Annotated in this window: 35 protein-coding genes and 1 pseudogene (1 of these 36 cut by a window edge); 20 read left to right on the forward strand and 16 right to left on the reverse strand. The window is 47.6% G+C overall.

Translation table 11 applies throughout. The features are described 5' to 3' along the window. Positions 1 to 199 carry the final stretch of an alpha/beta fold hydrolase gene (locus DXZ20_RS07615; RefSeq protein WP_163697443.1) on the forward strand. 641 nt of this gene lie to the left of the window's left edge, so 199 of the gene's 840 nt are visible here — the last part of the coding sequence; its start codon lies beyond the left edge, outside the window; its stop codon occupies positions 197 to 199. Here DXZ20_RS07615 and DXZ20_RS07620 read toward each other — a convergent pair. From DXZ20_RS07620 to DXZ20_RS07630, 3 genes are all read right to left on the reverse strand, one after another. After that, positions 186 to 1,529, reverse strand: coding sequence for an ATP-dependent DNA helicase (locus DXZ20_RS07620; RefSeq protein ID WP_250565670.1), 1,344 nt, complete (start codon positions 1,527 to 1,529; stop codon positions 186 to 188). The genes DXZ20_RS07615 and DXZ20_RS07620 overlap by 14 nt on opposite strands. 145 nt (positions 1,530 to 1,674) lie before the next feature. Beyond that, a complete protein-coding gene (locus tag DXZ20_RS07625) occupies positions 1,675 to 3,483 on the reverse strand; it encodes an EAL domain-containing response regulator (protein ID WP_163697445.1) in 1,809 nt (602 codons plus the stop codon). Between the two features lie 55 nt (positions 3,484 to 3,538). Then, positions 3,539 to 7,972, reverse strand: a complete 4,434-nt coding sequence (locus tag DXZ20_RS07630; RefSeq protein WP_163697447.1) for a PAS domain-containing protein — start codon at positions 7,970 to 7,972, stop codon at positions 3,539 to 3,541. 237 nt (positions 7,973 to 8,209) lie between these two features. On the opposite strand from DXZ20_RS07630, the gene DXZ20_RS07635 reads away from it, so the two are divergent. Further along, positions 8,210 to 9,637 carry an ion transporter gene (locus tag DXZ20_RS07635; protein WP_163661015.1) on the forward strand — a complete coding sequence of 476 codons (1,428 nt, stop codon included), beginning with the start codon at positions 8,210 to 8,212 and terminating at the stop codon, positions 9,635 to 9,637. Here the strand turns inward: DXZ20_RS07635 and DXZ20_RS07640 are convergent. Beyond that, complete coding sequence (locus DXZ20_RS07640; RefSeq protein WP_250565671.1) at positions 9,634 to 10,599, reverse strand: Fic family protein; 966 nt, start codon at positions 10,597 to 10,599, stop codon at positions 9,634 to 9,636. The two genes, DXZ20_RS07635 and DXZ20_RS07640, sit on opposite strands and share 4 nt — an antisense overlap. A gap of 434 nt (positions 10,600 to 11,033) precedes the next feature. Between DXZ20_RS07640 and DXZ20_RS07645 the strand changes: the two genes are divergently transcribed. Together DXZ20_RS07645 and DXZ20_RS07650 are read left to right on the forward strand one after the other, a co-directional pair. Further along, the gene (locus tag DXZ20_RS07645; protein ID WP_163697449.1) at positions 11,034 to 12,452 is read left to right on the forward strand and encodes a hypothetical protein; all 1,419 of its coding nucleotides are present in this window, start codon (positions 11,034 to 11,036) and stop codon (positions 12,450 to 12,452) included. A gap of 302 nt (positions 12,453 to 12,754) precedes the next feature. Continuing rightward, on the forward strand, positions 12,755 to 13,237 hold the full coding sequence (locus DXZ20_RS07650; protein WP_163661021.1) for a TM2 domain-containing protein: 483 nt from the start codon (positions 12,755 to 12,757) through the stop codon (positions 13,235 to 13,237). Between the two features lie 72 nt (positions 13,238 to 13,309). On the opposite strand, the gene DXZ20_RS07655 is transcribed toward DXZ20_RS07650, so the two are convergent. The 3 genes from DXZ20_RS07655 to DXZ20_RS07665 form a co-directional block, all read right to left on the reverse strand. Continuing rightward, positions 13,310 to 13,984 carry an exopolysaccharide biosynthesis protein gene (locus tag DXZ20_RS07655; RefSeq protein ID WP_163661023.1) on the reverse strand — a complete coding sequence of 225 codons (675 nt, stop codon included), beginning with the start codon at positions 13,982 to 13,984 and terminating at the stop codon, positions 13,310 to 13,312. 275 nt (positions 13,985 to 14,259) lie between these two features. Continuing rightward, positions 14,260 to 15,030: a 3-methyl-2-oxobutanoate hydroxymethyltransferase gene (panB, locus tag DXZ20_RS07660; RefSeq protein WP_163697451.1), complete on the reverse strand. Its 771-nt coding sequence runs from the start codon at positions 15,028 to 15,030 to the stop codon at positions 14,260 to 14,262. A gap of 180 nt (positions 15,031 to 15,210) precedes the next feature. Then, on the reverse strand, positions 15,211 to 16,251 hold the full coding sequence (locus DXZ20_RS07665) for a two-component regulator propeller domain-containing protein (RefSeq protein WP_163661025.1): 1,041 nt from the start codon (positions 16,249 to 16,251) through the stop codon (positions 15,211 to 15,213). Between the two features lie 546 nt (positions 16,252 to 16,797). Here DXZ20_RS07665 and DXZ20_RS07670 point away from each other — a divergent pair. From DXZ20_RS07670 to DXZ20_RS07680, 3 genes are all read left to right on the forward strand, one after another. Further along, positions 16,798 to 18,228: a form I ribulose bisphosphate carboxylase large subunit gene (locus DXZ20_RS07670; RefSeq protein ID WP_163661027.1), complete on the forward strand. Its 1,431-nt coding sequence runs from the start codon at positions 16,798 to 16,800 to the stop codon at positions 18,226 to 18,228. A gap of 174 nt (positions 18,229 to 18,402) precedes the next feature. Continuing rightward, positions 18,403 to 18,798, forward strand: a complete 396-nt coding sequence (gene rcbX, locus DXZ20_RS07675) for a RuBisCO chaperone RbcX (RefSeq protein ID WP_163661030.1) — start codon at positions 18,403 to 18,405, stop codon at positions 18,796 to 18,798. A gap of 31 nt (positions 18,799 to 18,829) precedes the next feature. After that, positions 18,830 to 19,174 (forward strand): ribulose bisphosphate carboxylase small subunit, encoded by a 345-nt coding sequence (locus DXZ20_RS07680; RefSeq protein WP_006517353.1) that lies wholly within the window; start codon positions 18,830 to 18,832, stop codon positions 19,172 to 19,174. Positions 19,175 to 19,434: 260 nt separating this feature from the next. Here DXZ20_RS07680 and DXZ20_RS07685 read toward each other — a convergent pair whose 3' ends face one another. Both DXZ20_RS07685 and DXZ20_RS07690 read right to left on the reverse strand, forming a co-directional pair. Further along, positions 19,435 to 20,022, reverse strand: a complete 588-nt coding sequence (locus DXZ20_RS07685) for a hypothetical protein (RefSeq protein WP_163661031.1) — start codon at positions 20,020 to 20,022, stop codon at positions 19,435 to 19,437. Between the two features lie 252 nt (positions 20,023 to 20,274). Then, on the reverse strand, positions 20,275 to 21,204 hold the full coding sequence (locus DXZ20_RS07690; protein WP_163697453.1) for a nucleoside hydrolase: 930 nt from the start codon (positions 21,202 to 21,204) through the stop codon (positions 20,275 to 20,277). Between the two features lie 98 nt (positions 21,205 to 21,302). On the opposite strand from DXZ20_RS07690, the gene DXZ20_RS07695 reads away from it, so the two are divergent. The 3 genes from DXZ20_RS07695 to nblS all read left to right on the forward strand — a co-directional run bounded on the left by DXZ20_RS07695 (position 21,303) and on the right by nblS (position 26,002). Then, positions 21,303 to 22,325 carry an S-layer homology domain-containing protein gene (locus DXZ20_RS07695; RefSeq protein WP_163661035.1) on the forward strand — a complete coding sequence of 341 codons (1,023 nt, stop codon included), beginning with the start codon at positions 21,303 to 21,305 and terminating at the stop codon, positions 22,323 to 22,325. 177 nt (positions 22,326 to 22,502) lie between these two features. Beyond that, a complete protein-coding gene (purD, locus tag DXZ20_RS07700) occupies positions 22,503 to 23,783 on the forward strand; it encodes a phosphoribosylamine--glycine ligase (RefSeq protein ID WP_163697455.1) in 1,281 nt (426 codons plus the stop codon). A gap of 191 nt (positions 23,784 to 23,974) precedes the next feature. Continuing rightward, positions 23,975 to 26,002 (forward strand): two-component system sensor histidine kinase NblS, encoded by a 2,028-nt coding sequence (gene nblS, locus DXZ20_RS07705; protein ID WP_163697457.1) that lies wholly within the window; start codon positions 23,975 to 23,977, stop codon positions 26,000 to 26,002. Here nblS and DXZ20_RS07710 read toward each other — a convergent pair. Next, positions 25,999 to 26,379: a helix-turn-helix domain-containing protein gene (locus DXZ20_RS07710; protein WP_163697459.1), complete on the reverse strand. Its 381-nt coding sequence runs from the start codon at positions 26,377 to 26,379 to the stop codon at positions 25,999 to 26,001. The two genes, nblS and DXZ20_RS07710, sit on opposite strands and share 4 nt — an antisense overlap. Positions 26,380 to 26,798: 419 nt before the next feature. On the opposite strand from DXZ20_RS07710, the gene DXZ20_RS07715 reads away from it, so the two are divergent. The 5 genes from DXZ20_RS07715 to DXZ20_RS07735 all read left to right on the forward strand — a co-directional run bounded on the left by DXZ20_RS07715 (position 26,799) and on the right by DXZ20_RS07735 (position 38,110). Next, positions 26,799 to 29,237 (forward strand): alpha/beta fold hydrolase, encoded by a 2,439-nt coding sequence (locus tag DXZ20_RS07715; protein ID WP_163697461.1) that lies wholly within the window; start codon positions 26,799 to 26,801, stop codon positions 29,235 to 29,237. 548 nt (positions 29,238 to 29,785) lie between these two features. After that, complete coding sequence (locus DXZ20_RS07720; RefSeq protein WP_163697464.1) at positions 29,786 to 31,720, forward strand: AMP-dependent synthetase/ligase; 1,935 nt, start codon at positions 29,786 to 29,788, stop codon at positions 31,718 to 31,720. Between the two features lie 137 nt (positions 31,721 to 31,857). After that, a complete protein-coding gene (locus DXZ20_RS07725; RefSeq protein WP_163697466.1) occupies positions 31,858 to 34,230 on the forward strand; it encodes a 3-hydroxyacyl-CoA dehydrogenase/enoyl-CoA hydratase family protein in 2,373 nt (790 codons plus the stop codon). A 129-nt stretch (positions 34,231 to 34,359) separates the two neighbouring features. Beyond that, the gene (locus DXZ20_RS07730; protein ID WP_163697468.1) at positions 34,360 to 35,541 is read left to right on the forward strand and encodes an acetyl-CoA C-acyltransferase; all 1,182 of its coding nucleotides are present in this window, start codon (positions 34,360 to 34,362) and stop codon (positions 35,539 to 35,541) included. A gap of 130 nt (positions 35,542 to 35,671) precedes the next feature. Next, on the forward strand, positions 35,672 to 38,110 hold the full coding sequence (locus tag DXZ20_RS07735; protein WP_163697470.1) for an acyl-CoA dehydrogenase: 2,439 nt from the start codon (positions 35,672 to 35,674) through the stop codon (positions 38,108 to 38,110). 42 nt (positions 38,111 to 38,152) lie between these two features. On the opposite strand, the pseudogene DXZ20_RS07740 reads toward DXZ20_RS07735, so the two are convergent. The 3 genes and pseudogenes from DXZ20_RS07740 to DXZ20_RS07750 all read right to left on the reverse strand — a co-directional run. After that, positions 38,153 to 38,485 (reverse strand): annotated as a pseudogene (locus DXZ20_RS07740) (ATP-binding cassette domain-containing protein); the annotation flags it as partial. Between the two features lie 141 nt (positions 38,486 to 38,626). Then, on the reverse strand, positions 38,627 to 39,667 hold the full coding sequence (locus tag DXZ20_RS07745) for an IS5 family transposase (protein ID WP_163696094.1): 1,041 nt from the start codon (positions 39,665 to 39,667) through the stop codon (positions 38,627 to 38,629). Between the two features lie 63 nt (positions 39,668 to 39,730). After that, complete coding sequence (locus DXZ20_RS07750) at positions 39,731 to 40,516, reverse strand: AraC family transcriptional regulator (protein WP_348918549.1); 786 nt, start codon at positions 40,514 to 40,516, stop codon at positions 39,731 to 39,733. A gap of 209 nt (positions 40,517 to 40,725) precedes the next feature. On the opposite strand from DXZ20_RS07750, the gene DXZ20_RS07755 reads away from it, so the two are divergent. Further along, complete coding sequence (locus DXZ20_RS07755; protein WP_250565099.1) at positions 40,726 to 40,914, forward strand: hypothetical protein; 189 nt, start codon at positions 40,726 to 40,728, stop codon at positions 40,912 to 40,914. Between the two features lie 27 nt (positions 40,915 to 40,941). Here the strand turns inward: DXZ20_RS07755 and DXZ20_RS07760 are convergent, their stop codons facing one another. Together DXZ20_RS07760 and DXZ20_RS07765 are read right to left on the reverse strand one after the other, a co-directional pair. Then, a complete protein-coding gene (locus DXZ20_RS07760; RefSeq protein ID WP_163697472.1) occupies positions 40,942 to 41,310 on the reverse strand; it encodes a transposase in 369 nt (122 codons plus the stop codon). 174 nt (positions 41,311 to 41,484) lie between these two features. Continuing rightward, a complete protein-coding gene (locus DXZ20_RS07765) occupies positions 41,485 to 41,664 on the reverse strand; it encodes a hypothetical protein (RefSeq protein WP_163668277.1) in 180 nt (59 codons plus the stop codon). A 311-nt stretch (positions 41,665 to 41,975) separates the two neighbouring features. Here DXZ20_RS07765 and DXZ20_RS07770 point away from each other — a divergent pair, with 311 nt between their 5' ends. Together DXZ20_RS07770 and DXZ20_RS07775 are read left to right on the forward strand one after the other, a co-directional pair. After that, a complete protein-coding gene (locus tag DXZ20_RS07770; RefSeq protein WP_163697475.1) occupies positions 41,976 to 44,027 on the forward strand; it encodes an ABC transporter ATP-binding protein/permease in 2,052 nt (683 codons plus the stop codon). Between the two features lie 186 nt (positions 44,028 to 44,213). Beyond that, the gene (locus DXZ20_RS07775) at positions 44,214 to 44,666 is read left to right on the forward strand and encodes a hypothetical protein (protein ID WP_163697477.1); all 453 of its coding nucleotides are present in this window, start codon (positions 44,214 to 44,216) and stop codon (positions 44,664 to 44,666) included. A 55-nt stretch (positions 44,667 to 44,721) separates the two neighbouring features. Here DXZ20_RS07775 and DXZ20_RS07780 read toward each other — a convergent pair whose 3' ends face one another. Further along, a complete protein-coding gene (locus DXZ20_RS07780; protein ID WP_163697479.1) occupies positions 44,722 to 45,990 on the reverse strand; it encodes a M23 family metallopeptidase in 1,269 nt (422 codons plus the stop codon). Positions 45,991 to 46,464: 474 nt separating this feature from the next. Here DXZ20_RS07780 and DXZ20_RS07785 point away from each other — a divergent pair, with 474 nt between their 5' ends. Beyond that, complete coding sequence (locus tag DXZ20_RS07785) at positions 46,465 to 46,836, forward strand: hypothetical protein (RefSeq protein WP_163668269.1); 372 nt, start codon at positions 46,465 to 46,467, stop codon at positions 46,834 to 46,836. A 265-nt stretch (positions 46,837 to 47,101) separates the two neighbouring features. After that, a partial coding sequence (locus tag DXZ20_RS07790; RefSeq protein WP_250565673.1) for a DUF2330 domain-containing protein occupies positions 47,102 to 48,909 on the forward strand: 1,808 nt, incomplete at its 3' end.

Here is a 48,909-nt window from a genome sequence, read left to right on the forward strand (position 1 = left end):
GGCCAATCTTTCAATGCCCATGGTGGCCCTGCAAGGAGAACATGTAGGAGAAACCAGCCGACAGCTGACCCAAACGTTTGAGACGGCTGCTCCCAGGGCAACAGTAAAGGTGTTGCCAGGAAAGGATGAGCTGCCTACCTATGGGGCAAAAGCAATTGCAGAGTTTTTAGGACATTGGTTACCAGTTATTGATAAATAAAGACTCGTTTTGCTGCCCGTGTAAATGCCACATAACACAGCTGATTTCTCTCAATCAGCTTCGAATTTCTCATTAAATCTGGCAAATCTATAAATACGTCTTGGAACGTGGAGCCCTGACTTTTATGCACTGTCAGGCTATAGGCATAGTTCACATCGTGAAACTGTTGCCTGAATTCCCAGAAAATCTCCCATTGTTTAGTGGTGGCATAGTCCCGTGAGCGACGTTCATAGTCAGGCAGGCTGATTTCCTGGAGTACATTCAGGTCTTGAAACTTGCCCTCTTCTGTATAAACAACCAGCTGCCATGTCGGTAACCCCTCTATTTTTCCGGGTTTTACCTCTAACACTTCACACTCTTCTGAAGTTTGGAGAATAATGCCGCCCTCCTCAAGGCATGGGTTGTTGGCAATGAGTCTCTCCCCAGGTACAAACTGTTGTAAATCGTCACCGTAGATCGCATGACGAATCATACGGTTTAAAGTTTTAACCCGCTGGTTAGTATAGGCAAGCACTCTCACATAGTTGGGGTCGGCTTTGTATTTATCGCAGGTGAAGGCACGGATGAGCACATCACGCCAGGGATATTTGGGCAGCACAAAGAAGCCTTCGGTGCGATCGCAATTCACATCGCTTTCATATCGAGGTAACTGCTCCCGCTCCATGTTGCGACGAATGTCATCGGCAATCACCCCAATCGCCCCGCCATAGCGAATCACCTGGGATAGAGACGACTGATGCATAATCTGGCTAAAGCAGCATGACTCCGTTTCATTGACAGGCGGTAGCTGAGCCGGATCCCCTACAAATAGCATCTGGGTGGGAATATCCAATCGAGAAATGGCCTCCACCAGTAGCTTCCACATCTCCTGGTTGATCATGGAGCATTCATCCACGATCACCAGTCGATAGTCCGGCACCTGATTATGCTGGTCGCTAACTGACTTAAAAATTTGCTCACCGCTGCCCGTGTCAATGACCGGTTTTAGCCCCAGCAATCGGCAACAAGTGACTGACTCCACATCTTTGATATCCCACTGGGTGGCCATGGTTTTGAGCACCTTGGTGGCTTTATTACTAAAGGCCGTCAGCACAATCGGCCAGTCACAGCCTTGATCACGCAAATAGGTAACCAGAGCTTGTAGCAGAGTAGTTTTGCCCGTACCCGCATAGCCTGTCAGTAAATAGAGCTTGGATGGACTCTGCAAAAATTCCTCAATGGCTTGCAGTGCTTCCCACTGCTCCTCGCTTAACTCAATCCCTGGCAGTATTTCTGGAATCGTGGCAGCGCTATCCATTTGAGCGAAGCATCCGGGTACGAAATCCATCATAACCTGAGGGACAAAGAAGTACAAAAGAACTATTTACCATCAATACTGATTCTCTATATTTCTCAGCACCATTGCTGCTTTAGGGGAAGATTTACCTTAAACCTATAATCATGAAATATGTGGAGATCAATGGCTTGCCTATTGCCTATAGCTGAGCCGTTATGGTTTTGCCATCGGCAGGTTTACCCCACAGATAGCCCTGCATATACTCACAACCTAAGGTTTCAAGGGTCGCTAGTTGGACTGAATTTTCAACGCCTTCGGCGGTTACACTCATGCCTAGCTCATGGGCTAAATTGACGATAGCCTTGATGACCTTCAGACCTTTCGTCGTATTGTTCATTTGGTGGATAAAGGAACGATCAATCTTTAAGTTTTCAATTTTTAAGCTGTATAGATAGCTGAGCGACGATGAGCCCGTACCAAAATCATCAATGCTCACCATAATTTGATAGCGCTTAAGCTTCTCTAAGGTGGCTAGAACAACGTCTGTTTTTTGCATGAGGCCATATTCAGTAACGTCAAAGGCAAGATTTTGATGATCAATTTGAGTTTCTCCTAATATGCGATCCAGATAGTCGATAAAGTCTCTTTGAGTTAGCTGCTGAGATGATATATTGACATGTAGCTTAAATGAAGAATGCAGTAAATTTTGCTCTTGCCATTCTTTGAGTTGTTGACAGGCATACCGCAGAACATAGCGGTCTAACTCAAGAATGAGTTCGGTTTCTTCTGCAACAGGAATAAATTCATCAGCACTCAATATGCCCCTTTGAGGATGATTCCAACGCACTAGAGCTTCTAAGCCATTCAGATAATTGTCTGCCAAAGAGATAATAGGGTGATAAACAAGGATTAACTCTTGGTTATGCAACGCTCTATGCAACTCATTTTGCACTTCAAAGAAGGAGAATGTACGTTGATGCATACCAGAATTAAAGATCTCTATTCTACCAGCACCTTCAGCTTGAGCCTGAGATAATGCAGTGGCTGCATCTCTCAATATATGAGTAGCCTGTTGATATTTATGGGAGTGTAGAACAATACCAACCTCAATTTGTCCATAGATTAAGTGATTGCTGATGTGGAAAGGGTACGTAACTTCTCGCTGTAATTGTTCTGCAAATTGAGTAATTTGTTCCTCACTCCGAAAGGCCTCAATTAAAATAGCAAATGTATCTTCTCCAAAGTTTGCCAATAGAGAACCTGGCCAGGTTATTGTCTCTAAGCGACTCTTAATCGCTACAATGAGCTGGTCTACAGCTTGGTGCCCAAGGGAATTTTTAACTAGCTGTAGTTTGTTATATTTAAGCAAAATGACGGCCAGTCTTTGGGTTGGGTTAGACTGTGCTTGTGTGAATGATTGTTGTAATCGCTGAGTTAGCAAAACTCTATTAGGCAACCCAGTAATGCTATTATGGGTTGCCATATGTACGAGTTCTTCTTGCATGCGTAACCGTTCACCAATTTCTTTCTCTAGCTGAGCGGTACGTTGCATGACCCGTTGTTCCAATTGAGAGTTGAGCTTTTGGATTTCAGATTGGGCAGCACGTAATTTTAGATGATTGTCAATTCGGGCTAGTAGTTCTTCCGCTTGAAATGGTTTGGGAATATAGTCCACGCCTCCTAGATCAAAGGCTTTGACTTTCTCATCAGTTTGATCTAAGGCACTCAGAAAAATGACAGGAATCTCTTGAGTTATTGGATTTGCTTTGAGCAGGCGGCAGACCTCATAGCCATCCATTCCAGGCATTTTAATATCTAAGAGAATCAGGTCTGGCTGGGCTGCCTTAGCAATTTTGAGCGCGACCTCGCCGTTGATGGCACTGCGTACTTTGTACCCCTGCTGAGTCAACACTGTAGATAAAAAATCTAGATTGGGGGGGACATCGTCCACCACTAAGATATCGCCGCAGGGTAAAGGATTTAGTGATGCATCTGAGGGTTGGGTCATTATGCTCAAAATTAAGGAGAGTGATTCAATATAGTCAGCACTGTGATAGAAGAGTTTAGGGTTCGAAGGCTTGTCTTGATGAGGTCGTCAATTCAGTAATCAGGTCACAGCGAAATCCTTTGACTAATTTAGTCAGTGCTTCTACTAATTGATCTTCAGGTATTGGGATTTCATCAATGAGCTGAGCAACCCATTCTGCATCGGCTAAGCTAGATGCCTCATGGAGTTGATGTAGCCACTCTTTTGGCTGTTTAGATAGCTGTTCGACAATGATGTGATGCTGGTTATCAGATGACAGTCTAGGGAAATTCTGGGTGTGTTGATGTTCATAAATGTACTGTACTCCGAGGTGTTGCTGCAGTTTTTGAAAAATAATGCTATCTCTGAAGGGTTTGCGCACAAAATCGTCACAGCCCACCGATAAGACCATCTGTTTTTCACTCTCTAGAGCGCTAGCAGTGAGGGCAATAATGACTGTTGCTTGCCCTTGTAGACTAGTGCGGATGCGCTGAGTCGCTTCGTAGCCATCCATCACAGGCATACGCATGTCCATCCAAATTAGGTGAGGCTGCCATTTTTGCCAAATTTGCAGGGCTTCTTGGCCATTTGTAGCTGCTCTTACCTTGAAGCCAACGGGCTCTAACAGTTGCATGAGCAGGGTTCGACTCGCCCACTTATCTTCCACAATTAAAACGCGATAGCTCGGTTGGTTGGGTGCAAGACAAATTACCGTTGAGCTGCTCTCATCTTCCTCAATATCTAGAATATCGACGGGAGTGACTGGGAGGTTAAATCGAAAAATACTACCTTGTCCTGGTGTACTTTGGACAGATATATGACCGCCTAAGAGTTCAATATAGGTTTTGCTGATGGCCAGACCCAACCCCGTTCCCCCTTGAGACTGACGACCAATATCAGTTTGATAAAAAGCGTCAAAAAGATACTGGAGCTGTTTAGGGTCAATCCCTGAACCAGTATCTTGGACCTCAATGGAAAGGTGATTTTTGCCGGAAATCGTTAACGTAATACTGCCACTGTTGGTAAATTTAACAGCATTACCCAATAAATTAATGAGGATTTGTCGTAACTTGGCTTCATCAGTTTCTATATATTGGGGTACTTCAATCGCGCATTCACACGTTAAATTTAGTCCTTTTGCGCCAGCTTTTTCTTGAAACATGGTTGCTAGTGAATGCAGTAACTGATGCAGGTCAAAGGGTTGCGCGTTAATGCTAATGTGACCAGCCTCAATCTTTGACATGTCGAGGACGTCGTTGATAAGGGTAAGTAGATGATCACCGCTATGTTGAATGACGTCTAAATGCTGTGCAGAGTCTTGCAGAAAGCGCTCAGGCCCATATTTAAGGGTACGCTGCATAACTTGAACAAAGCCTAGAATGGCATTGAGAGGCGTGCGTAACTCATGGCTCATACTGGCCAGGAATTCACTTTTGACCTGGCTGGCTTGCTGGGCTGCTTGAATTGCGGTCTCTAATGCAATATTTTGTTGCGCAAGTTCTTCTTGCTGGGCATGTTCTTGTTCTAGGAGACGTGCCTGGGTAATCGCGATACCAACTTGGGCGGCAACAGATTCTAGCAGCTCAATTTCCCAAGATAACCACGCCCGTTGACGGTCACACTGATGGATTTCAATGACTCCATTGGGAGGCCCTTGATAGGATGATGTGCGAATAGCCAGCATGGATTTAGTGTGTAGCTGCTCCCACGTTGACTGTTCCTGTTCAAGCAGAGACGTCTGGGTAACATCGTCAATAGCTAAAGCGTTTTCCTGGGACAGCACCACCTGAATGTAAGGGCTTTGGAGAGTCGAAATTTTAAAGGCTTTTTGGGAAATGTAGTCGGGAATCAGATATTCGGCAACAGTGTGTAACTGTGGAGTAGGTGTATCGGTATAGAGATGAAAACAACAGCGACTGACGCCAAATGCCAGGCCAATTTCATCTACGGTTGTTTGATAGGTTTTTAGGGTATCGAGGCTTTGACGTATAGCATTGCTGATTTTCGTCTGTAGCTGTTCGCTTTGAACTTGTTGAGCAAGGGCAGCTTCAATCGATTTGCGTTCTGTGATATTTAAGGTGGTGGCTATAATCCGGTGAGTTTTTCCTTGGCTGTCTTTTAATGGTGTCAGGGTTGTTAACCACCAGTTCCATTGATCATTGATATATAGCTCCTCTTCAAAGGTGAGGGGTGCGCCAAAATCAGCACAGTGCTGATACTTCTGAGTAAGTTCGACAGCTGTTTCTGGGGAGAAGAGTTCTTCTGGAGTAGAGTTAATCAACGATTTTCTCCGAGCACCGGACATACGCTCAACCGTAGCATTGGAGTCTACATAGCGAAATTTTTTGTAACCTAATACATCGACGACAAAAATCCCTGCTTCTACACCATTGTAAATACTGCGAAGAAACTGCTCTTGTTGGAGAATAATCGCTTCGTTGCGTTTGCGATCGCTAATATCCGTATGGGAGCCCACCATGCGGATGGCCGTGCCATCAGTATCCCAGAGGGCTTGACCACGATCTAAAATCCACTTGTATTGTCCATTTTTGCAACGAAGACGGTATTCTTCGCTAAAGAAAGGTGTGTCCTGATCTAGATGAGCCTGGCCTGCTTTGAGAACTCGCTCTCGATCCTCTGGATGCAGACGACTCTCCCATTCATCTCGGCTATGGGCAATCTCATGCTCACCATAGCCCAACATTGCTTTCCATCGTAGGGAATAGAAAATTTTACCTGCAGCAATATTCCAGTCCCAAATTCCGTCATTATTACCTTTTAGAGCCAGTTGCCAGCGTTCTTCACTCTGACGCAGTTTTTCTTGTTCAGCAATGCGATCGCTAATATCATTACCAATGACGAGAACACAGGCGCTATCTTGGAAATAAATAATTGCAGCAGACAGTAAAATTGTTTTGATTTCTCCCAATGCATTTTGGACTCGCCATTCCTGGTTACGCAACCTACCTTTGACCAATTCTTGACGAAATACACCTCGGGTTTGCGGCGGAATCCAAATGTTTAATTCTCTGCTGGTGCGTCCGACAATGTTCTCCCTGGGTAGCCCCATGAGCTCTACGAAGCGATCGTTAACTTTGATGTAACGGCCTTCATCTAGAGTGCTCAAGGTAATGGCATTAGGGCTGAGTTGAAACGCCTTGGCAAACGTCTCTTCTGAACGCTGTAGAGCCTGAGTACGCTGGTCAACTAAGTCTTCAAGGTGCTGTGAATATGTTTTTAGTTGCGATCGCGAGTTTTCTAAGCTTCCTTTCATGCGATTAAAACTACTGATCAATACATTGAGTTCTTGGATATGAGAGGGCACAATACCCTTCCGAGCATCACCTTTAGCCAGAGACTGGGTGGCGAATCCAAGTTGTTGTATAGGTCGATTAATCCACCGAGCGATCAGCAAACTGACACCGCTAGAAATCCCCATCGCCAATAGAGATAGGACTATCGTATTACGGCTGTTCGCATGAATTTGCGTTGTAAAATTGGCTTCAGGTAATAGAGAGACCCCTAGCCACTCTAGATTATGGTTATCAAAAAATGGTGTAACCTGTACCCAATATTTTGTCTCCTGAACTCGACATTTGAACTGCCTTGTACCCTGAATTGGACCACTCGTTTCTAATTCTTTCAGGGTGTATTCAATGGTTTTCTGAATGAGCTCGTTATGTTGTACCTGCGCAGATGAGATGGATATGTCATTATCTTCTAACAAAGTACGGTTTTCAGAACTAACCAGCACCTTACCATCCATATCCATGATAAACATGGCACTGGAATGACTGGTTTGAAAACGCTCTACAAATTTTGTGAGGGCCTCCAGGGAAAAATCTGCACCGAGCACCCCTTGTAATGTTTTGTCATCATCCAGATAGGGACGTACAAAGCTGATGCCTAATTTAGGCGATGGATCTTCAAAATCGTACACATTGGTCCATCGAGCTTGCTGGTGCCTGATGGCTGTTTTGTACCAGGGGCGCTGGCGTGGATCATAGGATATGTTTAATTGAGCTGGCTCTAATTGACCATCGGTTGTCACTGAAAAAATCTTGACAAATTCATTTGAACTACGATCTTTGATTGCTAATTCCAAGCTGCTATCTGGTAGTTTATTAAGCTCTACATAGTGACCGTTAATATCGCCATAGTAGATATAAGTGACATCTGGAAAGCGTTGTATTTGTCGAAATAAATGAGGAAACCAGCTTTTTAAATTTTGAGGATCCAACTGCTGTAGCTCTAGGGAATCTAGATTTTCCTGGGTTACTAGCGGTGGAATCGCTGTGTAGGCTTCTAATTTATGTTGAAAATGTTCTCCTGTTTCGTGGAGTAGATGATAGGCCAATGTTTCTACAGATGCTTGGCCGTTTCGATGGGCAAGCCACCCTGTGATCGTTGTGACAACAACGACCTGCGTGATTAACGGAATCGCAATCAGTGATCTTAGCGTTAGTTTCACTGGCGAGCAGCTCAGTAAGAATACCTAAGGACTAAGCATAACGATTGATCTGTGTAAATGCATCACGATGGGTTATAAGCATTTGCCGAGCACCACCATAGGTAATCTCTCGATCTTCGACCTATGGCTAATAAAACAACGTTATTTTTTGCAGTTTCAGGAAATATCCTAGCCAATAGTCGAAGCTTGTAGTCTCTCGGGTATGCTGGATGCCATTCACCTATTTGATCGAGTTGTATGAGTGGCCGTGTTCGCCAGACGTCATGTCTAAAAGAACATATTGATCGCTTCATCCATGCCCCGCAAACTGAAATTGCCCTGGTAGCCTTGATTTTGCTATCGGTATTTTTGGTCGTGGTTGAGGTGGTACTGGATACTCGCGGGCTGTCTACCCGATGGGTTAGCCATCTTCAGGCTGGGCTGACGAGCATTTTTATGCTGGAACTAAGCTGCCGTTATTGGATAGCGCGGAAAAAACAGCGGTTTTGGCGTAATTACTGGCTTGATATCCTGGCTACTATGCCAATGATCACGGCGTTTCGTCTGCTGCGGTTGCTGCGGTTGCTGCGGTTGTTGCGGGCGGGGATTTTGCTGAATCGCAGTTTGGGGCGGTTGTCGAGTGCGATCGCGGCCAGTCTAGGCATTCAAATTGGCGTATTTATGGTGATTGGCTTGATTGTGCTCACAGGGGGTCTGGCCATCTACCTATTTGAAGAGCCCTACAATCCGCGCATTGAAAGCCTGCGAGACTCCATGTGGTGGAGCATTTTATCCTTAGTTGCCGGAGAACCAATTGGCGGTGATCCACAAACGGATATTGGGCGCATAATTGCCCTCGTTGTCATGATGGGCGGACTGACCACATTTGCTGTCTTTACCGGTGTCGTCTCTGCTGTGATGATGCGCAAACTAGAAACTTTTATGGACTTCAAAGCCTTGGAAATTGATGAACTGCGGGGCCACATTGTAATTTGCGGCTGGAATCGAGGTGGGCATTTAATCGTGGAAGAGTTGTTGGCCGATGGGATAAATCGCTGTGCGGTCGTGATTGTGGCCGAAGCAACCGATGAACCGGCTCAGGCTCTTAACCATCTCAATGCTTCTCAGCTTTACTTTTATGCTGAGGATTACACCAAGATTGATATCCTCGAAACGGTTGGGATTATTCATGCTTCCAGGGCAATTTTATTGGCCGATGCCACCCATCCGCGTACAGACCAAGACCGAGATGCCCGTACAGTTTTGGCTGCTCTGACCATCGAAAAATTGAATCCTTCTATCTATACTTGTGCGCAGTTGTTGGATCGCCGTAATGATGTGCAGCTTAAGCTGGCTGGTGTTGATGATGTGATTGTTACAGAGGAAGTATCAAGCCATCTAATTGCCACATCTGCCCGAAATCAGGGTTCTGTAGAGGCTCTTTCGGAGTTGTTGACGGTGCAAAGTGGCAATCAAATTTATGAGATCCAGGTTCCAACTGATTGGATTGGTAAACAGTATTGGGCATTAGCTCAAGTTCTTAAGCAACAATCTGATGCATTGTTGTTGGCCATAGAGTCGGTCAAACAAGATAAACGAACTACTCAGGTGAATCCTCCAGCGGAATTAGTGTTAAACAAAGAAGATCGGCTAGTGATTATTGCAAGAGAAAGTCCTAGATTTTAATCGAAGATAATATCGATGACTCCTAAGGCAAAGAAATACTTAGGACGTTTATTGTTTTCTGATTCAGTTAAGATCCCTACTTGAACTAACCGATCAATATCTTGTCTAGCTGTGTTGTATGCCACATCACACATATTAGCGTGATAGGGTACGGAAATGACGGGTGCTTTGAACAGGTGTTCTATAACCTTATTAAGCCTAATACTGACACCTTGTTCATCTAGCAACGCCATATACTCATCCCTCAATTTGAGCAAGGCCTCAAAACGTATAACTGAGTCTTTCGCTTGTTCAATAGTGCCACGTAGACAAAAGTCTAGCCAAGCGAGCCAATTTCCCTGTGAACTTACTTGAAATAAGAGACTTGTATATTCATCTTTATACTTGTCAAAGAAAGCACTGAGGTATAACCAAGGCTTACTAAGTCCACATAGTTGATAAATCATTAACGACAATAAAAGTCTGCCAACTCGTCCATGGCCATCTGTAAAAGGATGAATAGCCTCAAATTGATAATGAACCATGAAGCAAAAAAGCAGAGGTTGTATTTTTGGAGAAATCTGAATTTGTGTTTCTAGTACCTTGAGACAAGGATCAACCTCATAAACAGGTGGTGGTATATATCTTTTAGTTGAGCCAATATGAACTTGAATTCGCCTAAAGCGACCAGGTTCTTTATGTGAACCTCTAACACCCTCCAAGAGAATTTGGTGCATTTGTCGAATTAAGTTACGAGAAATCGGCCAACCTTTTTCTATGGCTGCAAAGCCTAGGTCCAAAGCTCTATTATAGTTGGCAACTTCCTGTGAGGCACTAAGTGGATCCTGCGCTGAAGTGGGCTGCTTAGGATCAATTTCAAATAGCAATAACTGTTTAGCTGTTGTGTAAGTTCCTTCCAAACTAGAGGATCGAAGAGCTTCTCTCCGTTGCAGAGGTTGAAGTAAGAGCTCATAGTTTTTCATGGTTTTTCCAATCCCATCTAACCTTGCTAATGCTTCTCGAGCGTCAGCTAAGACTGGCCACCAAAGCTTTGTCGGTATTCCCAATAATCTGGTAACGGCGCAGGAATAAAAGCTCAATCTTGATGTCCATCAACAATCAGCTCAATTAATTGACCAGGGGCATTATCAGCGAAAACAGCTTTATCCATTGCACTTAATGACCCAAAATTGAAATCCGTTCCCATCAATTTCAATTTCGGACTAAAAAATGAAACTCATTTCTGTGACTCTCATTTTTGACCTTAAAACTGAAATTCATATTTTTTGTCCTATGACAAGGTTTGACTGTGGTGAGGTATCAAGCGTAGTCAAATCGTTGCATTTTCTGTAACCCGACCCCATGCCATTGAATCCCTTTATATGCTGAGCATAACGAATACAAGGAAGGCAGATAAATGGCTAAGCGGCTTTGGTTATTAGGATTGGGGGCAATGGCAATGATGGGCATGACCTATCAAGCTGAGGCAAATTTATCCTCTGAGCCAGCTGAATTGCTAGCTAACGTATCTAATGTGCCAGTTTCTGGACCGGAGAAGGCACCTCGTATTGTGCGGCGACAACAGTTTGAAGATTATCGTCAAGTCATTGAGCGCACCCGGTCAATGATTTATGACCAGAGTAGCCAAACCCTGGCAGACCGCTGGGGGCTAGATATCCTCGACGTTACTTGGGAAGATACTGGGCGTTATGACAATTCTGCAGTTGGTCCTAACATCAGCGATATGACCATTCAGGTCCAACAACAAGATCCTGATACAGGAGAATATTCGCTGCACCTGATGCCCGTCATCCGCTATCCGAATTTTGCGGATCTCACAGGTGATGTTCCTATAGATCAGTTTTATGTGCTTACCGGTAACGAAAAAGGTGAGGATTTAGAACGGGTCTCCTTAGAAGATGTACTTGAAAATTTGCGTAGCTATTTGAGTGAGCCAGATTCGTGGGCTGGCACAGAGAAATCCCTTTTAGCAGATCGTGACAGTCATGTCTTGGTGAGTGCTCAAGCAGCATTCTTACCCATTCCCCAAGGCGACGAAGCAACTTTTAACCCTGTTTTATTTAACTACCAGTCTTACCCGGGTGATCCGGCTGTGCTCACATTGCTGGTGACCCGAGAAGGCACCAGCGCCACTGTAATTGATAACCAGCGTGATGGCTTTGACGCCGGACATACCTGGGGACAACGTTTATTTTTCAATCAAAATGGCGAGCGTGCTAGTCTCACGGGCCAGCGGCTCAGCGATTTTCAGATTGATACCAGTAGCGATACCGAGCCAACCAATGAGCAACCTGTGAACACTGATGCAGACAAGGCAGGGCTCAACATGGTCATGCTTATTCAGGTACCCCTCAAACAAAAACAGCCTTTTATGTCCGCTGCACCGATGGCTGGAACCATGATGCTGGAATCAGCGGCTATGGACTCAATGGAGCGTAGTAGCAATGTAGAGGCTGCCGTTATCGGTCATGGTGAAGTCGAAGGTCCGTTCACCGAAATCGATAACCTTGAGATCGAACGAGATCCTAATTTCCCAATTCGCGTCACCGTCCAGTTTTACAAAGCCACCAGCAATGGCGTTGTCTCTGCTGATGATATGCGCGAAATTCATGAACAAATCCAAAAAGTCTATGATGAGGCCGACTATGTAGGCAGCCTGGTCTTAGATGGTCGTCAAGGTCGCCCTACTGAGTATGAGGGCGACCACACTCAGCCGGATGATTGGTGGGAGAAGTTTTGGCAGCATTCTCGCGAACGTTTGGATATGAGTGAAGAAGAAGCGAGAGAGCTTTGGGAAAGGTTGCGAGAAGAATAAATTTTGAGTGCTTATCCCAAGTCCGAATACATTCAACCCAATTAAAAATAGACAATCTTGTAGGGGCACGCCCTTGTGGATGCCCTTCGATATCGGATGTTATCAGTCAGGATTGCATATTAGTTTTGAGTTGATATCCTTGCACTAAGTCTGAACCAACTAAAGAGCATCAACTCAAAATTCCAACCTCAAAATTCAAAGTTTTCTCTAGCTCGGTTCGGTCAACCCGAACGAATCTTTATGGACGCTCTCAGTTTTCCTTTTGTAAGCTGGAAGCACTAGACCCCCTACTTAGTTGAGCTATGTCTGCTATCGTGCCTTCCCAGCAAGTTCAAAATCGTAAAATTGCGAGTTATTTTTTGTGGGCTGGCGCTTTTTTAGGCATATTTGGGCTACATCGACTCTACAACGGCAAAATTACGTCCGGCGTCATCTGGATGTGTACTTTAGGTTTCTTTGGAATTGGTCAGTTTGTTGACCTGTTTCTAATTTCAGATATGGCAGAAAAACGACAGCGACAGCTTGTGGATGACCACCCATCCAACTTTGATCTACAGCCTGCTGTTGCCGCTGAAGTTAGCCAAGATCCGCTAGCGGTGAAACTGTTGCGTTTAGCTAAGCTGCACGGTGGCCAGATTACGGTGACCCAGGCTGTGATGGATACGGGTCAATCTTTTGAAGCTATCGAAACGGAGCTCACAGCGATGGTTAAATCTGGCTATGCTGACATTACCAACCGCCCTGATTCAGGGGTTATCGTTTATGAGTTTCCAGAATTGATGTGAGATTACGGCAGAGTGCTGTAGGCAATCTTTTGGTGATTGTCTTAAGTCACATCATGCAACTGTCGTTTTCATTTACTGACCAAAAATAAGGCCTTTGACCCAATCTTTGCCTTGATCAACAACCTCGGCACCCAAAAAGAAGATACTTCCCACTAGACCCACGGCCAGGGTGCAAAGTGTCAGGCCTGCCAAACTAATTGCTCCGTCATCATCGAGTAGGCCAAACCCAATCACAAAAATGCCAATGGCAGGCAAGGTGTTAGTGCCGGGGATGGGAATCATCATGCACATTGACATTAGTGCGATCGCAATTCCCAACACCATACGACCCACAGGGCTTGTGCAGATAATGGACAGTCTAGGGCGCGATACCGCCTCAATCTTCTGTAGCCAGGGCAATCCCTTCGTGATGAAGCCCGCCACCTTAGTGCGCTCAAATCCTCTGTTCATCCACTTTTCTGGCAGCCAGGGCTTTTCTCGACCCACTATCAGCTGCACTGCCAACCAGAGCATAACAATGCCAAATGGAATCGAGTAGCCCGGTGCTGGCACAGGCAAGGCTGAGGGCAGTGAGAGCAGTACAAATAAAAAACCAAAAGTACGCTCTCCCCCCAGGGTGAGTAATTCCTTTAAGGTGACATCTAAACGTGATGTAGCTGCCGCCGCTGCTGCTTGTTCATGGGGTGTTGGCGTCAGCGAGGGAGCATCTAAAAAGTAGCGCTGAAGTTCAGCGGACAGTTTAGCCATAGTAAATAAATTTAGAAGTTACTTATAAGAGTTTCGCCAACGTTAGCGCAGGTCTGGGGAAGTTTAAGGTCTGAGTTTTAAAGTTTGAGTTTTCCATCACTCTTACTAATTTTTTCCTCCCCAAGGAAAGGATTATGCCCATGGGTCATTAAGTGCTCCCAAACGCACCATATCTCAGCCCATTTGACTGAGCCAACGAACGCTAGGTTCCACCGATGTCTTAGCCAGCTTAGCGGCATATGGCAATCCCTGGGAAGTCACCCCCCGATGACGGCTTATGGAGTTTGGCGGACCTGGTTACAAAATTGTTGGACAGCATTGATGGCTTGCGATCGCAAATCTGCCAGCGGTTGAGCAAACGGTGGTTGCCATTCCGATAGTCCCCACAGGTCTGAGGTAACCAACACCTGACCATCGCAGTGTGGCCCAGCCCCAATGCCAATGGTAGGAATTCCTAACGTTTGGGTGATAGCCTTAGCCACATCCTGCGGTATATGCTCCAGCACAATGGCAAATGCACCTGCCCGCTCTAACGCTTGAGCCTCTTGCAAAATGCGCTCAGCCTCTTTAGCGGTTTTACCTTGTTTACGAAAGCCCCCAAACTGATGCACTGACTGGGGTGTCAAGCCCACATGCCCCATGACAGGAATACCAATTTGGGTCAACCGTGCCACCGTTGCCGCCATCGCCGGATGACCGCCTTCTAACTTCACTCCCTGGGTGCCAGTTTCTTTCATCACCTTGCCAGCAGTCACCAGAGCCTGTTCTGGGCTGACCTGGTAGCTTAAAAACGGCAGATCCACCACCATAAATGCATTGGATAACCCACGACGCACCGCCTTGGCATGGTGAATAATCTCATCCAACGTTAGAGGCACCGTAGTTTCGTACCCCAGCACAGGCATTGCCAGGGAGTCACCCACTAACGCAATATCTACCCCAGCGGCATCCACCAGCTGAGCGGATAGATAATCCCAGGCCGTAAGTGCTGCTATGGCACGTCCCTCCTGCTTCCAACGATTTATTTGAGAAACCGTTATGGTCATGGCTAATCACCGTAGTCACGTATTACCGGAGGATGGCTGCACCATCGCCTCTACTACAATTAGGCCACAACTAGACCGTTTCGGGGGTAACGGCATTTTCTTGCTTTGGAAGAATAGAAAATGTCGTCAAGGGATTGGCTAAAAGGGTTAGAGGGGCTTCTGGTTAGCTTATGGTGCTAATCAGGGTTGGTTGGTAAACATCTCATGGGTATTGGCTCTGCCTGTGGTCAAACTTACCCAAGCCAAACCTTCTGTTGTACCCACCCAAAGTTTGTCACTGACGTCTGTTGCCAACGAGAGGACATTGCCTGAGGGTAAGTTGGGCACCTGGCTGACAATGGCACCGTTATAAGGATTGAGCTTAAACAATCCGTTTTCAGTCCCTGCCCAAAGGGTATGGGTTGTATCAAAGGCAATGTCGGTAACGCTTTTGCCTTCCATTTGCGTCACAGAGCGCAGCAGAGCCCCCGTTTTACCATCAAAGACAAATAAACCTTGGGATGTACCCACCCATATTTGTCCTTGCGGTCCCGTTGCGATCGCTCGGACAGAACGACCTGGGATATTAGAAACCTGATTCAAAATAAAGGCTGATGCCGTATCCACCCGCACCAACCCCGATAGGGTTCCCACCCATAACTGTCCATCCTGATCAACAGCCAACGCATTTGCACTGGTACCTGGCAGCTCTTGCAGGGTGGTCATCAACAGACCTCGATCAGGACTGACCATCGCCAAACCTTGATCGGTCCCTACCCACAAAAAACCACGACCATCAATGGCCATGTCCAACACCCGATTAGACGGTAATCGAAAGTTTTGTGCAGTGATTTGATTAATGCGAGGGTCAACCCTGACAAGACCGTTAAACGTGCCTAGCCAAATACGCCCCACCCGATCTTGAGCCATCGCATCAATAAACCGGTTGGGTACATTGACCCGAGACTGAATCACGCCCGTTGCTGGATTAATACGAGCCAGCCCCTGGTGGGAGCCCACCCAGAGACTCCCCGTAAAGTCTGACTGCAGCGCCCCCACCCGAAAGTCAGTTGCCAGAGGATTGCGTTGATAAGGGCGATCAGACGGCAGTGGCACAGCTCGCGGCGGCGGGTCTGTATATATAGGGGTCCCAGTCGATTCTTGCGCCCTAACCGGCATGCCAGCACTCCACAACAGTGTTGCGCCTACGGTCAGCTGAATCAATTGCTTAACAGAAATCACAGTGACGTCTCCCTACAGACCATGGGTTTATCTCTCCTGCAACATATGGCAGCAGGTAACTTGATGCTTTTGATAGCGTGCCCAAGGATTTGTGTCAACTCTAGCCGTTCCAGACAGGGCATTGTTCACCAATAAATCTAAAAAATTCATTAGAGAATAAAAGACTTTCTTAATCTCCGTGGGACATTACCTCCAAAAGATGCTAGGCATAATCTGCCTGGCTAGCAAAACCTCTATATGCTGCATTAATAGACGTATCTTTCGAAAACTTAATGATATGGAACGTAGATTCATAAATAAAAATTATGAATCTATACAGAAGTTCCAAAACAGAACTTATCAGATCGCTGATAGTATTCTTTAAAGAATTAGGTAGTTGTTTGCTGCCTAACCATAAGGAGAACAGTCAATTTGGCTGTCTAGCAGTGTTTGCTGCTCGATACGATTTTCGAACTCAGTTAACTCAGTCAAACAGCGGCAGACCGCCCTATCTGGGAATTGCAAGAGTTCGTAAGCCATCTAGTTTGATTCACAGGAAAGGGAGATATGTCTTACTCTCAGACGTCGACGCAGTCGAAGGCTGGCTATAGTGCTGGTGTAAAGGATTACAAACTTACCTATTACACTCCGGACTACACGCCCAAAGATACTGATATTCTGGCCGCATTCCGGATGACCCCTCAGCCTGGGGTTCCTCCTGAAGAGTGTGCAGCTGCTGTAGCTGCAGAATCTTCCACCGGTACTTGGACCACTGTATGGACCGACCTTTTAACCGACATGGATCGGTACAAGGGTCGTTGCTATGACATTGAGCCCGTACCTGGTGAAGATAACCAGTACATTTGCTACGTTGCTTATCCTCTGGACCTATTTGAGGAAGGCTCCGTTACTAACTTGCTTACTTCTCTTGTAGGTAACGTATTCGGCTTTAAGGCTCTGCGTGCTCTACGTCTGGAAGACTTACGCATTCCGGTTGCTTACCTCAAGACATTCCAGGGACCTCCCCACGGTATTCAGGTTGAGCGCGACAAGCTGAATAAGTATGGTCGTCCTCTACTTGGTTGCACCATTAAGCCCAAGCTCGGTCTATCCGCTAAGAACTATGGCCGTGCGGTTTATGAGTGCTTGCGTGGTGGTCTTGACTTCACTAAGGATGACGAAAACATTAACTCTCAGCCTTTCCAGCGCTGGCGCGATCGCTTCTTGTTCTGTGCCGATGCCATTAGCAAGGCGCAAGCAGAGACTGGCGAAATCAAGGGTCACTACCTGAACGTAACTGCTGGCACTTGTGAAGAGATGCTGAAGCGCGCTGAGTTCGCCAAAGAACTCGGTCAGCCCATCGTCATGCATGACTTCCTGACGGGTGGCTTTACTGCTAACACGACTCTGGCTCACTGGTGTCGCGACAACGGTCTCCTACTGCACATCCACCGTGCGATGCACGCAGTAATCGACCGTCAGAAGAACCACGGTATTCACTTCCGGGTTCTGGCTAAGTGCTTGCGGATGTCCGGTGGTGACCACATCCACACCGGTACTGTTGTCGGTAAGCTTGAGGGTGACCGCGCTGGTACCCTTGGTTTCGTAGACCTACTGCGTGAAAACTATGTAGAGCAAGACAAGTCTCGTGGTGTTTACTTCACTCAAGACTGGGCTTCCATGGGTGGCGTAATGGCTGTTGCTTCCGGTGGTATCCACGTATGGCACATGCCTGCTCTGGTTGAAATCTTCGGCGACGACTCCGTTCTTCAGTTCGGTGGTGGTACGTTGGGTCACCCTTGGGGTAATGCTCCTGGTGCAACTGCTAACCGTGTTGCCCTTGAAGCTTGTGTTCAGGCTCGTAACGAAGGCCGTAACCTGGCTCGCGAAGGTGGCGACATCATCCGTGAAGCTTGCAAGTGGTCTCCTGAGCTGGCTGCAGCTTGCGAACTTTGGAAGGAAATCAAGTTTGAGTTCGACACTGTGGACACCCTCTAACTAGAGACACTCTCTAACTAGAGACACCCTCTAATTGCCATAGCTAGAGCAGTGGTCATTGCGATTAAGGGCGATTGCTAATCCGTTAGCAATGCCAATATCAAAACTGCTGCTCTGGTTACTGCATCAGCTGTTTCAAGCTGCTTTAATGCCTGTGATGCATTGAGCTCACCCATGGATATAAAGCGAATTGCAAAAGATACGGCTAAGACGCTGACAAGCTATCTAACCTATCAAGCGGTTCGAATAGTCATGGGGCAGTTGCGAGAAACAAACTTGCCTCGCTCCTATTGGTTCAATGAGTTTGCAACTCGAGATAAGTTACAGGATGGTGAAGCCTTTATTGCTTCGCTCATGCAGGAAAATGCAGATCTCGCGCTTCGAGTTATGACTGTTCGTCAGCACCTCGCGGAAGAAGTGACTGAATTTCTCCCAGAGATGGTCGTGACGGGCATTCAGCAAGCAAACATTGAGCATCGTAAGCGACATTTAGAGCGCATTACTCAAATGAGTTCTGATGATTTTCACAGCGAAGCTGATGCGGGTGATAGGGATTCTCAGTCTGACTAAACCGTTGTAAACCGATACTGACGAGTAGATTATGAAAACTCTGCCCAAAGAGCGTCGTTACGAAACGCTGTCTTACCTCCCTCCTTTGACTGATGCTCAGATCGAGCGTCAGATTCAGTACGTACTTGAGCAAGGTTACTTCCCTGCCATTGAGTTCAACGAAGATTCTGATCCGACTGCTTACTACTGGACCATGTGGAAGCTGCCTTTGTTTAACGCAAGCAGCACTCGTGAAGTCCTAGACGAAGTGCAGGCTTGTCGTTCTGAGTACCCCGATTGCTTTGTTCGTGTTGTTGGATTTGACAACGTGAAGCAGTGCCAAATCCTTAGCTTCATCGTTCATAAGCCTGGTTCTGGCAGCAGCTACCGCTACTAAGCTTTTGGGTATAGCCGGTAGGCTTGTATCCTAATTGATTATTGAAAAAGCGGAAGGAATATATTCCTTCCGCTTTTTTGCTTGTAAAGTTCGGACTTGAAATTTTCTAGCCTTTGTTTCTGATGATCATTACCTGAATGACTTGGTTAACCAAATTTTCGGGTCACTCTAATGAGCTAAATAGACTGCTCAAGAGAGCTGCTGCTGCTTCGCTTACTTGACCATCTGCTAGTACTACATCAGTTGCAATCACATAATAGTTATATCTTTATGTCGCTAGGTTCGGCGGTAGCGGCAATAATGCGATGACAGCCTGATTCCGGGTAAGCCCAGCCACAATAGCATTCTTTGGGATTGCCCCAACATAGACCCAGGTATAGCTCGCAGCGAGTGGCGCTAATATCGGCCCATTCCGTTTCTTTGATATAGCTTTCAACGGTGGCGGCATCAATTTCTACAGGATCATGACCTGCTGCCCACAGTCTTAACCCTTCACTGGAAGTCCGCCAGAATTCAATAATGGTCGTTTTAGCAGCGGCTAGGGTTGCTTTATCGGCTGGAATTGCCGCTAGGTTTGGATGAATTTCTGGTAGTCGAATAGTTTGACCCTTGAATGTGCAGGGATGCCACACGAGGCCAGATACATTGTGTTCTCGTTGGTACTGATGAATCTGATCGCGAAAATCTTTAAGGGCAAAGACTTTACTTAGTTTTTCAGCGCCAATAGCTTTAGAGACTACGGGATTGGCTAAGCGATCATCAGTGGATAGTAATACGCGTTCTCCGCGCCAGGCGGCCTTGAGTTCTTGATCGAGGATGTCGATAAGTTCCTGAGTGGTATAGGTCATTACTCTACCGGGCGGCTTGATGGCATTTTAGCAATCGTTCCTGGTTGGCGCAGTAAAGTAAAGGACTTTGTTCAAGTATTGATGATTAATTGGGAAGTGGACAATAGGATGTAGGGGCTGCCCATTGTGGGTGCCCTGGGCCAGCAGACCATAGGATATAGGGGCTGTCCTTGTGGGTGTACCTGGGCTAGCGGGCAATCAGGGACCTCCCCTTGTGGGTGCCCTGGGCCAGCAGATAATGGGGAATTGGGATTATAGTGTGGCTAAGGATTTTATGAGCAAGTCGTATATGCTGGCCGTATTGACAGAGGCGGCTACATCTACATTAGGTGCTTTACCAGTGCGCTCCCACCAGTCAATAACGGTACGACCCATATTTTCAGGGCTGGTCGTGTCGACGGTTGTATAGGTAGGCCGAAACGTAAATAGTTCGGGGTTTAATAAGTAGGCGATCACACATGGATCGTGCAAAGGCGCGCCGTTCATCCCATAGCGTTCAACATCAGGGGTGCCGTAGTGGGCAAGCAGATCAGCGACAGTATGACCCACGGGGGTATGGAGTTCTCTGAAGCTTTTGAGGCGCTCAGGTGTGGTAAGTACCTGATGGGTGGTGTCGAGGGTAATCAACTTGATGGGAATGCCGGATGCGAAGACGACCTGGGCAGCATGGGGATCGACATAGATATTAAACTCAGCACCAGGCGTCATGTTGCCGTGGGTAATGGCACCGCCCATGGCAATAATTGTGTCGATTTTGTTGGTGATTTGAGGTGCTTGGATCAGGGCAACGGCAATATTGGTCAATGGTCCCAGGGTGGCCAGGGTGATCGGTGCTGATGCTTGTTGCAGGGTCTCGATTAAAAATGCAACAGCGTGTTGCACCATTAGTGGCTGTTGAGGGGTAGGTAGCTCTGTCCCTTGTAAACCAGTGGCTCCATGGACATCAATGGCAGTGGATAAGGGCCTGAGCATGGGACGAGGGCAGCCTGCGTAGACAGGAATGTCTGCATGGGCTAACGCGCAAATCTTGAGGGCGTTTTGGCTGGTGTAGTGTAGCGGGACGTTGCCCGCGACGGTGGTAATGCCAAGAATATTGAATGCTGCGGGATGGGCGATCGCCAGTAGGAGTGCGATCGCATCATCCACTCCAGGATCGCAGTCAATAATCAGCGGACGTGCCATGGAAGAAACCCAAAGAAGGAGGTGTCCCTAGCCTAGCCTGCCATGTATTTGATCAGATACGCTAGCGTGGTAACGCAGCTTCTAGGGAGCTTAGTGGAATGCAATACCTTCCTCAGCACATCGTCAAATCCTTGGGTTTTGTCCTGTGCTTGTTTTTAGCCAGTTGCGAAGGCAGTCAGTTGGGAGATTCATTAGAAAAGAATCTGGAGCCTGACCCACGCCTAGTGGAGGAAGAAACGGCTACGAACGAGACAGCTAGCACACCAGGGACAACTGCCACTCCAGCGGATCCAAATGAAGCTGAACCAGCGGAGGAGGAGGCTGCAACCAGTAACCAACCTGAAGGACCGGAGTCTGAGACGCCGGTAACCCCCACATTTACCCAAACAAGCTACATCGATATTGGAGAAGCTCCAGAAGAATTGCAACAGTATATCGAGGATTTAGTGGCTCTGGATGTGCTGATGCTGATTGATGTTAAGGCAGATGACAATATTGAACGCGACCCCAATGAGTTTTTGCCAAACCAAGTGATCACACGGCGGGAATATGCCCGTTGGCTGTTGGCGGTCAACAATAAGTTCTATAGCGACCAGCGCGCCAAAAAAATTCGCCCCGCTGTAGAAAGTGCTCAACCAACGTTTCAAGATGTGGGTAAAACCAATATTGATTTTGCAGCGATTCAAGGCTTGGCGGAGGCAGGGATTATCCCCAGCCCGCTGAATGGCAGCACTACGGTTGTAAAGTTTCGACCTGATGCTCCTCTAACGCGCAAAGATCTGATTCTTTGGAAAGTCCCGTTAGATACCCGAGCGGCATTACCAGCGGCTACGGCTACGGCTGTGACAGAGGCTTGGGGCTTTCAAGATGCTGGCAAAATTGAGCCTACAGTCCTCAAGGCTGTCCTGACTGACCATAGCAATGGAGAATTTGCCAATATCCGTCGAGCCCTTGGATACACCACGCTCTTCCAGCCCGATAAAGCAGTCACTCGCGCTGAGGCGGCAGCGGTGCTGTGGCGGTTTGGGAACAGCACCGAAGGTATCACCGCTACAGACGTTTTGACCTCAGCAGAAAATCAGAGTAATAGTGAGGAACAGGATATAGAGACTGCTGAATAAATACCTAGTAATGCACTTGGTAATGCAGACTTCATATATATTACCAAGTGTATTGAGATAGGGGTATGCCATCGAATGTCCCAAATCTCCAGCGGAAACAGGAACATTACAACCTTTTCCCAATACGCCCATGACATGGGAAAATGAAGCCCGTTTATTTTGTCAGGAAAAAACGTTGTGAAGGCCATTGTAATTGGTAGTGGTGGGCGTGAGCACGCCATGGCATGGACATTGTTACAGTCACCCAATGTGAGTGGAGTAGTGTGCATTCCAGGCAATGGTGGGACGGCCACATTGGCTGGCTGTAGTAATTTGGCGATGTCTGTAGATGATGTCGAGGGGATTGCACGGTTTTCCCTGGTGCAGAATATTGGTCTGGTGGCCATTGGTCCAGAGCAACCCCTAGCGGATGGTGTAGCAGATGGCCTGAGGGCTCAGGGAATTACTGTATTTGGCCCCAATCAAGATGGGGCACAGCTGGAAGCCAGTAAGGCCTGGGCAAAAGCACTGATGCAGGAAGCGGGTATACCGACCGCAGCAAGTTCTGTGTTTGATAATGGTGAAGCGGCCACTGCCTATGTCGAGGAACAAGGGGCTCCCATTGTCATCAAGGCAGATGGATTGGCTGCGGGGAAAGGCGTGACTGTCGCCATGACTCTGGAGGAGGCTAAAGATGCGATCGCATCCATATTTAGCGGTCAGTTTGGTACAGCGGGCAAACAAGTAGTCATCGAAGAATTTCTGACAGGCCAGGAGGCATCAGTATTGGCCGTCACCGACGGCATCACCATTCGTCCCCTGATGCCTGCCCAGGACCATAAGCAGATAGGCGAAGGCGATACAGGCCCTAATACTGGCGGTATGGGTGCCTATGCGCCCACTCCTGTTGTCCCCTCTGCCCTATTAGAGCGCATTCAGGCTGAAGTGCTAGAACCGACGGTACAGGCGCTGAGAAACCGAGGCATTGACTACCGTGGCGTCGTATATGCCGGACTGATGATTACCCCCACAGGCGACCTCAAAGTTATTGAGTTTAACTGTCGCTTTGGTGACCCTGAAACCCAGGTGGTGCTTCCCCTGTTAAATACGCCCCTAGACAAGATCATGCTGGCCTGCTGTGAGCAGCGCCTAGAGGAACTCCCCCCATTTGAGTGGAAGTCTGGTTATGCGGCTTGTGTAGTGTTGGCGGCTGATGGTTATCCTGGCAAATATCCTAAGGGCATGACCATTGATGGTATCGATGCCGCTACCGATACGGGTGCCATGGTATTCCATGCGGGAACTCAGTTAGACAAAGGAACCCTCAAATCCAACGGTGGGCGCATTCTAGGGGTGACAGCATTAGGTGACACGTTTGGAGATGCGATCGCAAACGCCTATGTTGCAGCCGAAGCCATTCAGTTTGATAATGCCTACTATCGGCGAGATATCGGCCATAGGGTTAGAGATCAGTTTTAAATTACGAGTTTTGAATTGTGAGCGGCTTGCCTGAGAGACTCTATCTGATGCGTATCTGCTCACCGTTCACCCAAAACTCAGCACTCAAAACTCAAAACGTCCATCCCTGCCGTTCCATGTCCCCATGCCCCACTCCACCCGTCATTTTGGGATTCATGTCACAATACTGTTGAGCGGTTTATGTAGGTTGAATGGTAGAGCTGTTTCAAACAATTCGCACTCTAATCGCTGACTGGTGGAAAGACTTTACCCTCCAGACGCGTTTAATGGCGGCGGCCACCTTGGTTGTATCTCTGATTATGAGCAGCCTCACCTTTTGGGCCGTAAATACGATCCAGCTCGATGCCCGTTTGAATGACACCCGTTTTGGTCGTGACTTAGGCTTATTGCTAGCTTCAAATACAGCCCCCTTGGTCCAATCGCAGCAGCTTGATGAGCTGGCCCTATTCTCCCGGCGGTTTATGGAGAGCACATCGAGCATTCGCTATATGCTCTATGCCAATCCAGAGGGCTATATCTTTTTTGGTATTCCCTATTCTGATTCGGCGGTGCAAAACTCTCTTACCCTCAGCCGCCGTATGCAGCTGCCAGAGAATTATGTCAAGAGTGTTGATCTGCCCATGGTGCGTCAGCATCTCACCCCTGCTGGCGAAGTCACTGATGTCTTTGTCCCACTTAAAGTCAAAGGCAATTACCTCGGTGTCCTAGCGTTAGGGATTAATCCTAATCCGACGGTGGTGGCATCTTCCCACCTCACACGTGATGTCACCATTGCTGTATTTGTGTGCATTTGGGTGATGGTGATTTTGGGAGCAGTGTTTAATGCGCTGACCATTACTCAGCCCATTAAAGAACTCTTAACCGGTGTGAAAAACATTGCTGCCGGTAACTTTAAGCAGCGGATCGATCTCTCCCGAGGTGGAGACGAGTTGGGTGAGCTAATTCAAAGCTTTAACTACATGGCAGAGCGCCTGGAGCGCTATGAAGAACAGAATATTGAAGAACTCACTGCTGAGAAAGCCAAGTTAGAGCGTCTTGTATCTACCATCGCTGACGGTGCAATTTTGATCGATGCCAACATGGAGGTGGTGCTTGCCAATACGGCAGCTAGTCGTATTTTTGGCTGGGACGCTCACCTACCACCGGACGGTAATGTGTTACAGCATCTTCCCACAGAGGTGAGGGCACAGATGACCCGCCCACTATATCAGGCTGCTAAGGGGGACTCATCTGAAAGCCAAGAATTTCGCATTGCCCTGACTGAACCTACGAGTCGTACCATTCGCGTATTACTGAACTCCGTGTTGGATCAGTCGGGTGAAACGGTTAAAGGTATTGCCCTCACAATTCAGGATATTACCCGAGAGGTTGCCTTAAATGCGGCCAAGAGCCAGTTTATTAGCAACATTTCCCATGAGTTACGGACGCCGTTGTTCAACATCAAATCGTTCATTGAAACTCTCTATGAGTATGGTGATGATTTGTCTGACCGCGAGCGCCAGGAGTTTTTAGAGACCGCTAATCATGAAACTGATCGCCTGACACGTCTGGTGAATGACGTGTTAGATCTTTCACGGTTGGAGTCGAATCGTCGCTATCAGTTTTCGGCGTTGGATATTCATCAACCCATTGAACAGATCCTGCGCACCTATCAGCTCAACGCTAAGGATAAAGGAATAGAGCTGATTCAAGAAATTGAAGAAGGTCTGCCACCGGTGCGAGGCAACTACGATTTAATGTTGCAGGTGTTTGGTAACTTAGTGGGGAATGGACTGAAGTTTTCTACAGCGGGGGGCTGTGTGGCCATTCGTGCCTATCGTGCGCCATCGGCGGTTGATCACCCAGACTTTACTGACAGTGTCCGCATCGAAATTTCCGATACCGGTATTGGCATTGCACCTGAAGATCAAGATGCAATCTTTGATCGTTTCTATCGTGTAGAAAATCGCGTTCATACGCTAGAAGGTACTGGGTTAGGCCTTTCTATCGTTAAAAACATTATTGCCAAGCACAACAGTAAGATGCGTTTAGTCAGTGAAGTGGGTATTGGTACCACCTTCTGGTTTGACTTAGCCATGTATGAGGCTCCACGCGTACAACCTAGGTCAGAGTCAGACCTAGAATCTGTTGCTAATCAAGAAGATGGAAACGCCGAAGCAGCCACGGGCAGCGAGATTTCCCCAGTAGCTGCTAAGGCCACCCCCAAGGAATCGGCTTAGCCAACCAACCAATTGATCAGCAACGGTCCAACGCCTCGTTCACGGGCCGAAAAATTGGCCTGATTTAACCATTTAGTGTTCACCGGAGCAGGTTGTACTGCAAGATCATTTGCGATCGCTACACCATCCAACCCCAAAGACTGTGCATATTGTTTGAGAAATCCCTGTACATAAATTGCTTCTGGCAACTGCATCCAATTGCCAGTTTCGATGGCACGCAATTGCTTGGGTTGAATATGCGTACGTTGTGCCACCTGTAGCAATGACAGTCCTTGTTGTGTACGTACTGCTTTTAAGTATTGCCCCACTTGCTTTAACTGATGATCAGAACACTCCAGAACTTGAGACCTATCTATAACCCTAGGAAAAACGCTCATTGCTCTACATATAGATACAACACACCTGTTGGTAGTGTATTGATCCTACTTTTCTGAATCAAGCCGTTAGCTTGCTATTTTTGATACACAGACTATGGATTAGATAGGTGCGCCTTCGCAGTCCACAATATTTTTTGACTTAAGACTAATTGACAAATGCTTGGTTCTAGGGAGTTTCAGCGATGACATGAAATACTCGGCCTCAAAAAACTGCTTTTAAGTCATAAGATAGCCGCCGATAAATACGTATCAAATGTCGTCAAAACATGACAAATAATACGTATAGCATCCGTGTAAATCACTAGATACATGAAGATCGTATATTAAACACCCTATCATTCTGCATAAAAGCACCTGTTCTTACACCATAATCAAACTAGGAGGGGAGTGGACAAGTATTCTTGTCTGCGAGGTTTGTGATGGCCTTTTTTCCCTCTTCAGTTCAACAAGTGCTACAGCGACGAGTGTCTCTGATATGGCAACAGAGACGGCTACCACAGCTAGCTAAGCGTACTTGTGAGATATATCTTGACAGCCAAAACCCTCAGGCCCAAACTCAATGCCAAGAGATTTTACAAACCCAAGTAAGACTCGATGCGAAGAGCTTACAGCGATTTTTACGCACAGATATTGGTGAATCCTTATTAGTAAGGCTAGGACAGTTAATTGAACTACCTGACGATGTAGCTGGTCGTCAGGCACTAATCCGAAAAATCACTCAAGCCGATCAGCTATCGATCATGAGCTTGCTGTATCAAATAGCCGGCAATCTTCGCACGGATCGGCTGCTGGAAACAGCACAGCAAATTGATCTCCTGTTGCAGACCACCGATAAACTGTTAGCTTTACTCAAGACACTGATGTTGCAAGAAGCAACGAAACAGACAGTGCCGGAGATTGATCCTCGGGTCCCTGGTCCCTGGGGAATACGTCAAAAAGTGCTGCGTTTACAACGGCGCTCATCTCAACCATTTCAGGTTTTTCTCTATGAACCTCTGGGAGACATTCCATATCCCGTACCCATTGTGGTCATTTCCCATGGTTTAGCAGCTAATCCCCAGACCATGACTCGCTACACTAAACATTTGGTGTCCCATGGTTATCTAGTGGCTGTACCCCAGCACCCAGGCAGCGATACCCATCAGGTTCATAGCTTGCTATCGGGGCGTGTTGACGAGATATTTTCACTCCATGATTTTTTTGATCGTCCCCATGATATTAGTGCCCTGTTAGATGAGTTGGAGCGTCTAAATGAGCACGACTATGATGGCCATCTGAAGGTAACGGATGTGGGCATATTAGGCGAATCTTTTGGAGGCTACACAGCCTTAGCCTTAGCAGGGGCCACCATTGATTTTGAGGCGTTAGCCCAGCGTTGTGAGGGAATCTCTGAAAGCTTAAATGTATCCCTATTGCTCCAATGTCGAGCGTTGTCACTACCGCCCAAAGTTACACCGCTTCAGGATTCTCGCATTAGCGCTATTTTTACGGTGGATCCCATTGGTAATGGCCTATTTGGTGCAGAGGGTTTAGCGTCTGTCACCATTCCTACAGTTATTGCAACTGGCAGCAACGATAAAACAGCACCCATGGCCTTGGAACCCCTACAAATGTTTCCTCTACTGGCCAGCCAAGAACGATTTTTAGCCGTTATTCGGGGCAAGTCCCATGTGCATGATCTCAGAAAATTGTTATCTTCTCTGCAACTGACCAGCCATGATGATTTACCCAGTCTCAATTTATCCCCCCCCATTATTGACAGCTATCTGTGTGGATTGAGTGTTCTATTTTTTGATCGTTATTTGCGGCAATCGGAGACTCCTCAGGCACAGCTAACGTCCTATGCCCAAGCCATTAGTCAGCCTCCTTATGATTTACACCTCATCAGTGCAAAGTCTGATCATGCCTTACAACCTGTGCTCAATAAATTTCAGCAGCGTCTGGAACAGCTTCAATGGCAGACAATTACTGTCCAACATCAGGAGGGTCTATTCACCGCAGCAGATGGCTTAAGTCTTTACTATCAGAGCTGGTTGCCAACATCGACCGTGAAAGCAATTGTGATTTTGATTCACGGATTAGGTGGACACAGTGGTCTTTTTCAAAATGTTGTGAAAGCTCTATTGCCTGAAGGGTATGCCCTGTATGGCTATGATCTACGGGGTCACGGTCGTTCACCAGGACAGCGTGGCCATATTAATACCTGGGCAGACTATCGAAATGATTTAGCTTACTTGCTTGCCATAGTCCAGCAACAGCATCCACTGGTGCCTTGTTTCTTATTAGGGCATAGCTTAGGTAGTATTGTCGCATTGGACTATGAACTTAACAGCCACCTAACGGAAAGACAATCGAATAAACGTCTATATCCAAGCATTGCAGGCATCGTAGCGGCATCGCCACCCTTTGGTATCCATGCTAAAACTGACCTGCGTTTAAGAATTGGTCAACTATTGTCCATGGGCTGGCCTCGATTTTCTCTTTCCCTTGGCCTCAATCACATTTTGCCATCACGCGATCGCTCGGTGGTTTTAGCCTATGCCCACGATCCGCTAAGACATCGTCGGGGGACAGCTCGTCTGGCAACAGAGTTTCTAAAAACGACAAAGACTCTATGGAGTCATCAAGAACATCTGACATCACCTATTTTGATGTTGCATGGCACTGCTGATAAAGTTGCAGATCCTAGAATCAGTCAAGTTTTTTTTCAAGACTTATCTCAAAAAGATAAGACGTTCATTAGTTATAGCGGAGCTTATCACGAACTCTATAACGAAATTAATCAAACCGAGATTATGAAAGATATTAATAGTTGGCTAGAGAGTCACATCAAAAAAGATGAGACTGTGTTCAAATAGCTATCAAATGGCGGTTTAAATATTTCTGAAATATTACGACCTTATTAAGACAACTTCATGTCTGATGGGCGATCCCACTATAATAGTGGTATTAGAAAACCAGCTAACCCAACTAGGCTACTTGAAATAGACTAAGTTCTTTACTGTGATATTGCTTGGTTAATCAGCTGGATTCTTGACTATAAGTCGCCATTTATCTGGCTGTTTTTTATTGTTATCGAATAGATTATCTCAGCTCTAGCCTGATAGTCAGCTGCGACTTTAAACCCGTTGATGACTCCTGTAACGAGTCTTTTTTATGCGTTTTTCTGTACAGAAAATACTGCTTGAAATGGGTTTAGGTGTGAGGTTTAGTCTGCTTAATGAAGGCTCGGAGTCGTTTGCCCATGGCTAAATTCAACTGTTAATGACCAAGCCATAGGCTCTACCCTTATCCACTCCTCTCTTTGCTGGGTAGAACTATAGGTCTTTGGGTGCGATTGCCCTATGCCACTGCAACGGGCGTCCCAATTGTATTGAGGAAGAGGGTTTTTAGCTCTCTTAAAAAGATGGTTGATCAATGTCCCCTTTGCTGCGCGTTGTATGTTGCGCCAGCTACTCAGGGTTCTGTACAGCTTCATCATACTATTCCTGATTTGTTAGATATGGGGTGTGCCTATGACTATGCTGCGTTGCATCAGTGGACTCCCCATGGGTGGGAGACTTATTCCTATATTGAGTTTCGTACTGCTGCTGAAGAGTTGGCGCTAGGCTTAGAGGCCGAAGGATTGACCGGTAACGAGGGTACCAGTGAGTCACACCGCATTGGCCTGCTACTAGAGAGCGATATCCATTGGGCGTTGGTGGATATGGGCAGTGCGATCGCAAATCTAGTCACTATCCCCATAGACAAAGGGCAACCACTATCCGCCATTCGCTGGATAGTGGCCGATGCCCACATTAAGGCACTAGTTGTGTCCACCTGGAAAACGTTAAAACGCTTTTACCACCAGGTACAGCAGGTTGATTTGATTATTGTTGTTGAAAAAGCAACACGCCCCGACTGGGTGTTATCAAAGAGCACAATTAAAACATTAGAAGACATTCGTCACCAGGGTCGTCATGCCCATTCCCCAGAAGCGATTCAGGCATTGAAGCAGCGGATTCATCCCGATGATTTGGCCACCATTGTCTACACCCCCGATGCCAGTGGTCATATTAAAGGCGCAATGTTAAGTCACAGGAACTTAACTGGCAATATCTGGGCGGCGTTTAGCAGCATGCCAGGACTGAAGCCAGGTACACCGGAAGTAGCCCTATCGTTTTTACCCCTCAACCATATTTTTGCAAGGGCGTTTCTCTATGGCCACTTTGCCTTTGGCCATCACATTTATTTCTCATCTCCAAAACGGGTATTTCTACATTTAGCGACCGTGAAACCCACCATATTTATTACGGTGCCACGACTGCTGGAGAAAGTTTATGAGCGAATTAATAACCTGCGACAACAGTCCCGTGGGCTAAAACACTACTGGCTGAACTGGGGCTGGCATCTGGCCCATGATGATGAGCTAGGGAGTGTAAGCTGGCGTCGTTTACAGCGCTGGCTACTTAGCCATGGCGTGTTTAAGAATTTGCGTCGAGCCTTTGGCGGGAATATACGCCATCTACTCTGTGGTGGAGCGGCCCTACGTCCTGAAATTATGACCTTTTTTAATGGTGTTGGTATCCCGGTGAAGCAGGGCTATGGCTTAACTGAGACCAGTTCTGTGCTCAGCTATACACGCGCGCGCTGGCTGCGCTCAGGGACTGTGGGGGCACCTATCCCCGGTGTGGAAATGCGGCTGGCGGCGGATGGTGAGGTCTTAGTCCATAGTCCTTACACCATGATGGGGTATCACGATGATCCAGACGCAACGGAGGCGGTGATTGACGCCCATGGGTGGTTCCACACGGGAGACTTTGGAGAGTTTTCTATAGATGGCCTATTGACGCTCCAGGGATGCAAGAAAGGTCTTTTCAAGTTATCCACTGGCAAGTACATCGCTCCGGCACCGATTGAGACACAGTTGAGACTGTCTCCGTTAGTGAAACAAGCTTTGCTAGTGGGACCTGGACAAAAGTTTTGTGGAGTGTTGATTGTCCCTGAAAATGAAATTCTCAAAACAACTCTTCAGGCTGGCGGGGAGATTTTGTCAAACTGGGATCTGCTATTAGAGAAATTGCTGAGTAATGTTGGAGGTCAAGCTGATGAGTTAGTACTGATGAGATCTTATTACCAAAAGCTTATTGACCAAATGAATGCTCGGTTGCCAAGTTGGTCAACCATTAAGCGGTTTGTGCTGATTTCTGAAAAGGTGGGTGTTAGGGGAAATCGCCAACAGCTCTATAAGGCTTATGCCCAGGAAATCGATGTGCTTTATCAAGAGGTTGAGTCCTTGTGCCAGGTGTCGCCAAGGAGGTTCTCTCATTTATATCAAAGGTGGAGGCGTTTAGCTTCATGATATTTGGATTTGTTGGGTTTCGATAGACTCAACCCAACCTACAGTCTGTTTTTGGTGAGCGGTGCCCACCTTCCGTATTTCGTATTTTTAGTGGAGGGTATTTACCCTCCGTTGACCTGCTTTTGAGGAGATCTATTATGACTTTTCTTCCTTTCAAAACGGCTGCTGTGCTGGGGGCTGGTATTATGGGTACTCAGATCGCAGCTCATTTGGCAAATGCAGGATTGCAGGTATTATTGATGGATCTACCTGCTCCGAAAGGTGATAAAAATGCAGTGGTAGAAGGGGCATTTAACAAGGCTAGAAAACTCTCCCCGCCAATTTTCTTTTCCCCTGATATGGCCCATCGGATTGAGCTCGGAAACTATCATGACCATTTTGCTCGTCTAAGCCAGGTAGATTGGGTGATTGAAGCTGTAGTTGAACGTCTGGATATTAAGCAACAGCTGATGGCCCGACTAGAACAGGTAGTGCGTTCTGATGCGGTGATTTCTACCAATACCAGTGGGTTACCCATTGCTCAGATTGCGGATGGACGCTCCTTAGACTTTCGGCAACGATTTTTAGGGACTCACTTTTTTAACCCACCTCGTTATTTAAAACTGTTGGAACTAATCCCCACCGATGTAACCGATCCAACAGTGATGCAGCGAATGGAACGGTTTGGTCATAGCTATCTAGGCAAAGGTGTTGTTCTTGCTAAAGATACCCCTAATTTCATCGCTAATCGTATTGGCTTATTTTCCACATTTCTCGGTGTTCATGCCCTAATTGACGATGGCTACTCCATTGAGGAGATTGATACTCTGACAGGAACATTAATTGGTCGTCCAAAATCGGCAACATTTAGAACAGCAGACTTGGTTGGCCTCGATACCTTACTCCATGTAGCTGAAAATATCTATCCAGCCATTCCCCATGATGAGCAAAGGGAGATGTTTAAGCTGCCGTCTTTGTTAAAAACGTTGGTGGAAACTGGTTCGCGAGGAGCTAAGTCAGGACAAGGGTTTTATAAAAAAGTAAAGCAGGATATTCTGTCAGTGAATCCTAAAACCTTTGCCTACGAAGCACCTCGCCCCCTTAACTTGCCAGGACTTGAGAATGTTGCACAGTTACCTAAACTGATCGATCGAGTCAGGGTGCTTTATACCCTGTTGGGTAGAGCGGGTGATTTCTTCCGTAAAACAACATTAGCGTTATTGAGTTATAGTGCCTGTCGTTTGCCTGAAATTGCTGATAGCCCTGCTGACGTTGACCGAGCGATGCGCTGGGGATTTGGCTGGCAAATGGGGCCGTTCGAACTATGGGATGCCATTGGCTTCCATCGAGTGCTCTATGATATACAGGCTGCAAATTTACATGTACCTGAGTGGGTTAATGAGATAGCAGCTGTAGGGGAAGGACACTTTTATCGGAGCCCCCATGGCGTACCGAGCAGTCTGCTGATGGCTGATTCAGTACTTGGGCCTGTGGGGCAACAAACGGTAGAACAAGCTACAGATGAGATTCATCTGCCTTTGATTAAAACAACAAACAGTAAGATTTGGGAAACCTCAGAAGCAGCCCTGTTTGACATGCAGGACGGCGTTGCGCTCTATGAGTTTCGTTCTAAGGGGAACACCCTCAGCACGTCTGTTGTAGATGGGTTACAGACGGTGCTGCATATGTTGTCTCAAGATGATCAGTACCGGGGGCTTGTCATTGGGAATAACAGCGACCATTTCTGTGGTGGGGCCAACCTTGTGGAAATGGCAACAGCAGCTCAAACTGGCAACTGGTCAATGATTACTGATTTGTTGGTGACGTTTCAGACGTTGCTACAGCAAATTCGTTACTTCCATAAACCGATTGTGGCGGCAGTGCAGGGGCGAGCCTTGGGAGGAGGTTGTGAGTTAGTAATGGCTTGTCCCCATGTGGTCGCTGCTGCCGAGAGTTATATTGGCCTTGTCGAATTAAGTGTTGGTCTCATTCCTGGGGCAACCGGTACCACTCGTTTGGCAAAGTGGGCATCACAGCAGGCTGTGAGCGGTACAGCTCAACACATTCAGCCCTACTTGAATCATGCCTTTAAAACTGTGGCAACAGCGACTGTTGCAGGCAGCGCCTATGAGGCAATGGAGTTAGGCTTTTTGCCTGCCCATACTCACATTGTTATGAACAATGACCAGCGTCTCTATGTGGCAAAAGAAGAGGTGCTGTGCCTTGATCGGGCAGGGTATCGTCCGCCGGCCCACGACAGTTTTTGGGTGTTAGGACAACAGGGACGTGCAGTACTCGACCATATGGCTTACACCATGCAACAAGGGGGATTTGCTAGTGACTATGATCGATTCTTGGCAGGTCAACTGGCCTACATTTTGACTGGTGGTGATTTAACGGCTCCGGCAAGAGTATCTGAGGAGTATTTGCTGGGGTTAGAGCGGGAGGTGTTCTTGCCGTTGTTGCAACAGAAAAAAACCCAGGAGAGGATTATGCATTTATTGAAGACTAAGAAGCCGTTGCGGAATTGATGGTCGAGATGATTGGAATGGTTGGGTTTCGTCTTGGGCACTGTGTTGAAGGTTTAGAGTCTTGTGGATCAACCCAACCTACGTTGTCCATTGTCCCTATGGCCTGTTGCTCATTACCTGGAGAATATCATGCAAGATACTTACATTGTTGCGAGCGTACGTACAGCCGTTGGTAAGGCTCCGCGCGGTACTCTACGGCATATGCGGCCCGATGACATGGGGGCAGCAGTTGTACGCGGCGCGATCGCAAGACTCCCCAGCTTACAACCAGACCAAATCGAAGATGTAATCATGGGCTGTGCCATGCCCGAGGCAGAGCAGGGCTATAACCTGGGTCGGGTGGTGGCGCACCGGGCTGGCCTACCCTCATCAGTACCGGGCATGACGATTAATCGGCTGTGCTCGTCAGGGTTACAGACAATTGCTATGGCACACCAGGCGATTAGCTTTGGGCAGGCGGATGTGATGGTGGCTGGAGGCGTGGAGTCCATGAGCTTGATTCCCATGGGTGGGGACCGCTGGAGCCCTAACCCAGCCATGATGGCTGAAACACCCCAGGTATATACCTCTATGGGGCTCACAGCGGAGAATGTGGCAAAGCAGTTTGAGATTTCACGGGCGGATCAAGATGTATTTGCACTGCGATCGCACCAAAACGCCATCAAAGCCATCAAGACTGGTAACTTTACCAATGAAATCATCCCCCTGACCGTCACTGACACGGTCTACCAAAATGGTGATGTCCACACCCAAACAACTCAATTCCAAGTGGATGAAGGTTACAGATCTGATACCAGCCTGGAGGCTTTGGCATTATTGCCACCTGTATTTCGGCGTGGGGGCAGCGTCACAGCCGGTAACTCCTCCCAAATGTCGGATGGGGCTGCCGCCACGATTCTGATGAGTGCTCGCCAGGTACAGGAATTGAACCTTACGCCGATGGCGCGACTGTTGGGTTTTGCGGTTGCCGGTGTACCGCCGCAGATTATGGGAATTGGGCCGGTGGAAGCGGTGCCTAAAGTGCTGAAGCAGGTGGGGCTAAGTCTGGATGACATTGGCCTAATTGAACTTAACGAGGCGTTTGCAGCCCAAAGTCTGGCGGTCATTCGTAAGTTGGGACTTAACGAGGACATAATCAATGTGAATGGCGGTGCGATCGCACTCGGCCATCCCCTCGGCTGTAGCGGTGCGAAACTTACTGCAACATTGCTCCATGAAATGCAACGTCGCCACATCCGTTATGGCATGGTCACCATGTGTGTTGGGGGTGGCATGGGTGCCGCTGGAGTGTTTGAAAATTTGTTGCTCTAATTCATAGAGAGTGACAAAACGAGACTAGGCTTGGAAAGCGCAAGGCAGCGTTTGTTGTCAATTAGACTTCAACAAAAATACAGATTCTTCTTCATGCCCTAGTCCAGTTGTGACACAAGGGGTAAATACTATGACTCTCTTGATCGTTGGTTTAATTGTTGGATTGCTTGGACTATTTGTTGTTCTGGCCTACATTAATGTGCCGATGCTGGCTTGGTTTGCCTACGCAGCATTGGTACTCGCTATCGTCCATGTGCCTTTATGGCTATGGATTCTATTTGGCCTATTGGCCATTATTTTTAATGTGCCATTTATCCGTCAAGTAGTGATTACGGCACCCATTGCTAAAACAATCCGACTCTTTAAGTTGTTGCCAGCAATTTCAGAAACAGAACGCGCGGCTATCGAAGCAGGTACGGTCTGGGTAGATGGCGAACTGTTTTCTGGTAAACCCAACTTTAAGCGGATTTTGGCAGAGCCTTACCCGACACTGAGTCCCCATGAACAAGTGTTTATTGATGGCCCTGTGGAACAGGTGTGCCGCATGGCCACGGACTGGGAGATCCATCAGCGCAAAGATTTCCCCGATGATGTGTGGGCTTATCTAAGAAAAGAACGCTTCTTTGGCATGATGATTCCGTCAGAGTATGGCGGTTTGGGGTTTTCGAATACAGCCTATAGTGCGATCATGACCAAGCTAGCATCGCGCTCATTTACCTACACAGCGACGGTAGGCGTGACGAACTCTTTAGGGCCAGCCAAGCTGCTGCTGCGCTATGGGACTAACGAGCAAAAGCAGCGCTATTTGCCAAAACTCGCCATGGGCGAAGAAATGCCTTGCTTTGCCCTAACGGAACCAACGGCTGGTTCGGATGCAGCAAGTCTGCAGTCTGGCGGTACGGTGTTTAAGGGTAAAGATGGTGAGCTATATTTGCGGTTGAACTGGCAGAAGCGATACATTACGCTGGGTGCGATCGCCACCCTCATTGGCTTAGCTGTTCGTCTCCGTGACCCCGATAATCTCCTAGGCAAAGGAGTCGATGTCGGCATTACCTGTGTCCTAGTTCCTGCAAATACTCCGGGCGTGCAACTGAGCCATCGTCATGACCCCATGGGTGTACCCTTCTATAACTCTCCAATTTCTGGTCGTAATGTAGTCTTGCCTGCGAGTCAGATTATTGGTGGTGTTGAGCGCGCTGGCCAGGGTTGGGCAATGCTGATGCAGAGTCTTGCTGCTGGTCGTGGTATCAGCTTCCCAGCCACCTGTACTGGTATAGCCAAGCTCGTCTCGCGGGTAACCAGTGCCTACAGTGTTGTGCGCGAACAGTTTGGGTTATCCATCGGCAAATTTGAGGGTGTGGAAGACCCCCTGGCTCGCATTGGTGGTCTCACCTATTTGATGGATGCGGCGCGTCTGTATACCTGCGGTGCTGTGGACCAAGGCGAACAGCCTGCAGTGGTCTCTGCCATTGCTAAGTATCAGTTTACTGAGCTGTCCCGCCACATTATCAATGACGGCATGGACATTCTCGGTGGTGCTGGAATCTGTCGCGGACCTCGCAATCTGTTGGCCAATATTTATACAGCAACACCGATTCCCATTACGGTTGAAGGAGCGAATATTATCACCCGCAGTTTGATGATTTATGGTCAAGGAGCGATCCGTTGTCATGGTTATATTGTCAATGAAATTGACGCTTTAGAAGACAACAACATTGCAGCCTTTGACCATGCATTTTGGCAACATGTGGGGCTTGTTTTACGAAATCTCACCCGTGCAAAAGTCTTGGGTTGGACCCATGGCCATGGGGTGAAACCTCCCGCTCGAGGAGAAACGGCGAGATATTATCAAAAGTTGGCTTGGGCTTCGGCCACATTTGCAGCTCTATCGGATCTTGCCATGCTCACCTACGGTGGTCGACTCAAGCGTCACGAGAAAATTACAGGTCGTTTTGCCGATATGCTTTCTTGGATGTATTTAGCGACAGCCACACTCAGACGGTTTGAGGCAGAAGGGCGTCGTGAAGACGATTTACCCCTGGTTCACTGGGCGATGCACCATAGCCTTGGGCAGATTCAGCAAGCATTAGAAGGACTATTGGTAAATCTGAAGATTCCTGTTTTGGGTGGTCTGATGCGAGCCACAACGTTACCCTGGTTCCGGTTAAACCCCATTGGTGTGATTCCTACCGATGCCCAAGGTCATGCTGTAGCTCAATTACTGCAGTCTCCTGATGGACGCAAGCACATTACTAAAGGATTGTATGTACCCATTGATGCAGAGCAGGCACTCGGTCGACTAGAGCGTGCTTACCAGCTTTCCATTGTGGCAATGCCAATCTTTAAAAAAATCAAAACGGCACTACGCAATGGTCAGCTGAAGATTACACCACCTGTAGGTCGTGTGGAAGCGGCACTGCGAGCTGGGCTGATTACAGGCGCAGAATCTGACCTGGCGACAACTGCAGAACAGGCACAGCTGGATGCTATTCAAGTAGATGCGTTTACCTTGGCCGAGTATCAGCACATTGGCAAAGAATATATTGCAGAGGAAATAACAGACCTGTGAGGGCAAAGCTGTTAGAAAACATAGGACAGATACAAGGTCCTACTATCCTGAATCTTGCGTCGACAAACGTCCATCTTCCATGTAAATGATACGGTCGGCAATGTCTAAAATACGATTGTCGTGGGTGACTAGTAAAATCGTACAGCCCTGCTCTTTAGCTAAGTTGTGCATAATGTCTACCACATCTCGGCCTGATTTCTTATCTAAGGCAGCTGTCGGTTCATCAGCCAACAGGATCTTAGGATGGCTGACTAGCGCACGCGCGATCGCAACTCGTTGTTTTTGTCCACCCGATAAATCAGCAGGATAGTAATCGGTCCTCTCTTCTAGCCCAACCTGCTTCAGCATCTCTGCGGCTCGATGATGCCTGGCCTGTTTAGGGCACCTCTATTTATTGATTTTTTGAGGAATCGAGTCTCAAATAAGACTGTTATCCAGCCTTGTTTCTGGAAATCAGAATATGAAATAAACACCCCCCATGCATTGTGTCCGTTTTAGAGCTGAATATCCCATCCTTTAGGCAAATACTTCAGCCATGTCTTGTTTTTGCCAGAAGACATACCGCTTGAGATTGTAGGTCAAGTTTTTGAGGCCGAGCATGGTTTTGGCCCTGGCTAACCCAATGGTGCGAACAACTTTGCCCCCCATCTCATTGACCATCGACCCAAATACATGTTCAACCTTGGCCCGGGTTTTTGAACGCTCACGATTGTCCGCTATCTGCACCTCTGTTAGGGGGCGATTGCGATAGGCTCGTTCGTTAATATGGCTCTCAAAACCCATCATCTCTAACACGGTGACAATCGCTATCGAGAGATAGGCGCTATCGGCCCAAATCTCATCATCAGAATTGTCCGCATCTAGCAGTTGACCCAATACCTGAGAATCATGAACCGAGGCATCGGTGACCGTATACCGACGAATAAACCCATGCCCCGCATCCCGATTGATATGGTTTTTATACCCGTAATGAGACGTGCCATTCTTTTTGGTCCAACGAGCCTCCACATCCTTTTGGGATAGCTTATGAGGCTTGTCCTGCCAATCCTCAGGCACCTTGCCTGCTTTGACCTCGGCATTATCGTCTCGACTATTCCGTTGTTTAGGCACTGGCACTAAGGTGGCATCGACGATTTGACCACATTGGGCTTGGTAGCCCGTTGCCTTCAGATAGGCCCCAAACTGCTCAAATAGTCCTTCCACTAACTCGGCCTGGCGTAAGCGCTCCCGAAATGACCACACCGTTTTCGCGTCTGGCACCGCATCTTCCAGGCCCAGATGTAGAAATCGCATAAATGACAACCGGTCATTCACTTGGTATTCCAGCTCATCGTCACCAATGTTGTAGAGCTGTTGCAGGATTAACAACTTAAACATGAGGATGACATCTATCGGGCGACGACCTGCTTTACGCTTACGGGATTTGACATACACGCTTTCTAACAGCGGTCGAAACTCATCCCACGGAATCAGCTCGTCCAGGCAGGTCAACAGGTCTTTTTTTGATTCCAGCTTTTGATGACGGATCTCAAAATCCCAAAATCCTTGTTGTCCCATCAGAAGTCTCCCTGTCAACCCTAATCCGTAACCATGATCTCATATTGAGACTCTATTTTTGAATTAATCGAGGTGCCCAGGAGTTATTCCAGTAGCTTCTCGAAAATGTTTGGTCAAGTGACTTTGGCTATTGAACCCACATTGCAAGGCAATTTCTGCGATCGCAAGTTTTGTTCCTTTTAATAACTGTTGAGCCTGCTCTACCCGCTGCTTAAGCATATACTGATGGGGGGTGATGCCCATCGACTGCTTAAACAAGCGGCTGAAGTGAAACTGACTCATACCGGCTACCTCAGCCAGGTCTGCCAATTGAATCGACCGATCGAGATGAGCCTGAATGTAGTCTGAAATTTGCAAAATCTTGCGATCGCCTAAGTCTCCCTTATACAAAGCAACGCGAGGCTGATCAGCAGAATACTCACGGAGCAAATTGATCGCTAACACATTCGCCAGCGATTCCACATAAAGTTGCCCCACCCAGCCATCACCCTTATGCATCTCGCTACGTAACAGCATCAAAACTTGTTCAAGCTGAGGATCGCGCATACAAAATACTGTGCGGAGTTCCAATCGAGCTGGGTCAAGCTCTACGACAGATTGGGCCACGAACTGCAGAAACTGTGCCGGAATTTGCACATGAAAATAGTGATCGTCCCCCTCAGCTCGATAGGACGCTGGGATCTGAGCTGGGATAATAGAAATGTCTCCTTTGGCATAGAGCCCCGTATACCGGCGGTCGCCCACCACCTGATGAATACGGTGGGGGCGGGGGGCCAAGCAGAGGGCAATAGCATGTCGTTCCCCTTCTAGCAGGTCTGTGCCACCGGACGGTTCCTGAAATTCTTCCACCAATAACGGCTACCAGCCCAGGGTTTGGCTCGAAGCAATCGGTTTAGGTCCAGAGCTGCTCAGAGGGCTACTGTTATGCTGAGTTGCCTTTGCCATAAGACGTTTAAGACTTTTTCAAAAATTGGCCGCAAGATTCTGATAAATACGCAAGTTTCAATCAGAAAGCTATCTACGGTTCTCTGCAAGGTCTCCAGGATACTCAAGTACCCATGCTGCTGAATATGCTGGGCTACTGGGGCGTTGGGCTATCGGTGGGCTATGTGCTTGGCTTCCAGTTTGGGATGGGCAGTCGGGGACTATGGATCGGACAGTCGGTTGCGATCGCAGCCGTGGCTATCCTCTTCAGCTGGCGGCTTTACCAGCTAATCGGTCGCCGCAAGCATGTATTTTCGGCATAGAAATAGAGGAGACAGATGTGGAAAACATCACCATGAGGTCTCCACGATAGGATAGAGCTGATCGTTTTTCCAAGTTTTAGGATTCAGTACAATATAGTGTCGCAGTGTTTGTAGCGCCTCGTTGTCACGGATAATGTGTTCGTAATAATTTCGTTGCCACAGGCGTTGATGGAAAGGTTCCCAATCCTGGTGATGTACCCCGGTAATATAACCGTGGGTCGTAATGGATTTGAATGCGCCAACAATATGTCCCAACGTGATTTTTTCTGTAGGGGCTGGCCTTGTACCTGCCCTGCGATCATTGTCGCCTAATATCGATCCGCTATGGGTAACATTATTGCAGGATAGATTTGATAGGGATGCTGGATTATGGCATAGGTTGTCCAGGGCACCCACAAGGGGAGCCCCTACGTTTTCTGTATAGATTCAGTATTATGTTGACCATTTTGAATATCTTTGGGCATGGTGGATTTATATAGAGATAACAAGGTATCTGAATAACAAAAGGGCACCCACAAGGGGAGCCCCTACATCAACCATTTAGGTTTTATTCAAACCGTTTACTTGTCTCTATTTGCTTTGATTGTCTAGGTGCTCCAGGCGAGTCTCCTGGATATCTTTAACACTCTTAGACTGGTTATCCAAATGCTCTAAGCGTCTTTGATGTACGCTGTTGCCACCAGAAACATCTGTCAGCTGCTCATCAGAGATTTGCTCATCGGCCTGGGTGTTCTTAGTTTGATCTGTCATGGTGCATGCCTCAAAAAAATTAGGACAGTTACGAGCTGTGAAAGGAGAAACACAATGAACGCTTTTCCTTTCATGGGTATTACTTTATCCAGGCTCCATCGCTGTAGTTTTAATGGTTGCTTAGAAGTGAATGACAAAATGGCATAGGTTTGCTGAGACTCTTCTCATAGAAATCATCCTTGGTAGTGACCCTTGTCACCGGATAAACTCAGCCATTTTAAAGCAGTATTTACAGTTATCTCAGCATTTTGTCAGAAATTCTTCAGATAACTCTGCCATCCTTTGGAGCACCTTGTTACTAGATTGCTAACATGCAAGACCCATCGTCATCTTCATTGTCACTGGGTGCCACCCCCAGTCGCTTTCAGTTTAACCGCCAACTGTGGGAACGATTTGTGGCCATTGCCCAACCCTATTTTTATCCCACTGGCCCCAGACAAACTAGAGTCTATCTGGGGCTATTATTATTGTTGTTATTCGTTGTAGTCGCTGTTGCGTTTTGGCTCACAGTCGGTTTGACTTTACTGGGCAGAGCGCTATTTCCTGACTTTTTTACTACTTTGGCTGGACAACTGGTGGCGCAAGTGATGGCGTTATTGTTGTCTTGGATGCCCTATGGGGCCGTGGCAACTCTAGCCATAGGGGGTGCAGTTGCGTATCGGTTGAGGCGCGGCTTGCAACAGCGATGGTCCCAATGGAGTTTGCTCGGTCTTTTATTATTGTTGTCGTTTATAGTCAACGGCATCAATGTCTCCATTAGCTATGTTTTTAGATTTGTAGAAAATGCCCTAAATCAGCAGGATGCCAATACGTTTTGGCAATTTCTGTCTGTATATGGCGTGATTATTGTGGCGGTTATTCCAATTATTGTGTTGTACCGCTATGTACGCCTGAAGCTGGCATTGCGCTGGCGTATGTGGTTAACGGAACATTTCTTGGAGCGTTATTTTAGCAATCGTGCTTACTATGAGTTAGATTCGAATGCCGCCAATACGGAAATTGATAACCCAGATCAGCGGATTACCCAGGATATTAAGTCGTTTACAGCGGTTACGTTATCGTTTTTGCTCGATATTTTAGACTCGGTGCTGACGCTAGTTGCTTTTACTACCATTCTCTATACCATTTCTAAGCCGCTGACCATTGGGCTACTGGTGTATGCCATTGTGGGAACTGCGATCGCAGCCCTCACCGGTCGTCGCCTGATCAAAATCAACTACGATCAGCTCCGCCTTGAAGCCGACTTTCGCTACAGCATGGTGCATGTGCGAGACAATGCTGAATCCATTGCCTTTTATCGGGGTGAGCAACTAGAGAGAGAACAGGTCACCCAGCGTCTGCTCACAGCCGTCCGTAACTTTGACTTGTTGATTATTTGGCAATCCTTAATTGACATATTCCAGTATGGATACAACTATTTCACCCGGATTGTTCCCTATGTGATTGTTGCGCCGTTGTATTTTGCAGGGGAAACCGATTTTGGCACCTTCACCCAGGCAGCTATTGCCTTTAATCAGGTGCTGCGGGCGCTGTCGCTAATTACTAACCGTATTGACGAGATTGCCGAATTTGCCGCCAGCATCAATCGGCTTGGGGCTTTCTATGGGCACATGGAGCAGCCCTATATTGCCCATCAGCACGAACATCGCAGTGAGATTCAGACGCATATTGATGCTCAATTGACGTTGGAAAAGCTGACGATTTTGACACCCAATTCTAGCCAGACCCTGGTCCAAGATTTGTCTCTACAGGTAGGGGCAAACGACCGCCTACTGATTGTGGGGGCAAGCGGTTGTGGTAAAAGCTCCTTATTGCGTGCGATCGCAGGGTTATGGACCAACGGCCAGGGTCAGATCCTACGGCCAGAGGTGCGAGATATGTTGTTTTTGCCCCAGCGACCTTACATGCTGTTGGGCACCCTGCGAGAGCAGTTGACCTATCCCCATAACTATCAGCACCCAGAGGTGACGCTGCTAAACGTGTTAGAGCAGGTAAATTTGGGCGGTTTACCCGAGCGGTTTGGCGGTCTCGATACAATTCACGATTGGCTCAGTGTTTTATCGTTAGGACAACAGCAACGGTTGGCCTTTGCCCGGGTGCTACTCTCTCAGCCCCGATACGTCATGTTAGATGAGGCCACCAGTGCTTTAGATATTGAAAATGAGCGGCATCTCTATCAATTGCTAGCAGAAACTGAGACAGCCTACGTCAGCGTGGGACACCGGCCATCGTTGTTGGAGTACCACCATAGGGTACTGGAGTTAAGGGGCGATCAGCCCTGGCAGGTGGCGTCATCGGCAGCCTATGGCCGCAAATCCTCAGAGAGACAAGTATCATCGCCATTTATTTTTCACAAAGGCTAAAAAGCCCAATACAATTTCTTTATAGGCCAAAAATTACAGACCTATGGCAAACTGCTAACTGCATGCAGTCGTTTGCTGTGCCCATAGCTGCTGCCATCCATAGCTTCCAGCAACCACTGATGCTGTGAACTACATGCGCCAAGCTATTTTTGCTCAAGCTATATATTTACTACAGTTCGAAAAAAAATGATGAACATTAAGAAGTGGACGCCCCTTTCACTCTCTGTTTTAACAACGCTAGTCCTATGCGCGGCTTATCCAACTCCCCTGGTGGCCCAGGCACCAGCCCTGGGAGATCCTGTGACCACAGTGCCGGTGGCTCAAGACGGCATCAACATTCGCCTGGTAAATCAAACAACGGACACCATTACCTATGAAGCATTGGGGGATACTCAGCCTCGCCGCCTCACACCAACAGCAGACATCACCTTGCAACAGATAAACACCCCAGCCACCCTGACGTTCTTTTACGAAGATATTCCGAAAGATCGCCAGACGGGGGTGGGCTTACTACAAACGGCCATCAACTTTGATGAAACGACCGGTGTCTTAGATATAATTATCCGCCCCACCAATGATTTAGATGCGGATGTCAGTAACCTGACCGTTGAGGCCAACGGCAACGTGTTTGTGTTTTAAGGAGATGCGGGCGCAGCTTATGTGCGGTCGCAGCTAATGCGTACTGATTAATTGGCTAATTGGCGAGGGGCTGGGCTGGGCGGAACGGTAAGTCGGCTACAGCCTCTCCGCTAATGGGCTGAAGGGTGGAAGCCCCTGAGAAGGTTAGCAACGACGAATTACCCAGGGCCTGCGCCAGGGTGCCTAACGTTTGCTTAACCAGTGAGTCTGGATTTAGCACAACCCAACCATTGCTGGTGAGTTGGCGCAGCTCAAAGTGTAGGTGTGGCCCCGTGGAGTTACCTGTGCTACCCACCAAACCAATCACTTCACCTTGTTCTACCCATTCACCGGGCTGCACTAAAATCTGTGCCAGGTGGGCATAGCGGCTCTCCAGGCTGTTGTCGTTGTGGCGTAGTATGACCGTTAAACCGTAACCCCCTAAATATTCTGATACGGTGACGCGACCGGACTGGGTAGCAACAACGGATGTCCCCATGGGGGCGGCAATATCAGTCCCTGAGTGGAAGCGCTGTACTCCAAAAATAGGGTGCATCCGCCAGCCAAAGAGGGAGGATATGGAGGCAGGTACGGTCAATGGAAAAATGAATTTTTCACCCAGCTGTAGCTGCACAACGGCTTGGGCTGCTCTATTGTAATAGTCCCGAGCAGCGGCGGTTGTGCCGCCCGGCAGCGGTAGGCCTGGAATATTAATGGCAGAACCGGCAAAGCCACCTTGGGCTTGGCCAGGGGTTAAACGGTTTGCGATCGCACCTGCCAACCGACCCACGGTGCCACAGGCAGCATTGCTCACTCCATTGCGACCTTCTAACAAAAACTCACAGCCGCTAGAACGTTCAGAAATAACCACATCCGGCATCGTAGCACCCACGCTATAGGATGTGGTATCAATCAGCCCAGCCCCATAGTCAGCGGGTGAAATCACCTCTACGTCAGGGGCACTGTTAGAAACCTCAGCCTGCCTGCCTGTCCTCAAGGACTCCAGGGTGGGGGCAGCCGCTGGCGCTGGCTCAATAAAAACTGTGCCATAATCAACAGCTCCAGACGATGGAGCCTCAATGGAGCTAGGCACAACGCTGCTGGGTGCTACAGGCTCTACCACTAAGGGGGCGGGAGCAACAGGAGGGGCAACTTGTCCTTGAGGGGTTTCAACGGCAGATTGAGGGGTGGCTAAATCACTGGCCGACCCCATCTCAGCTTGGGCCAAGACGGCCTGAGTACTCAACAGACCAACGACAGCAAAGGTGCTAACCCTCAAAAGCTGTGAGCTTTGAAGCGGGAGGTTCTGCACTAGTTGAATAAATGTTTTATCAGAAGCGGTCATGGCGAAATTGGTATTTGAGTAGGAGGCCCTGCCAATCGTTAGAGTTAATTTAGGTGCCCGCTGAGCTTGAGAATTTTAGCGTTTAACTTAGCCATTTAGACTTACGTATAACAGAGTAGCAATAAACTGAAGGAATCATCATATCCGGAGTCCACTGAAACGTGGCAATCGATAGATACAGGTTAGGAATACCTAGTAATGGAGCCAATGTAGGCCCTCTCAGTTATGTATCGCGCCCTAGCCCATATACGGATACGGGATAGCAAAAAATGACATAATTTTTATGCCACTTCTCAAACCGGCATAAACGGCTTAATAAAGCTAACAATCCTGTCCTTAATGCTTGGATAGACGTGCTGAGAAATCTACCTTGAAGCTTTGACAAAGGCTCCTGCCCTATAGCTTCAAAGCGCTTAAGTCGATGCTAGGTTGAATAGGGACATTGTGTGATTAACGTTTCAGAGTTGAACTAACATGAGTCTGCTCCGTTTCTCCCAGTCTGTTGCTCTCCCAAGGGTTCTGGCCTGTCCATTAACAGTTTTAGCAGCCCTCTCGTCAGCCACACCGGCGTGGGCCAATGCTGATGAATATGCGTTTACACTGGTCAACGATACGTCCGTCGACATGCTGGAGTTTTATGCTTCGCCCCAGGTGGCTAACGATTGGGAGGGCGATCTCCTGGGGAATGAGGCGGTTCGAGAAAATGGCGATTGGACTATTATTACCCTGTCCGGTGACCGTGGCTGTATCTATGACTTTCTGGCCGTATTTTCCGATGGTGACAAACTGGAAAAATATGGCATTAACGTATGTGATTTAGAAACCCATACGTACTATGAAAACTAAACTTCTATCTTTGGAACAACGTCCCGCCCTAAATTGATACCCTGTTCTAGTGTCCTTTTTGTCAAGGATTTTCTTAGCCTGCAGCCACACTTGCCGTGTGCCTGAGCTTGATAAGTTCTCCCGTTCACTTGGGCAAAGTGGACGTAGCTGACTCGCCATTTTTCACTAAATGTCATCGTCATGGTTCGTGCGCTTGTTTACAATCTGTATCCGGTGGCTGAAACCCTTAGGGATTGTTTTGGTCACCGTTTGCCTCTGTATTGCCATGGCTGCACCCGTGCAGGCATTCTGCGGGTTCTTCGTTGCTAAAGCAGACAGTACTCTAGAAAATACGGCTTCCCAGGTTGTCATCGCCCATAGTGGAAATCGCAGTGTCTTTATGATGGCCAATGATTTCCAGGGGGATGTTCAAGACTTTGCCCGAATTGTTCCAATTCCGGTGCTCCCAAGTCGCGATCAAGTCAGTGTCGGTGACGGTGCACTCATAGAAAAGTTGGGTGCGTTTACGGCACCGCGATTGGCTCAATATTTTGATCATCCCTGCCAACAAGAATACGATTGGTATCGAGTTATCGTCTTTTTGGCTAGTCCGATCATTGTATTCTTTTTGCTCTCATGGATCTGGCCCAGACTGAACAAACTGGCACTGGCAATCGCACTGTTGTTCCTGACGCTTCTGGCTGTGGCTGCTGTACCCTCCTTTCTCAATCAGGCGAATAAAGCAGGGGGGCCTAATCGAACCATTACCCAGTCTATGCCCGCTGTCACCGTTGAAGATGAGTTTACGGTTGGAGAATATGATGTTGTTATTTTAAGTGCTAATGAGTCAGATGACCTGGTGACCTGGTTGCAACAGAACGATTATCAGGTGAGCTCAGATGCAACTACAATGTTGCAATCCTACATTGATGCAGAGATGAAATTCTTTGTGGTGCGGGTCAATCTAGGAGAATTTCAAAAAGTGGGAGGACAATTTTTACGTCCCATTGTCTTGGACTACGAATCGGACGAGTTTATGCTACCCATTCGTTTGGGGACTCTGAACGCCAAGGGCGACCAGGATTTGATTATTCATGTTTTATCGCCTACTGCCTACGCTGAAATAGCTAATTATCAGACGCTGCCTGTGCCGACCGATGCAGAATCTAAACCCCGTTGGCCGTCTGGTCATGAGTTGCCAGCCTTTGTTCAAAGCGAATTTGGCGACTTTTACGAAACAATGTTTCAACGCACCCATGAAAAATATGCCAATGCTGTGTTTTTGGAGTATGCCACCCGCATATTTGGTGAAAATATTAAGTGTGATCCCTGTGCAGTGGCCCCTGAAGAACTGCCAACAGAAGAGGATCTAAAGGACATGGGCGTATGGTGGAGTGAGGAGTTTCCTGAAACCTGGATCACTCGATTGCATGTGCGCTACAACTCAGACACCTTTCCAGAAGATTTACGCTTCCAAGAAGTCACCCTTGAGAAACTGGCAGAAAAGCCTGGAATTGCAGGACGTTCGTTCCCGGAATGGGCGGGTGTGGACTTTCAGGCGAGATATGTGATTAGACGGCCGCTTGGATCTGCCGTTTGTATATCCCGCTGGCGCTATCAACGTACCATGGCTCAAGCTGCTGAGAATCTGGCGATGCTGACGGGCTGGGATAATGGAGAAATTCGGCAGAAAATGACTGCTGATCGTCGCGTTAATGCGCTAGATAAGCAGGGGCAAACTAAACTACACCAAGCCATTAATGAGAATGATCTTGCCAAGGTACAACAACTGATTGAGCAAGGGGCCAATGTGAATATTGTTGGTAATCAGTGGAGGGGGATGACGCCCCTGGTGAATGCGATCGCAAATGATCAGCCAGAGATCATTCAACGTCTGCTGGACAATGGGGCTGACCCTAACGTTAGTTGGCGAGGGGAGCCCATTCTCTTATGGGCCATTGGGTTTAGCGATCTGACAACGGTTGAACAATTACTGGCGGCTGGCGTTAACGATTCCACACTCCAAATGGTTTGGGAGACGGCTCAAACATCAGACAATGAAGCCTTAATTGAGGTGTTGCAACCCTATGTAAA

It is taken from the genome of Adonisia turfae CCMR0081 (assembly GCF_011009555.1).
Lineage (GTDB): Bacteria > Cyanobacteriota > Cyanobacteriia > Phormidesmidales > Phormidesmidaceae > Leptothoe > Leptothoe turfae.

What these genes read in the sequence shown, in the direction of transcription:
- DXZ20_RS07620 (WP_250565670.1), bottom strand. Translation starts at nt 1,529, where the DNA reads ATGATGGATTTCGTACCCGGATGCTTCGCTCAAATGGATAGCGCTGCC.
- DXZ20_RS07625 (WP_163697445.1), bottom strand. Translation starts at nt 3,483, where the DNA reads ATGACCCAACCCTCAGATGCATCACTAAATCCTTTACCCTGCGGCGAT.
- DXZ20_RS07635 (WP_163661015.1), top strand. Translation starts at nt 8,210, where the DNA reads ATGAGTGGCCGTGTTCGCCAGACGTCATGTCTAAAAGAACATATTGAT.
- DXZ20_RS07640 (WP_250565671.1), bottom strand. Translation starts at nt 10,599, where the DNA reads ATGAAAAACTATGAGCTCTTACTTCAACCTCTGCAACGGAGAGAAGCT.
- DXZ20_RS07645 (WP_163697449.1), top strand. Translation starts at nt 11,034, where the DNA reads ATGGCTAAGCGGCTTTGGTTATTAGGATTGGGGGCAATGGCAATGATG.
- DXZ20_RS07650 (WP_163661021.1), top strand. Translation starts at nt 12,755, where the DNA reads ATGTCTGCTATCGTGCCTTCCCAGCAAGTTCAAAATCGTAAAATTGCG.
- DXZ20_RS07655 (WP_163661023.1), bottom strand. Translation starts at nt 13,984, where the DNA reads ATGGCTAAACTGTCCGCTGAACTTCAGCGCTACTTTTTAGATGCTCCC.
- panB (WP_163697451.1), bottom strand. Translation starts at nt 15,030, where the DNA reads ATGACCATAACGGTTTCTCAAATAAATCGTTGGAAGCAGGAGGGACGT.
- DXZ20_RS07670 (WP_163661027.1), top strand. Translation starts at nt 16,798, where the DNA reads ATGTCTTACTCTCAGACGTCGACGCAGTCGAAGGCTGGCTATAGTGCT.
- rcbX (WP_163661030.1), top strand. Translation starts at nt 18,403, where the DNA reads ATGGATATAAAGCGAATTGCAAAAGATACGGCTAAGACGCTGACAAGC.
- DXZ20_RS07680 (WP_006517353.1), top strand. Translation starts at nt 18,830, where the DNA reads ATGAAAACTCTGCCCAAAGAGCGTCGTTACGAAACGCTGTCTTACCTC.
- DXZ20_RS07685 (WP_163661031.1), bottom strand. Translation starts at nt 20,022, where the DNA reads ATGACCTATACCACTCAGGAACTTATCGACATCCTCGATCAAGAACTC.
- DXZ20_RS07690 (WP_163697453.1), bottom strand. Translation starts at nt 21,204, where the DNA reads ATGGCACGTCCGCTGATTATTGACTGCGATCCTGGAGTGGATGATGCG.
- DXZ20_RS07695 (WP_163661035.1), top strand. Translation starts at nt 21,303, where the DNA reads ATGCAATACCTTCCTCAGCACATCGTCAAATCCTTGGGTTTTGTCCTG.
- nblS (WP_163697457.1), top strand. Translation starts at nt 23,975, where the DNA reads ATGGTAGAGCTGTTTCAAACAATTCGCACTCTAATCGCTGACTGGTGG.
- DXZ20_RS07710 (WP_163697459.1), bottom strand. Translation starts at nt 26,379, where the DNA reads ATGAGCGTTTTTCCTAGGGTTATAGATAGGTCTCAAGTTCTGGAGTGT.
- DXZ20_RS07715 (WP_163697461.1), top strand. Translation starts at nt 26,799, where the DNA reads ATGGCCTTTTTTCCCTCTTCAGTTCAACAAGTGCTACAGCGACGAGTG.
- DXZ20_RS07720 (WP_163697464.1), top strand. Translation starts at nt 29,786, where the DNA reads ATGGTTGATCAATGTCCCCTTTGCTGCGCGTTGTATGTTGCGCCAGCT.
- DXZ20_RS07725 (WP_163697466.1), top strand. Translation starts at nt 31,858, where the DNA reads ATGACTTTTCTTCCTTTCAAAACGGCTGCTGTGCTGGGGGCTGGTATT.
- DXZ20_RS07730 (WP_163697468.1), top strand. Translation starts at nt 34,360, where the DNA reads ATGCAAGATACTTACATTGTTGCGAGCGTACGTACAGCCGTTGGTAAG.
- DXZ20_RS07735 (WP_163697470.1), top strand. Translation starts at nt 35,672, where the DNA reads ATGACTCTCTTGATCGTTGGTTTAATTGTTGGATTGCTTGGACTATTT.
- DXZ20_RS07745 (WP_163696094.1), bottom strand. Translation starts at nt 39,667, where the DNA reads ATGGGACAACAAGGATTTTGGGATTTTGAGATCCGTCATCAAAAGCTG.
- DXZ20_RS07755 (WP_250565099.1), top strand. Translation starts at nt 40,726, where the DNA reads ATGCTGCTGAATATGCTGGGCTACTGGGGCGTTGGGCTATCGGTGGGC.
- DXZ20_RS07765 (WP_163668277.1), bottom strand. Translation starts at nt 41,664, where the DNA reads ATGACAGATCAAACTAAGAACACCCAGGCCGATGAGCAAATCTCTGAT.
- DXZ20_RS07770 (WP_163697475.1), top strand. Translation starts at nt 41,976, where the DNA reads ATGCAAGACCCATCGTCATCTTCATTGTCACTGGGTGCCACCCCCAGT.
- DXZ20_RS07775 (WP_163697477.1), top strand. Translation starts at nt 44,214, where the DNA reads ATGATGAACATTAAGAAGTGGACGCCCCTTTCACTCTCTGTTTTAACA.
- DXZ20_RS07780 (WP_163697479.1), bottom strand. Translation starts at nt 45,990, where the DNA reads ATGACCGCTTCTGATAAAACATTTATTCAACTAGTGCAGAACCTCCCG.
- DXZ20_RS07785 (WP_163668269.1), top strand. Translation starts at nt 46,465, where the DNA reads ATGAGTCTGCTCCGTTTCTCCCAGTCTGTTGCTCTCCCAAGGGTTCTG.